General features: G+C 46.2%; 47 protein-coding genes. 28 read left to right on the top strand and 19 right to left on the bottom strand.

The features are described 5' to 3' along the window. The first annotated feature begins 142 nt into the window (after positions 1–142). The gene (locus tag HRU42_RS02135) at positions 143–586 is read left to right on the top strand and encodes a DUF4826 family protein (protein WP_295028592.1); all 444 of its coding nucleotides are present in this window, start codon (positions 143–145) and stop codon (positions 584–586) included. Between the two features lie 150 nt (positions 587–736). On the opposite strand, the gene HRU42_RS02130 is transcribed toward HRU42_RS02135, so the two are convergent. From HRU42_RS02130 to HRU42_RS02110, 5 genes are all read right to left on the bottom strand, one after another. After that, entirely contained in the window at positions 737–1,861 is a 1,125-nt protein-coding gene (locus tag HRU42_RS02130) for a cupin domain-containing protein (RefSeq protein ID WP_295028590.1), read from the bottom strand. A gap of 87 nt (positions 1,862–1,948) precedes the next feature. Next, positions 1,949–3,319 (bottom strand): adenylosuccinate lyase, encoded by a 1,371-nt coding sequence (purB, locus tag HRU42_RS02125; RefSeq protein WP_295028588.1) that lies wholly within the window; start codon positions 3,317–3,319, stop codon positions 1,949–1,951. A gap of 27 nt (positions 3,320–3,346) precedes the next feature. Next, positions 3,347–3,961 carry a high frequency lysogenization protein HflD gene (gene hflD, locus HRU42_RS02120; protein ID WP_295028586.1) on the bottom strand — a complete coding sequence of 205 codons (615 nt, stop codon included), beginning with the start codon at positions 3,959–3,961 and terminating at the stop codon, positions 3,347–3,349. Between the two features lie 3 nt (positions 3,962–3,964). Beyond that, positions 3,965–5,095 carry a tRNA 2-thiouridine(34) synthase MnmA gene (gene mnmA / locus HRU42_RS02115; protein WP_295028584.1) on the bottom strand — a complete coding sequence of 377 codons (1,131 nt, stop codon included), beginning with the start codon at positions 5,093–5,095 and terminating at the stop codon, positions 3,965–3,967. Between the two features lie 260 nt (positions 5,096–5,355). Continuing rightward, the gene (locus tag HRU42_RS02110; RefSeq protein ID WP_295028582.1) at positions 5,356–6,075 is read right to left on the bottom strand and encodes an rRNA large subunit pseudouridine synthase E; all 720 of its coding nucleotides are present in this window, start codon (positions 6,073–6,075) and stop codon (positions 5,356–5,358) included. Positions 6,076–6,476: 401 nt separating this feature from the next. Here HRU42_RS02110 and HRU42_RS02105 point away from each other — a divergent pair, with 401 nt between their 5' ends. After that, a complete protein-coding gene (locus tag HRU42_RS02105; protein ID WP_295028580.1) occupies positions 6,477–8,702 on the top strand; it encodes an NADP-dependent isocitrate dehydrogenase in 2,226 nt (741 codons plus the stop codon). Between the two features lie 99 nt (positions 8,703–8,801). Here HRU42_RS02105 and cspD read toward each other — a convergent pair whose 3' ends face one another. Further along, complete coding sequence (gene cspD, locus HRU42_RS02100) at positions 8,802–9,008, bottom strand: cold shock domain-containing protein CspD (protein ID WP_005500728.1); 207 nt, start codon at positions 9,006–9,008, stop codon at positions 8,802–8,804. 244 nt (positions 9,009–9,252) lie between these two features. On the opposite strand from cspD, the gene clpS reads away from it, so the two are divergent. After that, on the top strand, positions 9,253–9,561 hold the full coding sequence (clpS, locus tag HRU42_RS02095; RefSeq protein ID WP_295028577.1) for an ATP-dependent Clp protease adapter ClpS: 309 nt from the start codon (positions 9,253–9,255) through the stop codon (positions 9,559–9,561). Positions 9,562–9,598: 37 nt separating this feature from the next. Next, complete coding sequence (gene clpA, locus HRU42_RS02090) at positions 9,599–11,857, top strand: ATP-dependent Clp protease ATP-binding subunit ClpA (RefSeq protein ID WP_295028575.1); 2,259 nt, start codon at positions 9,599–9,601, stop codon at positions 11,855–11,857. Positions 11,858–11,960: 103 nt separating this feature from the next. Here clpA and infA read toward each other — a convergent pair whose 3' ends face one another. From infA to aat, 3 genes are all read right to left on the bottom strand, one after another. Next, entirely contained in the window at positions 11,961–12,179 is a 219-nt protein-coding gene (gene infA, locus HRU42_RS02085; protein WP_005500725.1) for a translation initiation factor IF-1, read from the bottom strand. A 138-nt stretch (positions 12,180–12,317) separates the two neighbouring features. Continuing rightward, entirely contained in the window at positions 12,318–13,031 is a 714-nt protein-coding gene (locus HRU42_RS02080; protein ID WP_295028569.1) for an arginyltransferase, read from the bottom strand. Beyond that, positions 13,021–13,731, bottom strand: a complete 711-nt coding sequence (gene aat / locus HRU42_RS02075) for a leucyl/phenylalanyl-tRNA--protein transferase (protein WP_295028567.1) — start codon at positions 13,729–13,731, stop codon at positions 13,021–13,023. Before aat ends, HRU42_RS02080 begins: the two co-directional genes overlap by 11 nt. Before the next feature lie 55 nt (positions 13,732–13,786). On the opposite strand from aat, the gene HRU42_RS02070 reads away from it, so the two are divergent. After that, positions 13,787–14,269, top strand: coding sequence for a glycine zipper 2TM domain-containing protein (locus tag HRU42_RS02070; RefSeq protein ID WP_295028565.1), 483 nt, complete (start codon positions 13,787–13,789; stop codon positions 14,267–14,269). Between the two features lie 30 nt (positions 14,270–14,299). Here the strand turns inward: HRU42_RS02070 and HRU42_RS02065 are convergent, their stop codons facing one another. Continuing rightward, positions 14,300–14,506, bottom strand: a complete 207-nt coding sequence (locus HRU42_RS02065; protein WP_295028563.1) for a hypothetical protein — start codon at positions 14,504–14,506, stop codon at positions 14,300–14,302. A gap of 276 nt (positions 14,507–14,782) precedes the next feature. Between HRU42_RS02065 and HRU42_RS02060 the strand changes: the two genes are divergently transcribed. Next, positions 14,783–15,535, top strand: a complete 753-nt coding sequence (locus tag HRU42_RS02060; protein WP_295028561.1) for a Nif3-like dinuclear metal center hexameric protein — start codon at positions 14,783–14,785, stop codon at positions 15,533–15,535. An 88-nt stretch (positions 15,536–15,623) separates the two neighbouring features. Here the strand turns inward: HRU42_RS02060 and HRU42_RS02055 are convergent, their stop codons facing one another. Then, entirely contained in the window at positions 15,624–16,802 is a 1,179-nt protein-coding gene (locus HRU42_RS02055) for a serine hydrolase (protein ID WP_295028559.1), read from the bottom strand. Positions 16,803–17,045: 243 nt separating this feature from the next. Between HRU42_RS02055 and HRU42_RS02050 the strand changes: the two genes are divergently transcribed. After that, positions 17,046–17,687 (top strand): Type 1 glutamine amidotransferase-like domain-containing protein, encoded by a 642-nt coding sequence (locus tag HRU42_RS02050; RefSeq protein ID WP_295028557.1) that lies wholly within the window; start codon positions 17,046–17,048, stop codon positions 17,685–17,687. A 102-nt stretch (positions 17,688–17,789) separates the two neighbouring features. Here HRU42_RS02050 and HRU42_RS02045 read toward each other — a convergent pair whose 3' ends face one another. From HRU42_RS02045 to pdsR, 3 genes are all read right to left on the bottom strand, one after another. Next, positions 17,790–18,968: a cystathionine beta-lyase gene (locus HRU42_RS02045; RefSeq protein WP_295028556.1), complete on the bottom strand. Its 1,179-nt coding sequence runs from the start codon at positions 18,966–18,968 to the stop codon at positions 17,790–17,792. A 146-nt stretch (positions 18,969–19,114) separates the two neighbouring features. Then, on the bottom strand, positions 19,115–21,358 hold the full coding sequence (pdsS, locus tag HRU42_RS02040) for a proteobacterial dedicated sortase system histidine kinase (RefSeq protein WP_295028731.1): 2,244 nt from the start codon (positions 21,356–21,358) through the stop codon (positions 19,115–19,117). A 199-nt stretch (positions 21,359–21,557) separates the two neighbouring features. Beyond that, positions 21,558–22,250 (bottom strand): proteobacterial dedicated sortase system response regulator, encoded by a 693-nt coding sequence (gene pdsR, locus HRU42_RS02035; protein ID WP_295028554.1) that lies wholly within the window; start codon positions 22,248–22,250, stop codon positions 21,558–21,560. A gap of 287 nt (positions 22,251–22,537) precedes the next feature. Here pdsR and pdsO point away from each other — a divergent pair, with 287 nt between their 5' ends. The 3 genes from pdsO to HRU42_RS02020 are packed head-to-tail and all read left to right on the top strand — an operon-like array spanning position 22,538 to position 24,159. Continuing rightward, entirely contained in the window at positions 22,538–23,275 is a 738-nt protein-coding gene (pdsO, locus tag HRU42_RS02030) for a sortase-associated OmpA-like protein PdsO (RefSeq protein WP_295028552.1), read from the top strand. 28 nt (positions 23,276–23,303) lie between these two features. Next, positions 23,304–23,912: an LPXTG cell wall anchor domain-containing protein gene (locus HRU42_RS02025; protein ID WP_295028550.1), complete on the top strand. Its 609-nt coding sequence runs from the start codon at positions 23,304–23,306 to the stop codon at positions 23,910–23,912. After that, positions 23,884–24,159, top strand: a complete 276-nt coding sequence (locus HRU42_RS02020; RefSeq protein WP_295028741.1) for a hypothetical protein — start codon at positions 23,884–23,886, stop codon at positions 24,157–24,159. Before HRU42_RS02025 ends, HRU42_RS02020 begins: the two co-directional genes overlap by 29 nt. Before the next feature lie 74 nt (positions 24,160–24,233). Here the strand turns inward: HRU42_RS02020 and HRU42_RS02015 are convergent, their stop codons facing one another. The 3 genes from HRU42_RS02015 to HRU42_RS02005 are packed head-to-tail and all read right to left on the bottom strand — an operon-like array spanning position 24,234 to position 28,120. Then, positions 24,234–26,861 carry an MlaD family protein gene (locus tag HRU42_RS02015; protein ID WP_295028548.1) on the bottom strand — a complete coding sequence of 876 codons (2,628 nt, stop codon included), beginning with the start codon at positions 26,859–26,861 and terminating at the stop codon, positions 24,234–24,236. After that, on the bottom strand, positions 26,830–27,489 hold the full coding sequence (locus HRU42_RS02010; protein ID WP_295028546.1) for a paraquat-inducible protein A: 660 nt from the start codon (positions 27,487–27,489) through the stop codon (positions 26,830–26,832). The genes HRU42_RS02015 and HRU42_RS02010 overlap by 32 nt, the downstream gene beginning before the upstream one ends. Then, positions 27,482–28,120, bottom strand: coding sequence for a paraquat-inducible protein A (locus HRU42_RS02005; protein ID WP_295028545.1), 639 nt, complete (start codon positions 28,118–28,120; stop codon positions 27,482–27,484). Before HRU42_RS02005 ends, HRU42_RS02010 begins: the two co-directional genes overlap by 8 nt. A 212-nt stretch (positions 28,121–28,332) precedes the next feature. On the opposite strand from HRU42_RS02005, the gene HRU42_RS02000 reads away from it, so the two are divergent. The 18 genes from HRU42_RS02000 to rmf all read left to right on the top strand — a co-directional run bounded on the left by HRU42_RS02000 (position 28,333) and on the right by rmf (position 56,148). Next, the gene (locus HRU42_RS02000) at positions 28,333–28,638 is read left to right on the top strand and encodes a YebG family protein (RefSeq protein ID WP_295028542.1); all 306 of its coding nucleotides are present in this window, start codon (positions 28,333–28,335) and stop codon (positions 28,636–28,638) included. 17 nt (positions 28,639–28,655) lie between these two features. Further along, complete coding sequence (locus tag HRU42_RS01995) at positions 28,656–29,114, top strand: GAF domain-containing protein (RefSeq protein ID WP_295028540.1); 459 nt, start codon at positions 28,656–28,658, stop codon at positions 29,112–29,114. Positions 29,115–29,391: 277 nt separating this feature from the next. Further along, positions 29,392–30,024: an RNA chaperone ProQ gene (gene proQ / locus HRU42_RS01990; protein ID WP_295028729.1), complete on the top strand. Its 633-nt coding sequence runs from the start codon at positions 29,392–29,394 to the stop codon at positions 30,022–30,024. 24 nt (positions 30,025–30,048) lie between these two features. Then, positions 30,049–32,133 carry a carboxy terminal-processing peptidase gene (gene prc / locus HRU42_RS01985; RefSeq protein ID WP_295028538.1) on the top strand — a complete coding sequence of 695 codons (2,085 nt, stop codon included), beginning with the start codon at positions 30,049–30,051 and terminating at the stop codon, positions 32,131–32,133. A gap of 99 nt (positions 32,134–32,232) precedes the next feature. After that, positions 32,233–34,797, top strand: coding sequence for an aminopeptidase N (gene pepN, locus HRU42_RS01980; protein WP_295028536.1), 2,565 nt, complete (start codon positions 32,233–32,235; stop codon positions 34,795–34,797). A gap of 83 nt (positions 34,798–34,880) precedes the next feature. Next, entirely contained in the window at positions 34,881–35,096 is a 216-nt protein-coding gene (locus tag HRU42_RS01975; protein WP_295028534.1) for a DUF2835 domain-containing protein, read from the top strand. Positions 35,097–35,421: 325 nt separating this feature from the next. After that, entirely contained in the window at positions 35,422–37,479 is a 2,058-nt protein-coding gene (locus HRU42_RS01970) for a DUF1302 domain-containing protein (protein ID WP_295028532.1), read from the top strand. Positions 37,480–37,497: 18 nt separating this feature from the next. After that, the gene (locus HRU42_RS01965; protein ID WP_295028530.1) at positions 37,498–38,862 is read left to right on the top strand and encodes a DUF1329 domain-containing protein; all 1,365 of its coding nucleotides are present in this window, start codon (positions 37,498–37,500) and stop codon (positions 38,860–38,862) included. A 53-nt stretch (positions 38,863–38,915) separates the two neighbouring features. Further along, positions 38,916–39,941 carry a hypothetical protein gene (locus HRU42_RS01960; RefSeq protein WP_295028528.1) on the top strand — a complete coding sequence of 342 codons (1,026 nt, stop codon included), beginning with the start codon at positions 38,916–38,918 and terminating at the stop codon, positions 39,939–39,941. Positions 39,942–39,953: 12 nt separating this feature from the next. Further along, the gene (locus HRU42_RS01955; RefSeq protein WP_295028526.1) at positions 39,954–42,269 is read left to right on the top strand and encodes an MMPL family transporter; all 2,316 of its coding nucleotides are present in this window, start codon (positions 39,954–39,956) and stop codon (positions 42,267–42,269) included. Between the two features lie 266 nt (positions 42,270–42,535). Further along, the gene (locus tag HRU42_RS01950; RefSeq protein WP_295028524.1) at positions 42,536–47,374 is read left to right on the top strand and encodes an NAD-glutamate dehydrogenase; all 4,839 of its coding nucleotides are present in this window, start codon (positions 42,536–42,538) and stop codon (positions 47,372–47,374) included. A gap of 64 nt (positions 47,375–47,438) precedes the next feature. Beyond that, positions 47,439–48,458, top strand: a complete 1,020-nt coding sequence (pyrD, locus tag HRU42_RS01945) for a quinone-dependent dihydroorotate dehydrogenase (protein WP_295028522.1) — start codon at positions 47,439–47,441, stop codon at positions 48,456–48,458. Between the two features lie 165 nt (positions 48,459–48,623). Next, a complete protein-coding gene (locus tag HRU42_RS01940) occupies positions 48,624–49,157 on the top strand; it encodes a cell division protein ZapC (RefSeq protein WP_295028520.1) in 534 nt (177 codons plus the stop codon). A gap of 356 nt (positions 49,158–49,513) precedes the next feature. Then, on the top strand, positions 49,514–51,649 hold the full coding sequence (rlmKL, locus tag HRU42_RS01935) for a bifunctional 23S rRNA (guanine(2069)-N(7))-methyltransferase RlmK/23S rRNA (guanine(2445)-N(2))-methyltransferase RlmL (protein ID WP_295028518.1): 2,136 nt from the start codon (positions 49,514–49,516) through the stop codon (positions 51,647–51,649). After that, positions 51,639–51,872: a glutaredoxin family protein gene (locus tag HRU42_RS01930; protein ID WP_287948371.1), complete on the top strand. Its 234-nt coding sequence runs from the start codon at positions 51,639–51,641 to the stop codon at positions 51,870–51,872. The genes rlmKL and HRU42_RS01930 overlap by 11 nt, the downstream gene beginning before the upstream one ends. A 1-nt stretch (position 51,873) precedes the next feature. Beyond that, on the top strand, positions 51,874–53,784 hold the full coding sequence (locus HRU42_RS01925) for an ABC transporter ATP-binding protein (protein ID WP_295028514.1): 1,911 nt from the start codon (positions 51,874–51,876) through the stop codon (positions 53,782–53,784). Positions 53,785–53,824: 40 nt separating this feature from the next. Beyond that, positions 53,825–55,732 (top strand): DUF3466 family protein, encoded by a 1,908-nt coding sequence (locus tag HRU42_RS01920; protein WP_295028512.1) that lies wholly within the window; start codon positions 53,825–53,827, stop codon positions 55,730–55,732. Between the two features lie 239 nt (positions 55,733–55,971). After that, positions 55,972–56,148: a ribosome modulation factor gene (gene rmf / locus HRU42_RS01915; RefSeq protein WP_077751127.1), complete on the top strand. Its 177-nt coding sequence runs from the start codon at positions 55,972–55,974 to the stop codon at positions 56,146–56,148. A gap of 99 nt (positions 56,149–56,247) precedes the next feature. On the opposite strand, the gene fabA is transcribed toward rmf, so the two are convergent. Next, positions 56,248–56,763, bottom strand: coding sequence for a bifunctional 3-hydroxydecanoyl-ACP dehydratase/trans-2-decenoyl-ACP isomerase (gene fabA / locus HRU42_RS01910; protein WP_193631539.1), 516 nt, complete (start codon positions 56,761–56,763; stop codon positions 56,248–56,250). A 68-nt stretch (positions 56,764–56,831) separates the two neighbouring features. Next, positions 56,832–57,671: S16 family serine protease (locus HRU42_RS01905; RefSeq protein ID WP_295028507.1), on the bottom strand; the 840-nt coding region annotated here is incomplete at its 5' end.

The raw sequence follows: 57,671 nt of genomic DNA, 5'->3' as shown, positions 1-57,671 counted from the left end.
AGATTCGGATTAATTGTGATCTGTGTGGCAATCTAGCTTTCCACTTTACGTTAACGTAAAGCTGTAGCGGCTTTAATGCCCAAATTGCATTAGCCAGCGAAGCGAAATCAATATGGTTACAATAATAAGATAGGAATTCAGTATGACGGAACAAGCAGTCGATCAAACTCAAGCGCTAACGGCAGAACAACAAGAAGAGCTGAGACAGGAGTGGATCAGAGAGCATTTTCAAAAGGCGAATAAATTTTTAGCCGAAAAAGGCATCATTCCTAGCAAGGTCATAGCCGATGAGAGCCGTTATCTCGCGCCTTATGTCGCGGTTTGGAAGATGGAGTCTAAACAGCCTAAGAAGCAGACCTTTTGGGTGATGTCAGGCGACCTACCTTCGGATTATGTCGATGTGAAAGTGGCGGCAACTGCTCGTGATGCCCTGCGTCACTTCTCTATGATGTGGCAATTAAAAGCCGAAAATTTACAAAAAAGTGGTGCCACAAGAGAGCCTACTCAGGCAAAATTTGCTCAACTTCTGGTGTCGAGAGCCGAAAGTTTGTACCAGATCCACAACGATGAAAAACTCTGGGGCTAACATCAACTTGTGGTAGATTATTATCTGTTTCTAAGGATATCAATCTATTCCGTGGCCGATGTTTTAAACACAGCACATAAAAATGGCACCTAAATAGGTGCCATTTTTGATTCTGCTCGGCGTAGAGAACTCAGTTTACGTTCAACAAGTTTAGGCCAGATAGTAATAGCCCAAGTTAAGCATAGTCAACAGAAACCGTGTCACCTCGGGTGAACCGGTTAAACCGAGCACTTTATCATTGTCTAGGCGCATTTGATTGGCGATATAGGTCAGCTCTTCTTGGCCTATGTTGAGCTCGAATTCCTCACCGTTAATGAATAAGCGCGAGCGAGTATCGCCCTCGAGGCAAATAACTTTTAAGCCGCCAATTCGGACTAATTGAGCGCCTTCCGCCAGGGCCGAGGTTAAGTCTGGCGCCGAGTAATCTTGCTCGGGCTCGCACAGGTCTAGTTCGAAACGATTCTGACTCAGCAGTTGGCCTAACATCTGCTGATAATGTTGAGGCTGGGCTAACAAGTCTTTGAGCAAGCCTAGTATGCCTGTTTGATGGTCTATGGACAGAGTCGCCGGCATCTCAGGCTCATTGCCAGAAATAAAACGCTGTGAACCAGTGTTGGTGTCAAGCAGATGATCCGCCAGTCCACTCATCAGCTCTTGCTGACTCGGCGCTCTAAATCCGATGGAATAGCTCAAGGCCGTGGTGATTGTTTCCCCTCTATGTGGGTAACCTGGGGGGATATACAGCATGTCGCCTTTTTCCAGCACCACATCGATGATAGGCTCGAAGTCGTCGATGAGGGCGGTATGGGTATCGCCCCCACGGGGAGAGTAATCTCCTTTAGCCCCCACTTTCCAGCGACGTGTCCCTTCTCCTTGAAGCAGGAAAACATCATAGTTATCGATATGAGGTCCAACGCCGCCGCCAGGTGTGGCAAATGACACCATGAGGTCGTCGAAACGCCAATCTGGGATGAATCTGAAGGCTTCGACTAACGCGACTGAATCCGGGTGCCAATGATTGACGGCTTGTACCAATAATTGCCAATTATCATCGCCAAACTGATCATATTCTTCTATGGGGCCCTGAATAATATCCCAGCCATCGTCTTTGGTAATGATAACCCGAGAGGAGAGCTCTTCTTCGCAGGCGAGACCCGCCAGCTCATCGGCGCTGATAGGATCGATAAAATCGGAGAAGGCATTTTTGATGACTAGGGGAGTCTGCTGCCAATGCTGCGCTAAGAAGTCTTGAGTATTGAGATTCAGTTTATACATAGATACTTATTAATAAAGGTCATAAAAAAGGCGGTAAGGATAAGCTTACCGCCTTTGGTGTCGTTTGTCTTATAGACGATTAACGCGTTACTTTAGTTCATCTACGAAGGCTTCGGCGCGGCCAATGTAGTTGGCTGGCGTCATCTTCTTAAGTGCAACTTTCACTTCAGCAGGCAGCTCCAGACCTTCGATGAATACGGCTAACTGCTCACCATCAATACGCTTACCACGAGTCAGCTCTTTTAGCTTCTCATAGGGCTTCTCGATGCCGTAGCGGCGCATCACAGTTTGAACCGGCTCTGCCAATACTTCCCAGTTTTTATCCAGCTCGGCTCTAAGCTGAGCTTCGTTAACTTCCAGCTTGCTGATCCCTTTCAGGGTCGACTGATAAGCGATCAAAGCATGAGCCATGCCCACACCTAAGTTACGCAGCACGGTAGAGTCGGTAAGATCACGCTGCCATCTCGATACCGGCAGCTTAGCGGCTAGGTGCTGCATCAAGGCATTTGCTATGCCCAAGTTACCTTCCGAGTTCTCGAAATCGATGGGGTTAACCTTGTGAGGCATGGTCGAAGAACCAATCTCACCGGCTATGGTTCTCTGCTTGAAGTGACCCAGTGCGATATAACCCCAGATATCACGATCGAAATCGATCAAGATAGTGTTGAAACGGGCGATGGCATCAAACAGCTCGGCGATATAATCATGAGGCTCTATCTGAGTTGTGTACGGGTTCCAGTTGATCCCTAGGCTTGTGACGAAGCGCTCGGATAATGTGTGCCAATCGACTTCTGGGTAAGCGGATATGTGCGCGTTGTAGTTACCCACGGCGCCATTGAGCTTGCCCATGATTTCGACCGCTTGGATCTGCTTAAGCTGACGCTCCAGACGAACCACAACGTTGGCCATCTCTTTACCTAAGGTAGAAGGTGAGGCTGGCTGACCATGGGTACGGGACATCAGTGGCACAGTTTTGTGCTCGACTGCGAGTCCCTTGATAGCATCGATAACCTGCTGACAAGAAGGCGCAAGTACTTGCTCGCGTGCTTCGGTGAGCATAAGAGCATGAGACAGGTTGTTAATGTCTTCCGAGGTACAGGCGAAGTGAACAAACTCGCCGATAGCGGCCAGTTCGGCGTTAACGGCAATCTGTTCCTTGATGAAGTATTCGACCGCTTTAACATCATGATTAGTGGTCGCTTCAATAGCCTTAACTCGCAGTGCGTCTGCTTCACTGAAGTTATCTTTAATGCGATCGAGAAGGGCTAATGCCGCTTCGCTGAACGGTGGAACTTCAACTATCTCTGGGCAGCTGGACAGCAGCTTTAGCCAGTTTATTTCGACTTGAACACGGTACTTTGTCAGGCCGTACTCGCTGAAAATCCCTCTTAATGAGGCGGTTTTACTACCATAACGACCGTCTACGGGAGAGATAGCTGTTAGTGCGGAAAGTTCCATTAGAAGCTCCTTAATGAACTTGACTTATTATAGGGTGAGGCTTTTTTTAGCTATATCGACTATTGTTTTTCTGGCGAAGACAAGCTGTCTACGCTTGCCTCCTAATTGGCGCCACAATACTGCGCTGCGCATGGCAGAAAGCAATAGGGCTCGGATTTTTTCCTGTACCTGAGACTGTTGCAGATATTCAGGGTTACCCGATATCTGGATTTTTGGACCTAAGGTACTGATAATATCGCTGTAGATGCCGGCAAAGTTGGCGACGACCTGCTCATCTGTGATGGCGAAGTGGTGCAGTTGACGGTGTATCTGATTGATTCTTTCGGCCAAGATCCCCATGGCATTACCCCGGGACAGTTTGCGTTCCAGGGCCAGTATGCCGATAAGGTAACGTGTGACCTCTACATCTTTCTCTTTGCTGTCGCCTAACTGATTGACGATCAGTTGATAGCCTTTGCGCAGGGCCAGCTTATCTGCGTAGACATCTGATGTGCTCTCAGGTTCAGTGACTAAAACTGTGTTGAGGCTGGCCGCGAGACTATCAGTATCGGCACTTCCGTGTCTGGCGACATGCTGTACCTGGGCGATGGCCTGTAAGATCCCTGCGAAGGCCATGGTGCGTTCATTCAGTTGCTCGTTCACGGATTATTCTCTGATTAGTGAGTCGATGATGCCGCCGCCTAAGCAGAGCTCACCAGAATAGAAGACAGCCGATTGGCCTGGGGTCACAGCCGCAACAGGTTCATCAAAAAGGACTCTTATTGTGTCTTCGCCTTTATCATTGGTTTCAAGGTACAAGGTACAGGCTACGTCTCGTTGACGGTAGCGGGTCTTCACCGTGATTTTAGCTCCATTGGTCGGGCCTTTTCTGTCAACCCAGTGGAGCTGATCGGCATAAAAGCCTACGGACATTAATCTCGGGTGGGTGCCACCTTGGCCGACGACTAAGACATTTCGGTCCATCTCTTTATCGACAACATACCAAGGGTCATCATTGCTGTTCTTCATGCCACCGATACCCAGGCCTTTGCGCTGGCCTAAGGTGTGGTACATGAGTCCCTGGTGCTTGCCGATAACGTCGCCTTCCGCCGTTTCTATGTCGCCGGGCTGGGCGGGTAAGAAGGTGCTTAAGAAGTCGGTGAACTTGCGTTCGCCGATAAAGCAAATACCGGTACTGTCTTTCTTGTCATGGGTGATGAGCCCCATTTCTTTGGCTATCTCTCTGACTTCACTCTTTTCGAGTTCGCCCACGGGGAAGAGAGAGCGGGCAATCTGCTGATGACTGAGGGTGTAGAGGAAATAGCTTTGATCTTTATTGCCATCGACACCACGTAGCATCTGGCTCTGGCCTGTGTCATCGCTGCGGCGTACATAATGCCCCATGGCGATATAATCGGCGTCGAGAATTTCATCGGCAAACTCGAGAAATGCCTTGAATTTGATCTCTTTGTTACAGATGATATCTGGATTTGGAGTTCGACCTGCCTTGTATTCGGCGAGGAAGTATTCGAACACATTGTCCCAATATTCGGCGGCGAAGTTGACGGTATGAAGTTTAATGCCAAGCTTGTCACATACCGCTTGGGCATCTTTTAAATCGTCGGCAGCAGCACAATATTCATCGGTGTCATCTTCTTCCCAATTTTTCATGAAAAGGCCTTCGACACGATAACCTTGCTTAAGTAGCAAGTAAGCCGAGACGGATGAATCAACACCGCCGGACATGCCGACAATGACTTTTTTACTGCTATTTGCTGTGGGTTCGATAAATTCCATAGATCCTAAAAACCATTGAATGTGTCTTTAATCGCTGATTTGCCTAGAGAAGACTCCATGAATCAAGCACAATAGCTGCTATTGGCCGTTTTCATACAAGCAGCAAAATAAGCGAGTTTTTCGGGGGCGTATTCTATCACGCATTATTGTTCGGAGCTAACTTGAGATAGTCATCATTGAGCACTTCCAGCGGATAGTGAATTTTACTCAGAACATCACCTATGCAAGAGAGCGCTCAAGAGAGTGTAAACTTGTGTGGGTTAGCGCTTGGCTTTCATATCTAAGATCAGGTATTGACCTATTTCGATATCGTCCAGACTCCATTGACCTATTTTATAACGGATCAGTCTGAGGGTGGGAAAACCAATATGGGCAGTCATGCGTCTTACCTGGCGGTTACGGCCTTCACAGATCTGTATTTCAAGCCAGGTGGTTGGAATATTTTTTCGTTCACGTATTGGGGGCTCTCGGTCCCACACTCTAGGTTCTGAGATGATGGATATCTTAGCAGGTAGGGTCATGCCATCTTTCAGTTTTACACCGTCACGTAGTGCCTGTAGCGCAGCTTGGTCCGGTGCGCCCTCCACTTGCACCCAATAGGTTTTAAAGGTCTTCTGCTTCGGCTCTGTGATCTTCGACTGCAATGCTCCGTCATTGGTCAGTAGCAGTAAACCTTCACTGTCTCTGTCTAGACGACCGGCGGCATAGACATCTTTCACTGGAATGAAGTCTTTTAAGGTTTTTCGGCCTTGTTCATCGGTAAATTGACAGAGCACATCGAAAGGTTTATTGAACAGCAGGATCACCGGATCTTTAGCCGCGGGCTTGCATCTGGTGGCTTTTCCTGCTTTGGCCCCCATGGTACCGTGCTTCTTATGCACGCTGATTTTCTTGTTATCACCCCAGGTAGAGGCGTTATCTGCAGAGGGCTTAACCCTGGTTTTTTTTAACGGTTTCTGATGAGGAATAGTAGGACTCACTCTGGCTATCTTCTGGCATAGTATGGCTTGATGCGGACATTGTACTCGGCATTCGCCATTAGTGGAATTTCAAAATTGTCAGGAATGTTTTATGATGTTGGCCATTAAAATATGATCTGTCTCAAAATGTCATGCTGTTTTGAGCAGTTCAGCGCAGGTGTTTAGGCGTTAATATAGGCTGTAAAGCCTGATGACAGCAAGGGAGTGCTCAGCTTCGAGTCATGGGAGCTAGTCTCTATCTAGCTTGCACAAATTCAGTTGCCCACGCTAAAGGTGGGAGGCTCAATGATGTATTTACAACAAAGTGTTTTTATAAAAAACTGTATTTAAACAAAAAAGCAGTATAAAAAACAATCAAAAGTATCTTAAATTCTTATTATTACAATAATGTAGGACGGAAAATGACCGATAACTCATCAACCATTATTTATACTGAAACAGACGAAGCCCCCGCGTTAGCGACCCTGTCCCTGTTACCTATTATTAAGACGTTTACTCAAGCGGCTGGTATCAATGTTGAAACCCGTGACATCTCATTATCGGGTCGAATCATTTCACTCTTCCCTGAGAAATTGACAGAGTCGCAAAAAATTGCCGATGCACTGGCTGAGCTGGGTGAACTGGCCGGTAAACCCGAAGCCAACATCATCAAACTTCCCAATATCAGTGCGTCAATTCCTCAGCTAAAAGCCTGTATTCTCGAGCTTCAACAGAAAGGTTATGATATTCCATCATATCCCGATGAGCCGACCAATGCCGCTGAGGAAGATGTTCAAGCCCGTTACGACAAGATTAAAGGCAGCGCCGTAAACCCGGTATTACGTGAAGGTAACTCAGATCGTCGTGCGCCAGGTTCAGTTAAAAAATATGCCCAGAAGCACCCGCACTCTATGGGAGCCTGGTCTAAAGATTCTAAGACTCACGTTGCACACATGACTGAGGGTGACTTCTATGGCAGTGAAAAATCTGTCACCCTGACTGAGGCAACTCAAGTCAGTATCGTCCTTAAGACGAAAGAGGGCGGTGAGCAGGTACTTAAGACTGCACTTCCTTTGAAAGCGGGCGAAGTGATCGATGCTTCAGTGATGAGTAAGCAAGCATTACTCGCGTTTTTCGAACGTGAGACTCAAGATGCTCAGGCGCAAGGTGTGCTGCTTTCTTTGCATCTAAAAGCCACCATGATGAAAGTATCGGATCCTATCCTTTTCGGTCATGCGGTTAAGGTCTACTACAAGGACTTGTTTACTAAGCATGCTAGCCTGTTTGAAGAGCTGGGTGTCGATGTGAACAATGGTCTAGGCGATGTCTACGCCAAGATCAGCACACTACCAGCGGAGCAAAAAGCCGCGATAGAAGCCGACATAGCGGCTATCTATCAGACGCGCCCTGAACTGGCTATGGTCGATTCAGATAAGGGCATCACTAACTTGCATGTGCCTAGTGATGTGATCATAGATGCGTCTATGCCAGCCGCCATTCGCACCTCAGGTATGATGTGGGGACCGGACGGTCAGCCTCAAGACACTAAGGCCATGATCCCGGATCGTTGTTATGCCGGTGTATATCAGGAAACCATCCAATTCTGTAAAGAAAACGGTGCCTTCGATCCCACCACCATGGGCAGTGTGCCTAATGTAGGCTTGATGGCTCAGAAAGCCGAAGAGTATGGTAGCCACGATAAAACATTCGAAATCTCAGCACCAGGCTGCGTGAATGTCATCGATGCTAACGGAAACACGCTGTTATCCCACGATGTTGAAGCGGGTGATATCTGGAGAATGTGCCAGGTTAAAGACGCGCCTATTCAGGATTGGGTTAAGCTTGCAGTCAAGCGTGCTCGTTTATCGAATACACCGGCAGTATTCTGGTTAGATGAGCAACGTGCACATGACGCTCAAATGATTAACAAGGTAAATCAATACCTGGGTGATCATGATACTGAAGGCCTGGATATACGTATCTTGTCACCCATAGATGCGACGCGTTTCACCTTGCAGCGCACTAAAGATGGCTTAAATACTATCTCAGTGACGGGTAATGTGCTGCGTGATTACCTCACGGATCTGTTCCCCATTCTGGAGCTGGGTACCAGTGCCAAGATGCTCTCTATCGTTCCGTTAATGAATGGTGGTGGTCTGTTTGAGACCGGTGCGGGCGGCAGTGCACCTAAGCATGTACAACAGGTTGAGAAAGAAGGGCACCTGCGTTGGGATTCATTAGGTGAATTCCTGGCCTTAGCCGCATCGTTAGAGCATCTGAGTCAGACGACTCACAATGCAAAGGCGCAGGTACTGGCTGATACACTGGACGTGGCTATCGGACAATTTCTCGATCAGAACAAGTCACCTTCTCGTCGTGTGGGGCAGTTGGATAACCGTGGCAGTCATTTCTATCTTGCCATGTACTGGGCTCAGGCTGTTGCCGGTCAGTCACAAGATGCTGAGCTTAAGGCGCAGTTTACTGAACTCGCCGCAGCCTTAGCGAGCAATGAAGATAAGATAGTTGCAGAGTTAAATTCGGCGCAAGGTAAGCCTGTCGATCTGGGCGGATACTATCGTTTAGATCCCGTTAAGGCGGCTGCCGAGATGCGTCCGAGTGCAACACTTAACGCCTTGTTTGTTTCTTAATGCATAAAACAGCCGAAGTCGGTTTACCGCTTCGGCTGTGAACATCAGGCAATAAAAAAGGCAGGGAGCTCCCTGCCTTTTTTGATCTTGGCCCCAAAATTAATTAATTGTTGATATTACTGACGCGTGCATACCTTTTGGACCCGCTTCTACTTCAAATTGCACTGGTTGGCCTGCTTTTAGAGTTCGATAGCCTTCCATTTCAATGGTAGAATAGTGTGCAAAAACATCTTCACCGCCAGCATCAGGGCAAATAAACCCGAATCCTTTGGCGTTGTTGAACCATTTAACAGTTCCGTTTGCCATACTTCCACTTCCTTCTGTTGTTTACTTACCAGTAAGATAGTAAAACTCAATGAGCGGGCTGATCCACCGCTTGTTGAACAGAATGAAAGCAGTTCGTATGTAAGTCAAGCGTATTTTAACAAAGGCTCAACATATAAATTGAGAATTTGTATCAATTAGTGTGTGAGATATGAGATGTTGAGTAAAGTGTTCAAAATTTTTATATCGATTGGTACAAGCCATGACTAGAGGCTAATATTGAAACATGGGTAAAGTAGGAAATATTGAACACGTAGAAGAGCGTGTTGAATCTGAGTTGATGCCACCTTCGCTGTACAAGGTAGTGTTAAATAATGATGATTATACTCCGATGGATTTTGTGATTGAAATATTACAACTTTTTTTCAAGAAAAATGAACAAGAAGCCACAGATATCATGTTGGCTATCCATCATCAGGGCAAAGGAATTTGCGGTGTTTTTCCATTTGGAATTGCAGAAACTAAGGTTGCTCAGGTAAATCAATTTGCCAGACAAAACGAACATCCGTTACTGTGTTCTTTAGAGAAAGCTTAAATTTAGGTTTGTTACATTGTATATTTAGGGGGTGCTTATGCTAAACAAAGATCTTGAAGTCACCTTAAACCTGGCGTTCCAGCAAGCCAGAGATGCGCGTCATGAGTACATGACGGTAGAACATTTATTGCTGGCCTTGATCGACAACCCAGCTGCACAAGAGGCACTGGTCGCTTGTGGCTCTAATTTGGAAAAGTTGAGGGAGGAGGTATCGAGCTTCATTCTACAAACCACGCCCATCATCGCCGATCCTGAGGATGATAGAGAGACTCAGCCAACATTAGGCTTCCAGAGAGTGCTGCAGCGGGCGGTGTTCCATGTACAGTCTTCGGGGCGCAATGAAGTCACAGGCGCTAATGTGCTGGTGGCTATTTTCAGTGAACAAGAATCACAAGCGGTTTACTTATTACGCAATGCCGAGGTCACTCGACTCGATGTGGTCAACTTCATCTCTCACGGAGTGTCTAAGCACGAAGGTGACTCCGCAGCGGCCCAAGAGCGAATCGAAGACCATAGTGAGCCGGAAGAAGAAAAAAGTAAGCTTTCTGAGTTTGCTGATAATCTCAATGAGCGCGTAGAACAAGGGCATATCGATCCCCTTATCGGGCGCAGTGAAGAGATTGAACGTGCGATTCAGATCCTTTGCCGCCGCAGAAAGAACAATCCGCTGCTGGTGGGCGAAGCTGGGGTGGGTAAGACGGCAATTGCCGAAGGACTTGCCTATCGTATCGTTAAGAATGAAGTGCCGGAAGTGATGAATGGCGTCACTGTCTATTCCTTGGATCTCGGGGCTCTTTTAGCCGGAACTAAGTACCGCGGCGACTTTGAGAAGCGCTTCAAGAGCTTGCTTAAAGAGCTAGAAAACGATGAGAAGGCGATCCTGTTTATCGATGAAATTCATACCATCATAGGCGCTGGGGCTGCATCGGGTGGAGTGATGGATGCGTCTAACCTGCTAAAACCTTTGCTGTCTAGCGGTCGGTTAAGGTGTATGGGATCGACCACGTTCCAGGAATATCAGAGTATTTTCGAGAAAGATCGTGCCTTGGCCCGACGTTTCCAAAAAATTGATGTGAATGAACCTTCAGTGGCCGAGACTACTAAGATATTGCATGGACTCAAGTCTAAATATGAAGAGCATCATGGGGTAAGGTATACCATGGCGGCCTTGAGTGTGGCGGCTAAATTGTCTGATAAACACATTAACGATCGTCATCTGCCCGATAAAGCCATCGATGTTATCGATGAAGCTGGTGCCCGAATGGCGATGCAACCCCCGAGCAAGAGAAAGAAGACTATTGGTCAGGGTGAGATTGAATCCATTATTGCTAAGATTGCCAGAATACCTGAGAAGTCCGTATCAACCACTGACAAGGATATGCTAAAGAACCTAGACCGTAACCTTAAGATGGTGGTGTTTGGCCAAGATAATGCGATTGGAAGCCTTAGCGCTGCGATTAGATTGTCTCGTAGCGGGCTGAGTGGCGAAGGGAAACCCGTTGGTAGTTTCTTGTTCGCGGGTCCTACCGGTGTCGGCAAGACTGAGGTGACCAGTCAATTGGCTAAATGTCTCGGGCTCAATCTGGTCAGATTCGATATGTCCGAATATATGGAGAGTCATACTGTGTCTCGCCTGATCGGTGCGCCTCCAGGTTATGTTGGCTATGATCAGGGAGGATTACTTACCGATGCTGTGATTAAAAATCCGCATTGTGTGGTGTTACTCGATGAGATTGAGAAGGCGCATCCGGATGTGTATAACTTGCTACTGCAGGTGATGGATCATGGCACCTTGACGGACAACAATGGCAGGAAAGCGGATTTCAGGCATGTCACCCTGGTGATGACCACCAATGCGGGTGTGCAGGAGACGGTACGCAACTCTATTGGCTTTAAGCAGCAAGATCATAGCTTAGATGCATTGTCTGAGATCAATAAGGTGTTCTCTCCGGAATTCAGAAACAGGCTAGATGAGATTATCTGGTTTAATCATCTGGATATGACAGTGATCGCTAAGGTTGTCGATAAGTTCTTGGTGGAGCTCCAGGCTCAACTCGATGATAAAGCTGTGACTCTGCATGTCAGTGACGAAGCGAGAACCCTATTGGCTGAGAAGGGCTATGACAAGTCTATGGGAGCAAGGCCGATGGCAAGGGTTGTGACTGAGTTTATTAAGCGACCGCTGGCGGATCAGATATTGTTTGGTGATCTGGAGAAAGGCGGTGAAGCACACGTCGATGTCGTCAATAATGAGATAGTGATCACGACCGACAGAGTGGAGAAGGTGCTGAGCTAGTCGGTTAAAAAAAGAGAAAAAAAAGGCTGCAATTGCAGCCTTTTTTAATACGATAAACTAAAAAACCGGTCAAGCCGATTTAAAAAATCTTGTGATAGCTAACTTAGCGTGAACGGAAGACGATGCGACCTTTGCTCAAATCGTAAGGGGTCAGCTGAACTGTCACTTTATCACCCGTTAAGATACGGATGTAGTTTTTACGCATTTTGCCTGAGATGTGTGCAGTCACGACGTGACCGTTCTCTAGCTCTACACGAAACATTGTGTTCGGCAAGGTTTCAAGGATCGTACCTTGCATCTCAATGTTGTCTTCTTTCGCCATTAATCAGTTATCCTGTTAGCCTTCAAATGTTAAAAACGGGCGTATCATGCCGCAATTTCGCCTTGCTGTAAAGCGCAGGTTAACTTATCTGCGTTAAATAGCGCTCTCCTTGGCCGCGCATACTGAAAAACCAATAAATTATTTCTCATCAGGTGTTTGCAGCCAGCCCGACTTGGTTAATATTTGATAGGGAGTATAGTCTCTTTTATAGTTCATCTTTCTCGATTCATCAATTTGGTAGCCTAAATAAACAAAATCTTTCCCCATCAATTTTGCCAGACGACATTGGAGCAGAATAAGCAAAGATCCTAGAGAGCGTTTGTGTTCCTCTGGCTCAAAAAAACTATAGATAGCCGATAAACTGTGAGGCAGAATGTCGGTGACGGCCACCCCTACCAGCTTGTCATCGCGCCATAGTTCAATAAATACCGGCTCTAACCAACCAGAGCCAATGAAATGTTGATATTGCTCTTTAGAAGCTGGGTACATGGGCCCATCACTGTGCCTTTGATTGATATAATTTTCGTACAAAGTATAGTGATATCCGGCTTGTTTGCCGATTATTTTCCATACCAGATCTCGGTTATTTCTCAGGGTTCTTTTTTGTCGTCTCGAAGGCGTGAACGTTTTGCTGGGGATACGAATGGGCAGGCAAGCGTTGCAATCAGGGCATTGAGGTTTGTAAATGGTGCCGCCACTGCGTCTAAAGCCTAGTGACAACAACTGTTCGAACAAGTTTATGTCGATACTCTCTTCCTGAAGCACCAAGAGTTGCTCCATTTGGGTGTCCAGGTAACTGCAGGGAAAGGTTTTCGTTATCCCTACTGAAACTTGTTGTGATTTAGAGCTCAATATAAACCTCGTTGGCTAACCAAGTGTTGTTTGAAACATCACCATCTCGAAAACGCTTGAGTAAATTGATAAAATCTTTTCTTTTTAATGCCGTTGCACCTAGAGAGACTAAGTGTGGGTTCATCACTTGAGCATCGATTAACTTGAAACCGTTTCTCAATAGATGCTGATGTAACATCAGCATGGCCGCTTTAGACGCATTGGTTTGGGTGTGGAACATAGATTCGCCACAAAAGACCTGCCCTATGGCTACCCCATATAAGCCCCCTATGAGGCTGCCATTATCCCAGACTTCTACTGAGTGGACCTTACCCTGATGGTGCAGTGCTAGGTAAGCTTGTTGGATATCTGTGGTGATCCAGGTGCCATCTTGTGCCAGTCTCGGCTGAGCACAGCCCTTTATGACGGCTTCGAAAGCCTGATTTATGCTATAGGTCCAGGTTTGTTTTTTAAGGTATTTTATTAAACTACGGCTGGATTTCATGCTTCCTGGGACAAATACAGCCCTAGGATCCGGTGACCACCACAGGATAGGATCATCGAGATTGAACCAGGGGAAGATGCCTTCATAATAAGCATGGAGTAATCGAGTCGGTTGCAGATCCCCCCCTATGGCTAAAAGCCCGTTAGGATCTGTCAGTGCCAGTTCAGGTTCTGGAAACTGTTCGAATTGCTGATTTAAATAGGACAGTGAGTTCACAATTGAGTAAGATCATCTTTATAAGGCCTTCTTATAATTTAGCGGAAAAATGACTATGTTGAAACCTAGTTTTAATCTATTACTCTCTTTATTGGTGGCTTTGACGGTAACATTTTCACTGAATTGCGCGGCTGCCTATCACAGGGATCAGGCTGTTCCGGTAGAGAAGGTCCTCTATGGTGAGCTGGTTTCGGTGAGAAATATCACCGAGAAACAGCTAATAGAAGATAGAAATCAAGGATGGAAAACCTTCGGCGGTGCCTTGCTTGGCGGTGTTATTGGTCATCAATTTGGCGGTGGCAGCGGGCAAACTGTCGCAACAGTCTTAGGCGCCTTGATAGGGGCTGGAGTGAGCAATAGATATGGAGACAGCAGCTATTATCAAGAGCTGAAACTTGTCGAGCTGATGATCAAGCAAGAAGATGGTCAACAGGTGATGATCATACAAGATTTCGATACCGGCATGATATTCAACGCCGGGGATGAAGTGAGGGTGGTGCATCTTCAAGGAAGCGTTAGGGTCGATATCGCCATGTGATTGACCCTTGTAGTTTTTACACAATACAGATTAGAAACCGCGAGGTAACTGACCTTTTCCTGCGAGTTTTTCACGCCATAGCTCTTTTGGCGTCTTGCCACCTTTTGAGCGTGAAGTCGTGACGGCTTCGGCCCTGGTGTTCTTCGCTGATCTTGTGTTAGCTGCGGCCTTAGGTTTAGCCGTTTTTGCAGCCGGTCGAGTCTTGGTTTGAACCTCTTCTTTGGTCAGTTCTGACATAGTAATAACCTATTTATTTTTTAATGTTAACTTGAAGGTTTGGGCTGATTTTATAGGCTAAACCAGTAAAATGTCCAATTTTCACCGAAAGTCGCCGTAGTTGCTGGTTGTTACGGCTTATTTACAGCTAAGTGATAACTAACTTGATTTTAAACAAGTTAGTTATCACTTGTTAAAATATCACCTGACTGTTTTTTGCAGTGTGTGCGGGTTTAAATCTGTGCCGGGATCTGTGCATGAGTTACACTTAAACTGTATTTTTATAAGGGCGGTTCAATGACACGTAACGAGTTAGCAGAATATCTTGCAGGGTTTTTACAAGCGGGTAAGTTTAAAGATTATGCGCCTAATGGTCTACAAGTTGAGGGGCGAGTAGAGATAAAAAAAATCGTTACCGGGGTCACCGCCTGTCAGGCCTTGATCGATAAAGCCATCGCACTCGATGCCGATGCGCTGCTGGTGCACCACGGATTCTTCTGGAAAGGGGAGAGAGAGGTGATAACAGGCATGAAGCAGAGGCGGATTAAGGCATTATTGACCCATGATATTAATCTATTTGGTTACCATCTTCCCCTGGATGCACATCCCATGCTGGGCAACAATGCCGAGTTGGGTCGAAGGTTAGATATTGCGGACGCGGAGCCAGTCCTAGGGCTTGCTCAGGGGTTAATTTGGCAAGGACGTCTCGATAAGCCTGTCTCTGCTGGTGTTTTTGGAAAGCATATCAGTGAGATACTTAACAGAGAGGCTCTGCATATTGGCGATCCCGCTGCTGAAATACAGAGCATTGCCTGGTGTACCGGCGGGGCTCAGGATTATATCGATGATGCGGCGAGCTTAGGCGTCGATGCATTTATCAGTGGGGAGGTGTCGGAGCGTACTTATCACAGCGCCCTTGAGCTGGGTATACACTACTTTGCGGCGGGTCATCATGCGACAGAAAGATACGGCATCCAGGCCCTAGGTGAGCACCTTGCGCGTGAGTTTGATATCGAACATGAGTATGTCGACATTGACAATCCTGTTTAAGGCTTAGTTCTTAGTCGATTAAGGCTGAGCCATCTTGGACTCAATAAACTAAGCCGTCGCTAACAGACCGCTTAGTTTATGCTGAGTACTAATTGGCGTGAATACTGGTCTCTTTCTTCATGGCGATTTGAGCTTGTCGCTGAATGACGCTGTGCCAGAAACTTGCGCCTAATTTTGCTATTACTCTCGACTCGCCATTGAGTAACATGGCCATGCCGACGTTAAGCCGAGGAGAATAGGCGACTTCGGCGACATAACCTGCAACCCAACCTGCATGATATATTATTGTCTCTCCTTCAAAATCATAGACCCGCCATCCTTTGCCGTAATGAGCATCATTCAGGTAAGCGTTCCATTCTCGACGACGCAACTCTTTACTGGTGCGGACTCCCGGGGTTTGAATATCCGCTAATAAACTTGGGGATAACACATCAGGGTTATTTCCCAGGTTAGCCATTAACCATTTAGAGAGATCGGTAATACTGGCATTAACCCCAGCGGCGGGCTCGACTTGATAGTAGTTAGGATTTACCTTGACCCGTTTAAAACCCGAACGTGTCTTGATATGCGGACTGGCTCTATTATCTGTTGCCATAAAACTATCCATACCTATCGAGGCGGTATCCATATCTAGGGGGTCAAAGATGCGCTTCTCCACCAGGTTAGCGTAGCTGTCGCCAGTTTGTTGTTCTATCACAGGTTGGATGAAAGAAAATGCGATATTTTGGTAGCTATAACACGTGCCCGGTGAGCACATAAGGGTTAATTTTTTAAACTTAGGAATGATCTTCTCGAGCTTACCGTTGGCATTGAGAATATTGTCATAACTGTTCGGCATCAGCCCAGTGCTTTGTCCTATGAGGTGGCCGAGTGTAACTTGCTCGCTTGTTTTAGCATCGGCGAGGTGAAACTCTGGCATATATTTTCGTAGTGGCTCATGCCACTCAAACTTATTTTCATGGACCAGCATGGTCGCTAAGGTGCCTGCGAAGGTTTTTGATACCGAGGCGAGTCTGAATACTGTGTCTGTGTTGATATTGAGGCTCGCGCCTTGTTGACGCTTACCATAGGCGCTCATCTTGATTATTTGATCATTGTCGACAATAACGAAAGCGCCGCCAGGCACCTTGTTTTTTTTCAATTGAGCATGAAATTGTGACTTAAAACTATCACCAATAGCCTGATAGTCAGATTGGGCGAGACTGGTGGCTGAGAAGAGTAAGCTGGCGAGGGGGAGAGTAAGCAAAGATAAAGACCAGTTGGACATGACGAAAAATCCCAAAAATAAAATCTACAGAAACAAGATAACAGATAACAGATAACAGATCATGATAGCAATAAACAACCCCAACGAAAAACAATCAAGGGATAAATATGGCGATTAATGAATTTCCCGTTTAAAAAGTAGACATTATGGCTCGGTTGATGTCATTAAAAAACAATGAGATAAGCTTGCAACACATGGGCCATATGATTATTGTGGATTATCTTTTAATGATAGGAAGTCATTATGAAGTTAGCCTTGGTTAGCGACCCTGATACCGAAAATGGCCTTGCAGGAATAAAATATGTGCTCGATGCACTGGGTTCAAGCTCGAACCGCATAGGCTATATCGCCTCAGAGCCAGATCCTGGCAGAGATTTCTATATAGCTAGTCAACACATGTACAATAAGTTAGGTGATAGACTCGATTGCTATCTGGAATTGGAGTCAGGCTTCAATCAAGCTAGTTTGAAGCAGCTATTGGCGTGCGATGCGATTCACTTATCCGGAGGCGATACCTATCGTTTCCTCAAGTGGCTTAAATTGCGTGATTTACTCCCAGTGCTTAATCAATATGTGACTGATGGTGGCGCACTTATCGGCGTCAGTGCCGGGGCGATGATCATGACGCCCTCAATCGATACCGCGATTTTATGTGGTGATGCAAACCTGGTGGGCTTATTGGATCTGTCCGGCTTATCATTGGCGCCATTTCATTTCGTCCCCCATGTATCACTCACTGAAAAAACATCGGCCGTGGCAAGGGAGTTAGCCGCGATCTCAGCTAATTTATCACGAGTATATTTCTGTGGCGATGATACCAGCCTAGTCATTATCGATGGAGATCTAGTTGAACTTGGTGAGCCATTCCCTTGGGTAATTAATTAGCCTATCTGTCTATAATCGATGCTTGTATAGCAAATTGGACAGACATAAAAAAACCGCCAATGTGGCGGTTTAGGCTCTAGCATATATTAGTTGACGAGCATGTTAGCGGTTTAGCTCGGCGTTAAAACGCTCGAATCCTGCTTCTAAATCGGCGATCAAATCATCCGCATTTTCCAGGCCTACGTGCAGCCGGATAAGCGGCTTGCTGCTATCCCAGCTGGTGGCGGTTCTGATCTTGTCGATACCGAAGACCCCTAAGATCAGGCTCTCGAACCCACCCCATGAGAAACCCATCTTGAAGTGTTCCATGTTTTCCACCAAGGCGGTAACAGACTTGAGGTCGCCCTGTTTTAACACGAAAGAGAACAGGCCGTTGGAGCCAGTGAAATCTCGTTTGAAAAACTCATGACCCGGGCAAGTCTCGAATGCCGGGTGTCTCAAGTGATCCACTTCCGGGCGAGTCGCTAACCAGTTTGCCACTTTTAACGCGTTCTGTTCATGCTGTTGCATTCGTACGCCCAGGGTTCTCAACCCTCGGCTGGCGAGATAGACATCATCGGGGGAGGTACACTGCCCCATTAGATAGCTATTCTCTCTCAGTTGCTCCCAGTGCGTGTCGTTCGACGTTGCCGTGCCTAACATCACATCCGAGTGACCCACAATATATTTAGTGGCCGCTTGAATGGATATATCCACGCCCATCTCGAAAGGGCGCGAATTTATCGGTGAGGCCCAAGTATTATCCAGCATGACAATGAGGCCATGCTGATGTGCCATTGCGCTCAGGCTAGGCACATCTTGAATTTCCATGGTGACTGAGCCTGGTGACTCTAGGAACAAGACCTTGGTGTTAGGCCTGATAAGTTCTGCGATACCTGCGCCTATCATGGGATCATAATAGGTGGTTTCTATGCCAAAACCTGCGAGCAGCTTGTTGCACAGATCTCGGGTTGGCTCATAGGCAGTGTCGACCATCAAGAGGTGATCGCCAGCGGTTAAAAATGATAACAGGGCGCCGCTGATAGCAGCAGAGCCTGATGGGTAGAGTGCGGTGCCGCTACCGCCTTCGAGTTCGGCGATTGCCGCCTGAAAAGCGAAGTGGGTTGGGCCACCACGTCTGCCATAAAACATCTCGCCGTTAGCACGGTTTTTGCTAGCAAAACGCATCTCTTCCATGGTGTCGAAGACCATGGTCGATGCTCTAAATACAGGCGGATTGATCACCCCCTTAGTCCATTTCTTGTCACGTCCAACGCTGATGATCTTGGTTTCTTTTTTCATAGGGCATATTTCCAGAAACGAGTAGGAGAAGTAATAGATTTAGCCATCTTAACATCTATACGGCTAAATAGAAGGGGGTGTGCCATTTACTCATATCTGTTTACTAAAACCGATAAGCCGCACTTCAATGCTATTGATTTTGATGATCACTGATCTTTTATATAAGGCAGTGAGACCAAGATCTCTACGCCTGAGCTGACTAAATCCGCGCCAGCTCTAGCGTTTTTATCTAGAGCCTGTAGATCCCTCGCCTCGATAGAGCCTTTGTGGAAGTCTGTGATAAGCCGGGCGATATAGAGTCCTAGGCCTAAATGGGGCTTATCTTGGGCTTTTTGTTGGCGTACTGAGACCATAGATTCGAAAATTTGCTCTGCCATTTTTTCGGGTAAGAGGGGCCCTAAGTTTGCAATGGTCAGCTCTGCGTGCCTGTGCTTAGCCGTTAGGGTTACTGTGATGGGCGTATTGTCGGTACTGAATTCTAGCGCATTGGCAATCAGCTTATCCATGAGCTGAGCGATGTACTCGGGCACGCCACTCATGGTCAAGGGTTCTTGTATGATTGATACCAGAAATTCCTTATCTGGATAAGTGAGCTGATAACCTTGCATACAACCTGAGATGACCTTAGACAGGGGGAATAGGTCCACTTCGGCTTGAGATAAGCTCTCCTCCAGACGTGTGGCTTCACTCATGTTATTGAGGATCATATTGAGTCTGCTAACGCCTTCTTCCGCCCGATCGACGTATTTACGGGTGTCAGGATCTAATTGTTGTAGGCTCAGATGCTCCAATGAAGAACGCACCACGGCCACTGGGGTTCTCAGCTCATGAGATAAGCGTGAAGACATATTCTCCAGATAATGTGTGTATTGGCCCAGACGGCCGACAATACTGGCAAAACTTCTCGAGAGATCGCCGATTTCATCTCTGACTTCAGAGCCCTGGATGGTTTTTCTGATCCGGCCTTGGCTGTCTATGGCTTCTTCGGTTTCATCCCTGAGTTTTCTGATCCTGCTCGATATACTGGAAGCGAAAAAGAACAGGGCTAGAGTGCCCATGCTCATGATGGTGAGGATGATGTTAAATAACTTCTCCAGCGCCTTGTTACGCAGGGTACGGATGCCATGCGTGGTCTCCTCGGCTATCACCACTCCCATGACCTTATCGTCAATCCAGATGGGACTGGCTGCTGCCAGTATGACGGCTTTATTGTCCGGGGTTAATCGCCAGGTGGAGCCTTGCCTGCCAGCGAGTGCATTCTTGATGTGACTTCCTTTGAGCACGGTGGAGTCCTGTAGGGAGTCGATAAAATCTTTTGGTGGGGCGGTTAAGATCTTATAATAGAAACGGTGCAGGTAGTTCCGCTTAAAGCTCCCCCAAAATGAGTCATCGGGTTTGTCTTGGACTGTGCGGGTCCAGACACTACTGCTGGTTCGAATGTCACCAGACTTGGCCAATACGCGTCCATGTTTATCAACCACCCAAATTCGCGAACTGTTATGGCTCATCCCTTTGATGATGCTTTCTATTTCAGGAGAAGGAACCAGTACTGTGCCTAAGTTTTCTACATCATCGATGGCAGATGTGCCGACGATGGCGTCCAGAATGCGGGTCTTCTTATCGTTGACATCATAGATGGCGAAGCCCAGTTTGCTACCTATCATATCCAGGGGCATGCGTATTTCAACATTGTAACCGACTTCAGTCTTGATCCACTTTCCCTGAATTTTAAGCTCTGGCGTGACAGGCATTCTTTTTTTTGGATTTTCAGGCAGCTTATATGAACTCACCCAGCCATCTTTTTGAGTGGCGATGATATAGCGCTTGAATTTACCATCGGGAGCCAAGGTGGCTATGGCCAGGTGGTCATTGACGTCAATCTTGAGGCTGTTACTACCACGATAGATCACACTGGGGTCTGTGACTTCGAAGAAGGCGTACAGAAACCCAGCGTATTTACCCACCATATGTTTAAAATTGACGTTTAACGGGGCGTCGGCTGAACGTTTAAAGATCAGATGGTCTTCACCATAATGGATACTCCTGTGGCGGTAAGAGGCCCAATCACCCAATTTGCCATCGAGTTGAATGGGGCCAGCTAGAGGGTAAGCATAGAGATCGCGACCCTGTTCTACCTGGTTAAGAAAACTGGCCTGTATATCAAACAGGCTAGGGCGTTCATGCAGTGCCGTCGCGAGTGCTTGGGTGGTGCCTTCGAGTGTTTTTTCCTGACCGTATCTCAGGTATTTCTCCATTTCCCATACATATTGATAGCCTAACCAGGGCAGGCAAAGGAGAAACAAAGATAAAATGGCGACTTTGGATCTCAGGCCTATCGGTGGATGAAATTGAGATAATTTGTGTTTCAACAGCAAAAAGAGTTCGCTCATCCTGTTCGCTATTTTATTAACGCTAGCCGGGGTTATCTTGACCAGTGTTGTTGTTAACCAGGCCCAATGCTTGCGCATGCTGTCTTTAGTCTCGCTAACGATGAGGAAAGCATACATAGAGGCTTTAGCTCTTATGTCCTGGAGGCGATATAACACAAGCGATACTCTTGGTTTAAACATGTTAAGCGGCTTTGAACACTTAGCCCTGAGGATCCCATCGGTATCCCATACCATAAACGGTATCTATGCAGTCGAAATTGGGATCGAGGGCGAGAAATTTTTTTCTAATTCGTTTCACATGAGAGGTGATGGTGCTGTCATCGACAAAGATTTTGGCTTCCTGCATCAATTCTTGTCGATTCCTAACATGCCCCGGGCGTTTTGCCAATGCGTGCACCATCCAAAATTCGGTGACGGTGAGTTCAATATGTGCCTTGTTCCAATACACTTGCATGCGGTTGATGTCGATGACCAGTTTATCTCGTTCCAGCAGGTTTTCATCTAATATCTCTTTGCCTTGCAATTCTGCTCGGCGAAACAGGGCGGCCAGTCTGGCAATCAAGTGTGGAAAGCTGACATCTTTACTCAGGTAATCGTCGGCGCCCAACCTGAGACCACATACGGTATCAAAATCACTGTCTCTGGCGGTTAAAAAGATAATGGGCAGCTTGCTCGACATAGCCCTGAGGGACTGACACAGGGTAAAGCCACCGTCAATCTCATCTTCGAGTCCGATATCTATGATCGCCAGATCCGGCAGACGGGTCATGAAAGCCTGCATCGCCATAGGGCGATTAGCATACGCTTGGACGCTGTAGCCTTGCTGTTGTAATACTTCTTTATAGTTTTCGCGAATGGCGACTTCATCTTCAACGATGGCGATACGTTTCATGACCTTTAACCTTTTAAAGTCGATTAGCGTGACAATAGCTAATTGATAATCGTCGGCAGCTTACTTTATTGCCGGATAACCCTGTTGGAGTTTGACTATACAGCAAAACAACGAGGTAAAAAGCCAACTTAAGTGATTGCCTTTTTGTTGCCACAATTGATACCCGCAATGCCATTTTTTGTCCCCGTCAAAGCCATCTCTATTGGTTTTAATGTGCATATCGAATCGAAGTGAACTCTTGGTTCACAGAACACTTAGATAACTTAATGACACTAGGGAAGAATAAAATGAACAAACAATTGATTGCCGCATTAGTGATGAGCTCATTAACATTTTCGAATATGGGCTATGCATCAGGCACTGAAAAACAAAGAGAGCACCATGAAGAGTTGATCGGCGTGGGTTCGGGAATTGTCCTAGGCGCCATCGTCGGCGGGCCCATTGGTGCGATCATCGGCGCGTTTACCGGCGGCATCATCGGTAAGTCGGTTGGAGATGATACCGAGATTGAATCTCAACAGGTCAAGTTAAGCCAGCAAGAAACCACCATTACCCAACTCAATGCAGATAATCAGTCTCTGGCACTTATCACAGTTCAGTATGAGTCGGTGCAAGATGAACTGGCCAAACTCAATTTGGCCAGGCAGCAGAAATTGACCGAGTTAGAGCTGGGCTTAAATATTCAATTTAAGACAGGCTCCTCTCTGTTAGAAGCACATTTCCAGCCACAACTGGATGAATTGGCGAGTGCGCTGGGGATGTCTGCTGATCTCAGGTTAGATCTGACTGGCTATGCGGATCGCCGAGGAGAGTCGACCTACAATCAGGCTTTGTCTGAGCAGAGGGTTGCCGAGGTGAGGAGCTATCTGGTGAGCAAGGGGGTGAATGAACAAAGATTAACGGCTAGTGCGTACGGTGCCAGTGCGCCGATAACCGCTAAACAAAGCCTGGAGAATGACTTCTTCGATCGCAGGGTCACGATTAAGTTTGTGTCACAAAATACGGCCATTGCTGCCAACCATTAATCGGTTTTCATGATAAAGGAATATAAAAATGAGAACAGGTTCGTGGCTAGAGCATCATTTGAATTTACACGCCCCTCTTCGGAGGGGGCTTAAATTGGCCATATCCGGGATAGTCATCATGATGGCATGTTGGATAAATGTGGCTCAGGCCATGAGTGGCGTTGAGATAACTCAGAGTAGTTTTGTTTATCACAGCCAAGGAGAGAGTGAGCCTCGAGTAATCGAGGGACAGGTAAGAGAGATAAATGAGGCCAAAAAACAGGTGACAGCCTTGGCGCTCAAATATCATCTGGTGAGCCAGCACACTAGTTTAGTGGCGGTTGAGGTCATTGCTGCAAAGCCTTCGTCTGTGGTATCAAATAATGCCAGTGCGGTGCAGTCCACATCATTTGGCTGGCAACCACCAGTGGGCTACTTGCCTCAGACCGGAGGTGAGAGTCGTTTACTCATCATGATGGGCATGATCTTGTTGGGTTTAGGTTTAGCCTATCTGGCAAGCTTTAGCTTCGATAGGGGAGCAGGCTTGAGCTTGCTCCGTAACTTAGCGGCCCAGAAAAGGCGACCAAAGGTGTTAATTAAGACCGGAGGAGAAGATGGCGATGATGGACATGGGTCAGCAAAAGGCCTGGAGGCATGAGCCTGTTACTGGGCTGGCGCAGAGGGCTTTGTTGCATGTGACATTAACCGGACTGTTATTGTTGGGAGGAGGCGCATATATGCAGGCTAAGGGGTATTTCGCACAATATCTTATTGAGCAAGCATGGATGCAAACCTTAGAGGATAATGACACTCGTGTGCTGATGCCAAGTTATCATGATCAGCTGACGCTGATCACTTGTTACCCCTTAATGCCCTACAAACTGGCAGTCCGTACAGACTCATAGTGAAAGCGCTGCCAGTGTCGCGACGGTCCTTTTAGCTGGGGACGTTTCCTGCTGGCAATGCTTAATGTGTGATGTTATTTTTGGCTGAGTTGGACTGGCGCCCAGGTTAACCATCTAGCTTCGAACTTCTTATGTAAGGTGAAACTCGCGTCTGATGTCAGCATGTTATTGGTCATGGTTTGCTGCTCAGTGACGACACCTACACCACCCGCCAGTATTGTCTCTAAGGATCCGGTCTCGATCTTAGCCCCTGAAAAGAGTCCTATATCGACTTTTACTCCGGAAAGATCCCAGAATTGACTCGTTTGGTTGACCAGGTGGCGATATTGTCCATCGATATGAGCGAACATTTGTACCGAATTACCCGTATCGGTTAACTGATAAGCATCGATAGCACCAATTTTTATGCCCCTAAAAATAATTGGGGTACCGACTTTAATTGAGCCTAGACTAGTGTCTTCGAGCGTGAATTGTAACCAGTCTTTCTTGGCCTGTATCACTGGAGTCACCTCACCGATAAACTGAGTACGGATTTGAGTGCTTATCCCAGGTTTGACGCCGATATAGGGGCCGGATATTAAGGTTTCAGGTGCCTGAATACCCGCGAGGGATATTTGAGCATCGACGAGGAAATATTCGGCGTCTTCTTGAGTAAAATGTTGGGCATAATTGCCATAAAGATAGGCATCGACGCTGACGCTAATCAGGTCTTTATTCAAGGTGACACGTTCGACAGCGCCTACCTTGTGACCTAAGTAACGTATCGGCGCCTTGGCCGCTAACTTGACGTCAGCCGGGAAGGTGAGCGTGATGGGTTTTGCCTGAGCCAGTGCCAGAGATTTAGATTCATACAGATGAGTTTGCGAGCCTATATCCTCATCGTCGAGCAGACCTAGGGTGATACTGCCTTTTAAGGCTCCCTGCAGAGGGGCAACATCAATTTCTATGCCCGAGAGAGCCGCATTGACTGTGACGGCACTGTTTCGCCAAAAAACGCTATTGGTTTTGACTAAGGGTTTGAATTGCTTTTGTATGCTGATATTAACATCGAAGTTTTCATTAGCCGAACTCCAGTGAACCTTGTCGACCTGGCCTATCTGCATTTTTTGATAATAGACAGGCGATCCCGACGACAGACCGGCACCATCGGTACTCTTCAGGGATAATGTAAACTGATTTAGTCGGTCAAAATAATCATCAGCCGCATCTGTTGAGAGGAACAAAGCCAATTGGGTATGATTTTTTGCCGCGCTTCTACTGTCGCCCTGGATGAGGCTGATAGCGCCTTTAGTCAAGGTCGAGAGATCTCGGGTTTGCACCGATATCCCCTCGAGGGATGCCTGAATTGACAGGGCAGATTCGGGGATGAAATAGCTATTGGTACTGACTAAGTCAGTAAACTCTGGCCAGATCTCTATCTGGTATTCTACGCCAGTTAATGCCTGATTAAGGCTGACGGAATTGACCTTACCGATTGGCAATTGTTTATAACGTACTTCGGCCCCGATCCCGACTCCCGGGTTATTCTCGGCGGTTAAACTTAACAGTAATTTAGCCTGTGCGTCTCGGTCCGGTGCCATCTCCAATAAAGGGTATTGCTGTTTAGGCTCACCGCTTCCTGGTGAAAAGTTGATGACACTACCTGTGATCAATCGCCCCGCATGCTTGATACCTGACAAGGATATGTCGGCGCCCTCGAGCCAGAAGTGAGACGTGCCTGAGAGCAACTGGGCATATTCTTTATCGATCTTGGCGGTGAACTCTACACCGGTTTCCGTGAGTTGCGTATCTGTGATACGACCAATATCTATGCCTCTGAAAACGATAGCGGTGCCAGTGGATGCGGCATCCGATTGCGTGGCTGTCAGAGTAAATTCGATGCCACCTTGGGCCAATGCTTGACTGTCATAGACGCGGTAACTGTGTCCGTTTTCGGCTCTTTGAGAGTCATCCGAAGAGCTAAAACTGAGGCCTCCGGCAAGAATGGACGACAGGCTTTCGGCTTTTATATCTATGCCAGAGAGCGAGGCGTTGATATGCAAGCCGGAAACGTTCCAAAATTGAGAGTCCGTCTTTACCAGATGAGCGTATTGCTGCTTAATAAATGCGCTCAGTAAAATTTGACTAGAGCCTTGGAGTTGGTAGCTGATGATTTTTCCGACGGGGATCTGTCGATAGAATATCTGTGAGCCCACATCCAAAGACCCTAGAGTATCGGCTGTTAATTCAATGACTAAGCCATCATTTCCCGGCAACATGGCCGGGGCGTCAGTCTCGGCTTCGAAGAAGGTTTGAGACTGACCACCACCGGGTTGAATCGCAATATAATTACCCGAAAAGAGGGCATCTAATCCTTCTACCCCAGTGATCGAGGCTTTAGGTGTGACTAGCCAGAATTTGGTTTGCTCATTTAAGAAGGGATCCGCTCGGTAATCCATCTTAAGATCGACATTGACGCCTTGTAACTCGTCATCAATACCAATATCGACGACTTTACCCACGGTCAGGCCTTGATAGCGTACTAAGGTCTTACCGACATCGATCCCAGTGGCACTGGGGAAGTGGATACGCACTTCGATACCGGCTTCTCTTATGCTTTTTATTCCTAACCAGGACCCCAGGGCTATAGCCACTAAAGGTAAAAGCCAAATAGGCGAAAAAAGCTTCTTCTTAACTACTTTTGGTGTTTCTATTTGTGTCATCTTTCGATTCCAGTCGATCCCAGAGTAAACGAGTATCAAGTACTTTAGCGGCAACCTGGGTCAGTAAAATCACTAAAGCAAATGCGGTTGCGGCAGGTCCAGGCTTTGCATCGAGCAATTGCCCCATATTGACCACCGCTGCGGTAATAGATATGACGAATAGATCAAGCATTGACCATCGACCTATCCATTCAATAACATGAAAACCGACCATCAAGCGCTTCTTGGAGATGGGCAGACGAAAACTGATGGCCAGCAGATAACAAGTCAAGCCACAAATTTTTAGTATGGGAACCAAGATACTGGCAGTAAATAATATGACTGCAATCGGCAGGATATCCAGATCGATAAGGTGGGTGATGCCAGTAAAAATAGTATCGTGACGTGTCTGTCCCTGACTGGTAAAGATGGTGATCGGATAAATATTCGCCGGGATCAATAAAATGGCGGCAGTTATCAGTAAGGCCCAACTTTTTTGCAGGCTGGAATAATCACGCAGGGCGAGTGTTGTGCCACACCGAGAACAATGAGTTTCTTTGTGGGACATCAACTGTTGGCACGAGGGGCAGAGTGTCAGGCCCACATCTTTGCCTTGTTTTCTCTGTGGCAGCTCCGAGGGGCTAGTCATCTAATACACTCCACATATGTTCAATATGGTATTCACGCTGTAAAAATAGGGTCACCAGAAATAACATGGCGAAACAGAAGGTACCCATTCCCAGATAGATATCGGTATAGTCCGTGAGTTGGAATACGGAGACAAAAATACTGATCATATAAATTTCTAACATGGAGACTTGTGCGAGCAGACCATGATATTTAAGCAGGCGCTTCAATATCATCCGAAAGAATGGCACCTGCAGTCGGTACTTGATGATCAAAATTTGTGAGAGCACAGATAAAAGCAGTAAACCAGGTGCGATGATAGCCGAGGTGAGAACGGCAATGGCGACGACCCAATAACCTTGATTGGCGACAGCCATGGCACCTTCGAAGATGGTTGTGGTCCTGATGCTGCCAAGAAAGTGTAACTCGAGTACGGGAAGTAAGTTTGCCGGGATGAAAAAAATGAGCGCGGTTAGGCACAGGGCCAGCATGCCGTTTAAAGAACAATAAGGTGTATCATAGATGGCAGTATGACATCGAGGGCATAAGGCACGAACAGACGAAGGCAAGGCTCGCTTCCTTATGATGAGATCACAAGAACGACACAGGGTCACACTGGTATCTGTACACTCATGTTCCGTAAGTAATTTCACCCTTTCTTACACACCCTTTATTGTGAATACTTGGTTCGACGAAATTGTTAATTCGTCTTAACTGCTTGCAATCGAGTCATGCTTTGTCGGAAAAACCGGATAGATATCACTCTATAATCAGACAGATAATATCAGGTTTTGCGGAATACTTGCATAAGAAGTTATATTTATGAGACCCTACAACTGTATATATAAACAGTGAGAGGGACGTTATGGCGGTTATAACTAAATTTGTAGTGGTCAGAGAGGGGGTTGAGAAAATGACATTCACATCTAAGAAGGAGGCAGATGCCTACGATAAGATGCTTGATATTGCCGATAACCTAACCCCCTTCTTAGTTGAGTCAGAATTAGACATAGATGAAGTGACCTGTGAAAAGTTGAGTTTTTATCTCGCTCAACACAAGGACCTATTACTCGGTTTACTCAAAGGTGTGGTACCTCAGAAAACTGAGGCAACAGAAATTAAAAAAAAGACTAAGAAAGCCGACGCTAAAAATGTCGAATCCAAAAAATAAAGTGTTAGGAAGTTTGTATGAAAACTGAATTTTATCAAACGCTGAACCGTCAAGCACAAGCGCTTCTTCAGGGCGAAGATGACTTAGTGGCAGCGATGGCCAATTTTTCCGCCTTACTCAATGACTCACTCGAAGGGATTAATTGGGTGGGCTTCTATTTTTACAAGGGTGATCAGCTGGTGTTAGGCCCATTTCAGGGGCGGGTTGCCTGTACGCGTATATCACTGGGTAAGGGAGTCTGTGGTTCGGCAGCATTAGAGAAAAAAACCTATAGAGTGGCCGATGTTCATCAATTTTCAGGCCATATTGCTTGCGATGCGGCGACTAATTCAGAGATAGTTATCCCTATTATTCAGGATAATCGCGTCATCGCCGTTTTAGATATAGACAGCCCTAAGCTAGCTCGATTCGATGAAATCGATCAAATTGGCCTAGAAAACTTAGTATTAAGCTTCGAAAAAGCGTTATTTGGCTAAACTATAGTCAATTTCTCACAATTCGTGTTCGCAATCGTCAAACTGGGGTTTATAATAGGCGGTCGAATACTAAGGACGTCGAGGATATTCATTGCTTGGGAATGAATGCTTGGCGTTTGTGAATTGTAATTGCTAAAGTATGTCTGCCGTGTTTGCGCTGCGTTTGGATAATCCGGTTGAGGATTCTCTGATTTAGCCCGCGAAAGACAAATATAAACGACACTGCTTAGTCTACTGTATGTCTAATCAGTGCCCCTTTTTAACTGTGGAAGAAATAATGGAATCAACAGACAAGTTGACCGACACCAACGCAATTCTTGCGTATTTATACGAAACATTTCCTTTGTGCTTTATTGCCGAAGGCGAAACTAAACCATTAAAAATTGGATTGTTTCAGGAGTTGGCTGAAAGGTTAGCTGATGATTCTAAAGTCAGTAAAACTCAATTGAGAATTGCTTTGAGACGCTATACCAGTAGTTGGCGTTATCTGAAGGGCGTAAAAGCAGGTGTTCAGCGAATCGACCTCGAAGGCAAAGAATGCGGTGAGTTAGAGCAAGAGCATGTCGATCATGCGCAATTGACCCTTAAAGAGAGTCAGGAAAAGGCGAAGGCGAAACGCGTCGCGAAAGCTGCGGCAACTAGGAAGGAAGTCCAAGCGGCTAAGCAAGCCAAGAAACCTGCGCCTAAACGAGCTCAACCAGAGGCTAAAAAGCCAGCGAAAGAGCCTGCGCCTGTTGTTAATTTGACGCCAGCAGTGTTAAATGAGCTGAAACAAAATCAGCGTGTTAGTGTCAAACTCGGTAAGTTGCCGGTTTCTGGCGTTATCGTTGACATTAAGAGAAATGATGTTCAAGTCCAATTGGACTCTGGCCTAACTATAAAAGTTAGTGTCGATCACATCATGCTTTAATTTTAGTAAAGGAGTAACTTGTTGATGCGAAAAATTACCCTGGCGGCCTCAATCGCCAGTATTTTTGTCGGATTCTCGGCGTGGGCGTTAACCCCTACAATTCCATTCAGCGAGTTACCCGCTTTAACGCAGGAGCCGCAACATAAAGTTGCGAGCAAGCGCGTGACTGGCCTTTTCACTCGTTCTCATTATCACAGATTCGATTTAGATGATGCTTTTTCCGAGCAAGTGTTTAAACGTTATCTAAAACAGCTCGATTACCGACGCAATGTGCTGCTTCAGAGCGATCTTGACAGCTTCAACGTGTATTCGAAACAGTTCGATAACATGCTTAAGAGTGGTGATTTAACTTCCGCTTATAAGATGTACGAGCAGGTTCAAAAAAGACGGTACGAACGCTTTGCTTACGCACTCAGCTTATTAGACAAAGAGATGGACTTTACGGTCCCTAATGACGAGTACCAGTATGATCGTGAAGATGCAGTCTGGCCAAAAGATGAGGCGGCGCTGAATGAGCTTTGGCGTCAACGTGTCAAGTACGATGCATTAAACTTAAAATTGACCGGCAAGACATGGGATGAGATCGTCCCTGTGCTCGAGAAACGCTATAACAACGCGATCAAACGTTTGAGTCAGACTAAGAGTGAAGATGTATTCCAAGGTGTGATGAATGCCTTCTCTCGTACCATCGAGCCACACACGAGTTACCTTTCTCCTCGCAATGCCGAACGCTTCCAGATGGAGATGAACCTAAGTCTCGAAGGGATCGGTGCGGTATTGCAAATGGACGATGACTACACAGTTATCAAGAGTCTTGTGGCTGGTGGACCGGCCGCGACCAGTGAGAAGTTATCTCCAGAAGATAAAATCATTGGCGTAGGTCAAGATGGTAAGGAGATCGTCGATGTTATTGGTTGGCGATTAGATGATGTGGTCGAACTGATAAAGGGGCCTAAAGGCAGCAAGGTCGTGCTGCAAATTTTACCCAAGAAGGGCGGCTCTTCGGCTAAATCTTTCGAAGTCGTCATCATCAGGGATAAGATCCGTCTCGAAGACAGAGCAGCAACATCCGAAGTGATTGAACCCGATAATGGCCTCTACGCCAATCGCAAAGTTGGCGTCATTCAGATCCCCGGCTTCTATATGAACCTATCCAAGGATGTGTCTAAGGAATTGGTTAAACTTAAAGAAGCCCAGGTTGAAGGTATTATCATCGACCTTAGAGGCAATGGCGGCGGGGCATTAACCGAAGCGACACTCTTGACCGGCTTGTTTATTGAACAAGGTCCTGTGGTGCAGATAAGAGATGCCAACGGCAAGGTGTCACAGAATCGAGACAATGATGGACGCACCAGCTATAGCGGTCCCTTGACTGTGATGGTGGACAGATACAGTGCATCGGCCTCCGAAATTTTTGCCGCAGCATTGCAAGATTACGATCGTGCGCTAATTGTAGGTGAATCTACCTTTGGTAAAGGCACTGTGCAGCAACACAAGAGCCTAGGTCGCATCTATGACATGTATGAGAAACCTATCGGCCACGTGCAATACACCATAGCTAAGTTCTACCGTATCAATGGCGGCAGTACCCAACTCAAAGGTGTGACTCCCGATATCTCTTTCCCGAGCGCATTGGAGCCCGGTGAATATGGTGAGGCCGAAGAAGAGAATGCGCTGCCATGGGACAAGGTGCCTATGGCGCAATATGGTACGCTCGGAGATATCAACCCTAACCTGATCACACGTTTAGATTCTAAACACCAGGAGCGTATCAACAGCGATGTAGAGTTCGGTTATATTAACCAAGACATCGCCGAGTTTAAGCTGCAGCACAATGAAACCACAGTGTCATTAGTCGAGAGCGAGCGTGTTGATGAGCGCGAAAGCAATGAAAAGAAGCAGCTCGTAAGACTCAATGAACGTCGGGTTAAACAAGGTCTAGAAATCGTCACAACATTGGATGATGACGATGAAACGACTAGCGATGATAAAGAGGCTGAGTCTGATGAGGAAGAAGTTAACATCCCAGATGCCTTCCTCGATGAAACGGTCTATATCACCTTAGACCTAGTCGACAGTGAAAGGCTTGCCAAGAACGAATCAAACTAGATTGATATGATTTTTAAAAACGCGCTTCTAGCGCGTTTTTTTATATTTATTATTCAGCTTATGGCCACATAAGCGTTGAAAAGGATTTAAGGTCTGTTTATGACACAAGCACAAGCAAAATACCTAAAAGACTACGCCGCACCGACATTTACCATCACTCATCTGGACTTGAGCGTTAACTTAGCTGGCAAAGACACCCAAGTGATCGCTACTAGCAAGGTGGTTAGACGAGACCAACAAGCGACAAGCCTGGTCCTCGATGGAGATGAGATGAACGTCTTATCGGTGAGGCTCAATGGAGAAAGTGTCAGTTACAAGCAAGGATTAACCAGCCTGAGTATAGATACACGGCTCGATGAGTTTGAACTCGAGATAGTGACTCAGCTAGACCCGGAAGCAAATTTGAGCCTAGAAGGCCTGTATATGTCGGATGGGGCATATTGTACTCAGTGTGAGGCCGAAGGCTTCAGACGCATCACCTATTTCCTCGATAGACCCGATGTGTTGGCCATCTATACGGTGCGTATAGAAGCAGATAAGGCCGCTTTCCCTTATCTGTTAAGCAATGGTAATCCAATCGAAACAGGCTCTCTGGCTGACGGGCGTCACTTTGCCAAGTGGCATGATCCTTTTCCTAAGCCTGCTTACTTGTTTGCCCTGGTTGCCGGTGATTTTGACTTATTGGAAGATGAGTTTATTACCCGTAGCAATAAAGCCGTCAAGTTGCAGGTTTTTGTCGACAAAGGCAATTTAAACAAAGCGCATCATGCTATTGCGTCACTGAAAAAATCCATGGCATGGGATGAGTCCCGTTTCAATCTCGAGTATGATCTCGATATCTACATGATCGTCGCGGTGGATTTTTTCAACATGGGAGCCATGGAAAATAAGGGGCTCAATGTTTTCAATACTAAGTATGTCTTAGCCGATACTAGCTCGGCTACCGACGATGATTACCACGGCATCGAAGCTGTGGTGGGACATGAATATTTCCACAACTGGACAGGCAACCGGGTGACGTGCAGAGACTGGTTCCAATTGAGCCTCAAGGAGGGGTTAACGGTCTTCAGAGATCAAGAATTTAGTTCAGATCTAGGCTCGAGAGCGGTTAACCGTATTCATGCCATTAAGGTGATAAAGAATCAGCAGTTTGCCGAAGACTCTGGCCCAATGGCGCATCCAATACGCCCTGAATCTGTCATCGAGATGAATAACTTTTATACGGTCACTGTGTATAACAAGGGCGCCGAAGTGATCCGCATGATGCATACCTTACTCGGGGAGCAGAAATTTCAGGCCGGAATGCAGTTGTATTTTAAGCGTCATGATGGTCAGGCGGTCACTTGTGATGATTTCGTTGCCGCAATGCAAGATGCCAGCGGCGTAGATCTGGGTCAATTTAAGCTGTGGTACAGTCAGTCGGGCACCCCAGTGGTGACGGTTGAAGAAGACTATGATGAGGACAATGCGTGTTACCGCTTAAGGATTAAGCAGAGCACGCCTGAGTCGGCCGAGCAAAAAGACAAGCAAGCCCTGCATATCCCCTTCGACTTGGAGTTGTTATCCAGCCAAGGTGAGTCTATGTTGAGTGAAGTGCTCGATGTTAAACAGGCAAGCCAAGAGTTTGTCTTCAATAATATCACTCAGAAACCAGTGCCATCCTTACTGCAGAATTTCTCTGCACCGGTTAAATTGGACTTCGACTATTCCATCGAGCAACTGGTGCATCTAATGAGGTTTGCCAACAGCGAAGTCGCCCGTTGGGAAGCATCAGTGGCCCTGGTAAGCCAGTCGATTTGGGACAATGTCGCTAAGTTGCAGCTCAATCAAGCCATGCATGTGGATCCCAGAGTCGTCGATGCTTATCGAGGTGTGCTACTTTCAGAACGCTTAGATCTGGCCTTAGTCGCAGAAATTTTCACCTTGCCGAGTGTGTCGGCGCTCATTGAGCAGGTCGGTTCCGTAGAGCTCGATGCTTTAGCGACGGCGAGAGATTATGTGAGCGAAGAGATAGCCAATGCCTGTGAAGATGAGTTACTCACTCGCTATCGAGAACTGGTGGGCCGCGATAATGCCGCAGCTCGTGCGCTTAAAAATATCTGTTTACTCCTGCTTCAAAAAGTCTCCGATGAATATCAAGATTACGCCGAGAAGCAGTATCGTCAGGCGGAGAATATGACTGACAGTATAGGGGCGCTTCAAGCCTTGAATGGTGAGGCATCGTCTATCAGAACTGAGCTGATGTCAGATTATGAATCTAAGTGGCAAGCGACGCCATTAGTGATGGATAAATGGCTGACGTTACATGCGACCTGTGCTGATGATAATTGTCTGGACACCATAATGGCCTTGACTGAACATGAGTCTTTTAGCTACTCAAACCCTAATAGGGTCAGATCATTAGTCGGTGCTTTCGCCGCCGGTAACCTGGTGCAATTTCATCACATAGAAGGCAAGGGCTACGATTTTCTGACCGATGCGATCATCAAGCTTAATAAGGTGAACCCTCAGGTTGCTGCTCGTATCATTACACCCTTGATTCAATTTAAAAAGTTTGATTTAAGCAGACAGGCTATGATGAAAGCATCCCTCGAGCGCATCTTAGGCCTTCCAGATTTGTCCAAAGACTTATTTGAGAAGGTGTCCAAGGCTCTTGGCCTCTAAATCTGCTGTTTATCGTTAACCATATCAGCCCCTAGTAGCTTATGTTTCTAGGGGCTTATGTCTCATTTCTTGTAGTAGCCTCTATGATCTTTTATTTTTCACTCAATATCACTTATCACGATTTCCAACAATTCTACCGAGGAGAGGCGAATAAGGTCGAAGTCCATGACAGTCATGGTAGAACCTTGTGGATCCATGGCAGACACTTTCGCCGTTTCTTAACGCGCTCGGGAATAGTGGGTCAGTTTAAGATGGAACTAAACGCTCAAGGAGAGCTGTTATCTCTTTGTAAACTTTAACTCGCTCTAGAGTAATTACTTCAAACGATTGATTAATTTATCAGTCTAACCTTTGCTGTTGTAGGACAAGTTAATTATCTGTATTTACAGTTAATTAACTTGCCTTGTCCGCAATAATAAATTCATCTATGTTCGATTTTAAATCAAGTGTTTGAAATAAAGCTTTAAAACCTGCTAACGTGCTTAATTCTTTAGAAGATTTTCTTAAATTCTGCCTTGCTCATAACATGTAAATGCTGTAACAATGGTGTTACCTGCACGCTAACAAGATGTTGGTTGCCATTCCTAATAACAAGAATTCAGCAGGTTACGGAGAAGCGCTAAAATGAAAAAGGTTAACAACGGCTTTATGAAGTCGACACTTGCTTTAGGGATCGTAGCGGCACTGAGCATGGGGATCACATCCAGTGTCAATGCTGTATCTTTTAATTGGGGAGAAGTTGACGGCACGTTCGATTCGACATGGTCAGCGGGTGCCAGCTGGCGTGTAGAGGGGCGTGATTGGGATAGCCACATAGGTAAGGTCAATCACCCACAGTTTGATTGGTCGGGATATTCCGCCTTTGGTGATACTAAATACACGCAGGATCAGATCTGGGCACAACCCGGTTCCTATTCCAGTAACGGTGATTTGAGTAATCTACTCTACTCGCAGGGCGATACTACAGCCGTCGTGTTTAAGGGCTTGCATGAGCTATCGCTCAAGTATAAAAATTTCGGTGTATTTGCGCGTGGTATGTATTTCTACGATCAAAAAGCCAATAACGGCAGCTATGGTTTTAGCGATCCGTTGACGGGGAAAAAGTATGACCCCTGCGCCGACTCCAAAGCCTCAGAGGTGCAATGTAAAGACATTCGCCTGCTTGATGCCTTCGTCTATGGCGATTTCGATTTTAACGATGGCGCTAACCCGCTGACAGTCCGAGTCGGTCAACAGGTGGTTTCCTGGGGAGAAAGCACACTCATCCCCCATGGTATCGGCGTGATCAATGCGGTGGACTTGAACATTCTCAATGCGCCTGGCTCCGAGCTCAAGGAAGCGTACAGGCCTCAAGGCATGGTTTGGGCATCTTTTGGGGTTACCAATGAACTTTCGGTGGAGGCCTTCTATCAGTACGATTGGGAGCCTGTTTGGGTGCCCACACCGGGTTCTTATTTCTCGACCAATGACTTCGCCGGTTACGGTGGTTATGGCCAGAATGCCCAGCTAGGTTTTCAGTCAAATCCTGACATGAATCTTGAGTTTATTGAGGGTGAATATAATAATTTAGCACAGCTAGTTGCTGCTGGAATGTTCGATACCAACGGTGAGTTAGATATCAACAAGTTTCGCGATGCTGCCCTAGCGTATTCTACCAAAGCCACGTTAGTCCAAGATCAGGCCAGTGCCAGTGATTCGGGACAGTACGGTTTAAAGCTTGGCTACTATGCCCCGCAGCTGGGAGAGACCGAGTTTGGCCTCTATTACATGAACTATCACAGTCGTCGTCCGTTAATTAGCGGGACCACAGCAAACTACACAAACGAAGCTTTACTCAGGGATGGTGAAACTCTTCGCGGTGCTGTGGGAGCTGTAGATAGGGCTACACTATTAAGTTTAGAGAGCTTCTCTAAGGCGCAAATTGAGTACCCAGAAGACATTCAGCTCTATGGATTTAGCTTTAACACGCTTATCGGTGATACGTCGGTGGCGGGTGAGATAGCCCATCGTCAAGATGAGCCTCTGCAGATTGACGATGTGGAACTCCTATTTGCCGCCATGCCGCAACAGCTGGCTAACGCAGGTCTCAGGCCAGATCTTGATGGTATCTCTCAAATTGACACTGTTGCCCCAGGCCAATACGCCGAAGGTTTCATTCGTTTGGATACCACACAGGCTCAGGCGACCTTTACGCATCTATTTGGTCCGACATTGGGTACCAGTAATCTGGTGATGTTGGCCGAGATAGGTGGCGTGTGGATCCACGACATGCCGGGATTTGATGAGCTAAGACTCAACGGTCCGGGTACGGCTCGTTCAGGTGGCAATCCCGATATGCCGGGAATTATCGAAGCCGTTCACAATGGCCCTGAGACTAACCCTTTTCCGACAGATTTTGCCTGGGGTTATCGCCTGGTCGCCAAGGCGGACTACAACAACTTGTTTGCCGGGGTAAACATGTCGCCGCGGATCATTTTCTCACATGATGTTAAGGGTATCACTCCCGATCCTATGTTCCTGTTCACCGAAGGTAAAAAGTCTGTGTCCGTAGGCGTTAACTTCGATTACCAGAGCCGCTGGGGAGCCGATTTCTCCTATAACAGCTTCTTCGGTGGGGTAGGCACGACAAACCAGATGTCAGATCGTGATTACGTGTCATTTAACATCAAATATTCAATCTAGATCACAAGGACAATAATAATGAAGAAACTTGCGATATTGTCGGCGGCTGTGATAGTTGCTTTGAGTGCACCCAGTGCATGGGCAAAAGTTACCGAGGCTGAAGCGGCTAAGTTAGGCACTGAATTGACGCCTCTAGGCGGAATTAAGGCAGCGAATGCCGACGGGTCTATCCCAGCTTGGGATGGTGGGATCACCACGCCTCCAGCGGGTTACAAGAAGGGGATGCATCATCCCGATCCGTTCACTGGTGATAAGATAGAATTTACTATCACCAATGCCAACAAGGAAAAATATCAACAGCATCTTACCCCTGGACAGATCAAACTTTTCGAACTGTATCCAGATTCCTATAAGATGAATGTCTATCAAACTCGGCGTACGGCGTCAGTGCCTCAATTTGTCTATGATGCCACTAAGGCGAACGCGACCCGCGCCGAATTGGTTTCTCAAGGTAATGGCGTGAAAGGCGCCTCTATCGGAGTCCCTTTCCCGATCCCTGAGAATGGATTAGAAGTTATCTGGAACCATGTACTGCGTTTTCGTGGTGTCGATGTGAAAACATCCCGTAGCCAAGCCGCGCCTATGGCTAGCGGCAGCTACACCCTGGTTGAAACATACGAAGAGATACGTTTTCAGTATTCACGTCCTGAAATGACCCTAGATAAGCTTGCCGCGTCTAATACCTTGTTTTATTTCAAGCAAGTTGTGACTCAGCCCGCTCGTCTTGCGGGTACGGCTCTGCTGGTTAAAGAGACCATGGATCAAGAAGCTTTACCAAGACAAGCCTGGACCTATAACACGGGACAGCGCCGTGTGCGTAAGGCGCCGAACGTGGCATTCGATACGCCAGGTTCGGTCTCTGATGGCCTGAGAACCACGGATGATTTTGATATGTTTAACGGCTCGCCGGTGAGATATAACTGGGAGCTAGTCGGCAAGAAGGAAATTTATATTCCTTATAACGATTACAAACTGCATTCAGATGAATTGGAGTACGATCAGATCCTTCAACCGGGTCATATCAATCCTGAGTTTGTCCGTTGGGAAAAGCATCGTGTTTGGGAAGTTAAGGCTCAGCTTAAAGAGGGCATGCGTCATATCTACAAGACACGCGTCTTCTATATAGATGAAGATTCATGGCAGGTGTCGCTGGCCGATATGTACGATAACCGTGATGAGCTATATCGTGTCGCGGTCGCCCATGCAATCAACTACTACGAAGTCCCCACACATTGGAGCACCTTAGAGGTCATCCATGATCTTCAGTCTCGTCGTTATATCGCCATGGGTCTCGATAATGAAGGCCGCATGTATGATTTCGATGCCAAGCTCAGTGAAGCTAACTTCACTCCGGCCGCATTGAGACGTGCAGGTATTCGTTAACCCACAGTTCTAAGGGGTGGGTGACCGCCCCTCTATTCTTTAAGGAAGTCTGTATGTTGTTTAGCATGCTTCGATCAGTATCTATCTGTCTACTTTTAATCACCTGCTTGCAATCTAGCGCGCTAGCTAATGAGGCCTATGATGTTAAAGGTCAAATACAAGCGTTAGCCATTGATTCTATTATTCTCGATATTACGACTAATGGAGACTCAGTTATTGCCGTTGGCGAACGTGGCCATGTTTTTATCTTCGATGAACAAGCAAACCCTCAGTGGCAACAAGTGCCAAGTCCGACCAGCGCACATCTCACCAAGGCATTTTTAATCACTCCTCAACTTGGTTGGGCCGTTGGCCATGATGCGACCATAATTCACACCCAAGATGGAGGTAAAACCTGGCAGTTACAGATGGAGTCCAGGGAAATAGAAAAACCCCTGTTAGATATTCATTTCTTCGATGAGAACAATGGCATAGCTGTCGGTGCTTATGGACTATTTTATCGCACCAATGACGCCGGTGAACACTGGCAAAGTGAGTATCATCAAGAGTTATTATTCGCAGAGGATGTCGATTACCTGGCTCAATTAAAGGTTGAGGATGAAGCCTTTTATTTGAGCGAGAGAAGCACCTTGCTACCACACTTTAATCGGGTTATTTCCACGATTAATGGCCAATTAGTGATGGTGGGAGAGCTAGGTTTAGTGGCTGTTTCCAATGATCAAGGTCGGCAATGGCAGCCGCTGGATTTTATCTATGAAGGCTCCATGTTTAATGCTGTCTATGCTGAAAATTCATTATTTGTTATGGGATTACGGGGACATGTGTTTAAAGCCGATGCGAGTCTGACACACTGGAGCGAAATCTCATTACCCGTGACCTCTACCATCAATGGGGTCATGGTAAAAAAGGATGGCAATCTTCGTCTCGTCGGTAATGCCGGGGTGATTATCGATGTAACGTTAGAGGGGGAAAGTCAGTTGATCGAGCAGCGCCAAGGTGAGAATTTAGTGTCCATAGTTCAAGATCCCCAAGGTCATATCTGGATTGCAGGTACCAAAGGCCTCTTCAAACAACAATAAAAGGATCTTAAGATGTTAGAAAAATTAGTTAATGGATTAGAATCCTTTTTATTCAGGCGACGGGCCATCGTCATCTTGTTGTTTATGTTAACCACCATTTTCTTGGCGTTTCAGGCCAGTAATTTGAAAATGGATGCGGCCTTCATCAAGAACATTCCGCTCAATCACAGTTACATGAAGACCTACTTGAAGCACCAAAATGATTTTGGCGGTGCCAACAGCATCATGGTTGCCGTCGAAGACACCAGCGGTGATATTTTCAATGAAAACTTCTTCGATGCGTTGAAGAATGTCCATGATCAGCTGTTCTTTATTCCGGGAGTCGACAGGGCACAAGTCAAATCCCTATTTTCTCCTTCCACACGTTTTACCGAAGTGGTAGAAGATGGTTTTGCCGGCGGCCCGGTCATTCCGGCAGATTTTTCTACCACTGAGGCTGGACTGGCGGTGGTAAGAGACAATATAGAAAAAGCGGGCATAGTCGGTCGACTCATTGCTGAGGATTATTCCGCCGCCATGGTCAAGGCTCAGTTGATGGACTTTGACCCTCAAACCGGACTGCCACTCGATACCTTAGCGTTCGCGGCGCAATTGGAACAAGAACTGCGTAAAAAATATGAAAATGACCATATAAAAATTCATATCATAGGTTTTGCCAAGATGGCGGGGGATGTGGCCGATGGGGCTAAGGGGGTCATGCTCTTCTTCCTGATTGCGATTGTCGTCACCGCTATCATGGTTTACCTCTTCTCTAAGTCATTTATTCTTACCTTGTTGCCCTTAACCTGTAGTTTAATCGCAGTGATCTGGCAGTTGGGTTTATTGACTGTGGTGGGCTTTGGTCTAGACCCAATGTCGATACTGATCCCATTCCTAGTGTTTGCCATCGGGGTGAGTCACAGTGTGCAGATGATCAATGCCGTGCGCCGGCGTGTGCTTGAAGGGGAGACGACCAAGGCCGCTGCAGCACTTGCTTTTAGAAGTTTATTGATCCCAGGAGGCATAGCGCTTCTGTCCGATACCGTGGGTTTCTTAACCTTGTTATCCATAGATATCGGCATCATCAGAGAGTTGGCTATTTCTGCTTCTCTGGGCGTTGGAGTGATCATATTAACTAACCTGATCCTATTGCCACTCATCATCTCCTATACCCAGGTATCGGCGGTGAAATCGAGTGATGCCTCAATTGAGCGTACCAATCGAATCTGGGCGTTCTTATCTCGATTTGCGACCACAAAATATGCTATTTGGGTGTTAGTGGCGACAACGGCGTTATATGCCTTAGGCTTGCAGCAAGCTAACCTAATGAAAGTGGGTGACTTACAGGGCGGGGCACCCGCACTGCATTTTGATTCCCGCTACAATCAGGATACGTTTTACATCACAGATAAGTTTTCAATCACCACAGATGTGATGACGATTATCGTCGAAGCTTTCCCTGAAGCTTGTACTTACCATTCAGTGCTGACACAGATAGATGAATTTGAATGGTTAATGAGTAACACGCCTGGGGTGGAGGCGACAGCGAGCCTGGCGTCGGTTGCCAAACGGGTCAATGCCGGTTTCAATGAAGGCAATCCCAAGTGGCAGGTGTTGCCTAGAACCACAGCGAGTCTGGTACAGGCGGTTGGGCGTGTACCGACGAGCTCAGGGCTACTCAATAGTGACTGTTCGGTTATGCCGGTTTATCTTTTCTTGAAAGATCACAAGGCTGAGACGATTGAGTTAGTCATCGATAAGGTGAAAGCATTATCGGCGAGCATGAATAATGACAAGTTGCAGTATCGACTCGCATCTGGACCTGTGGGCGTGATGGCCGCGACGAATGAAGCTGTGGCTGCGGCTCAATTACCCATGATGTTGTATGTCTATGGGGCGGTATTCTTCCTCTGTCTTATCAGCTTTAAATCCCTTAAAGCGACGATATCAGTCATCTTGCCCTTGTATGTGGTTTCTACATTGGCTCAGGCATTGATGACACAACTCGATATTGGCTTGGCCGTAAGCACCTTACCGGTAATAGCCCTAGGTGTCGGAATTGGTGTCGATTATGGTATCTATATCCTTTCCACTATGGCAGGTAGGCTCAGAGAGGGAATGCCGGTGCAACAGGCCTATTACGAGGCTCTGGTTGAGCGCGGTAGTGCGGTTATTTTTACCGGACTCACTCTGGCTATCGGCGTCAGTACCTGGTTCTTCTCGGCGCTTAAGTTTCAAATGGATATGGGAATACTGCTGACATTTATGTTTTTAGTAAATATGTTGGGGGCCATAATTATTTTACCGGCGATAGGGGCGGTTATGTGGCGAAAACCCACAGAGGCATAAGTAAACAGGGAGCTTAGGCTCCCTTTTTATTGCGCTGAAAATGAATAGTTACGCTGTAATGCCGATTGATTTATCATCTCACGGGTTTAAATACCGCAGTTACTGGTTTTCAGGTGGATCTACCACTAAAATAACTCTCGAAATGTGGCCGCTTTAGTAATAAACTTCGCCCATGGCCTAGGTCACACTATTTTGACTGGTCATTTGTAACAAGCATCCCAAAAATTATAAAAGCGCTGCCATAGACCCTTAAAGGAAACACCAACATGGCCTTGAAAGATGCAATGCCTTCAGTACTGCTCGAAAACGTAGTCAATCTTATTCATGCAAAAGTTCCTACTACACAAGTAAAACAGGTAGAGCAGTTTGCCACCTGTCTGTATGCCCACATGTCGAAAGACGATCTTAAGTCCCGTAACGACAGCGATCTTTATGGTGCAGTATTAAGTTTGTGGAATGCCGCCAATATGACCGTAAAAGGCGAGTCACATATTCGGGTTTTTAATCCCAGTCAGTCGAAGCACGGTTGGCAATCAACGCATTCAATCATAGAAATCATTCAACCTGATATGCCTTTTTTAGTTGATTCTGTGGGTATGGCACTCAATCGTATCGGCATCACTACGCATATGATGCTGCATACTCCCCTGTCGATTAAGCGCACCCATGATGCAATCACTCAAGTTATCTATGGCGACGACGGCCAAGGTAAACTCGAAAAGGTTGCCGTATTCCTCATCGAGATTGACAGACTCAGTAGTAAAGATGATATTAAACAGATAGAAAAAGAGATTGCATCTGTACTTGGTGATGTTGCCGCCTCTGTCAATGACTGGGGGCCGATGTCCGCTAAGCTTGATGAAACGATTAAAGAACTTGCGACACGTCCCTACCCAGGTGAAAAGCAAGAGCTTAAAGAGGCCACTGACTTCCTTAACTATCTGAATAATCATCACTTCACCCTGCTCGGATATCGTCGGTATGACTTACATAAAGTTGAAGGCGATCTTGAGCTGATCCCCGATACGACATCAAGCTTAGGCTTGATGAACATCCCTGGTAAACCTCAGCCAGAGGTTGGATTGTTATTGTCTAGCTTTTCAGAAAGCGCACGTAAAGAAGCCCTAGATCATAGCTTGCTACTGCTGACCAAGAGCAGCGAAAAAAGCCGGGTCCATCGTCCCGCTTATGTGGATTATGTTGGCGTTAAGCGTTTCGATAAGCAAGGTAACGTGATAGGCGAAGATAGATTCTTAGGCCTTTATGCCTCGAATCTGTATAACCGTAGCCCACGTGAAATTCCACTATTGGCCGAAAAAGTCCAGCGCGTGCTGGACCGCTCAGGGTTAACACCTCGCTCTCACGATTATAAAGCCTTAATGCATATACTTGAGACCTTGCCCAGAGATGAACTCATACAAGGTAATGTAGATGAGCTGGCTTATGTCGCTCACGGCGTACTCGAGATGCAAGACCGAGATAAGTTAAAGCTGTTTGTGCGTAAAGATGGCTTCGGACGCTTCTTCTCTTGTCTGGTCTATGTGTCTAAAGACAGGTACAACACTAAGTTACGTGAAGATACTCAACGTATTTTGGCTCAGCATTTTAACAGCGATGCCGAGGTTGAGTTTACCACCTATTTTTCAGAATCAACTCTTGCGCGTACTCACTATATAGTGAAAGTCGACAACAACAGCATGGATGTAGACGTGGCTGCCATTGAAAATAATTTAACCGAAGCCGCTCGTTCTTGGGAAGATAAGCTTAATGATTCCCTCAACAGTGCCCGTGGCGAAGAGTCTGGCACCAGGCTCATGAAGCGTTATATCACCGCATTCCCACGTAGCTATCAAGAAGATGTATTACCCAGCTCGGCGCTTGTGGATATTTTGCAGCTCGAAGCATTGGATGATGCTCATAAACTGGGTATGCTGTTTTATCTCCCCCAGGAAACAATATTAAATAATAGTAAAGTGCGCTTGAAGCTGTTTCATAAGGATGAGCCGATCCATCTTTCTGATGTCTTGCCTATGCTGGAGAATTTCGGTCTTAGAGTGATCAATGAGCGTCCCTATGAGATAAAAACCTCCGATGGCAATACTTATTGGATCTTAGACTTCCTGATGACAGTTCAGGGCTCTACCACTGAAAATGTTGCAGAGAGTCAAGACAGATTCCAGGATGCGCTTTATCAGGTATGGAAGAAGCAACTTGAGGACGATGGTTTTAACCGTTTAGTGCTGGCAACGGGTCTTAGCGGTCGCGAAGTGTCTATACTGCGTGCTTATGCGAAATACATGCGTCAAATAGATGCGACATTCAGCCAAGCGTATATCGAAGAGACATTTACCCGCTATCCTCAGCTCGCCGATCTGCTGGTTAAAATGTTCATTCGTAAGTTTAACCCCAAACTTAAGACCCGCACCTTGGGCAAGTTTGTTGAACAGATAGACTTACGATTAGAGGACGTGTCTAGCTTAGATGATGACAGAATTATTCGTCGTTATTTAGACCTTATCAATGCCACATTAAGGACTAACTTCTATCAAACTGCCGATGACGGGGCTGTTAAGCCTTATGTGTCATTTAAGTTTGCCCCGGAAGAGATCCCCGAGATGCCACGTCCGCTGCCCAAATTTGAGATATTTGTCTACTCACCGAGAGTAGAAGGTGTACACCTTAGGGGCGGGAAAGTAGCCCGTGGTGGCCTGCGTTGGTCTGACAGACGTGAAGATTTCAGAACTGAAGTGCTGGGCTTAGTTAAGGCGCAGCAAGTGAAGAATACCGTGATTGTTCCCGTTGGAGCGAAAGGTGGATTCGTCTGTAAGCAGCTGCCAACAGATGGCGGCCGCGAAGCCTACTTCTCTGAAGGTCAGGCATGTTATCGGATATTCATTCGTGGTCTACTGGACATCTCAGATAACATCATCGAAGGTGAAGTTATCCCACCCAAGAACGTTGTACGCCATGATGACGACGACCCTTACCTGGTTGTTGCTGCTGATAAAGGCACGGCGACCTTCTCAGATATCGCTAACAGTATCTCTGAGGAGTATAATTTTTGGTTAGGTGACGCATTCGCCTCCGGTGGCAGCAATGGCTACGATCACAAGAAGATGGGGATCACGGCTCGTGGTGCTTGGGAGTCGGTTAAACGTCATTTCCGTGAAATAGGTATCGATTGCCAGACCACTGATTTCACCTGTTTAGCCATTGGCGATATGGCGGGAGATGTATTTGGTAATGGCATGTTGCTCTCGGAGCATATCCGTCTCGTTGCGGCGTTCAACCATCTGCATATCTTCATCGATCCAAACCCTGATGCAGCATCGAGTTATAAGGAACGTGCTCGTTTATTCGACTTGCCTCGTTCTAGCTGGGATGATTACAATAAGGAATTGATCTCTAAAGGGGGCGGGATATTCTTACGCTCGGCTAAGAAGATCCCTCTGTCTGCAGAGATGAAGGAGATGTTAGGCACCAAGAAGACGACGATGACGCCGACAGAGCTGCTTAAAGAGCTGCTGAAGATGAATGTCGATCTTATCTGGAATGGTGGCATAGGTACGTATGTGAAGGCATCGACTGAAACTCACGCGGAAGTGGGTGATAGAGCGAATGACGCACTGCGTGTTAATGGTGACGAAGTTAACGCAAGAATCATAGGTGAAGGCGGTAACTTAGGTTGTACTCAGCTAGGCCGTATTGAGTATGCTACCCAAGGTGGCCGTATTAATACCGATTTCGTTGATAATGTCGGTGGCGTCGATTGTTCCGATAATGAAGTGAATATTAAGATCTTGCTTAATGCCCTGGTTGCCGATGGTGAGATGACACTTAAGCAACGTAACCGTCTCTTGGTCGAGATGACAGATGAAGTCGGCCGTATCGTCCTTCAGGATTGTAACGATCAAACCCGGACAATTTCAGTGACCCAGGTTCGTGGCGCTGAGCAGTTAAAAGAGCAGATCCGCTTCATTCACTATCTGGAGAAAAATGGCAAGCTAGATAGGGGACTCGAGTTCCTGCCTTCGGAAGATGAGCTGGCAGAACGCTTAGCGAACGGTAAGCCCTTGACTCGTCCTGAGTTATCTGTACTGGTTGCATACGCAAAAATGGTGCTAAAAGAGCAGTTATTGACACCAGAAATTACCGAAGACCCCTTCTTGAGTCAATTACTGATTGCTTATTTCCCACAGCAATTACAAGAGAGATACAGCGACCGCATGGCTGCTCACCCTCTGCGCGGCGAGATCATAGCGACTTCATTGGCCAATGAGTTGGTGAATGATTTGGGCTTGAATTTTGTTCAACGTATGCAAGATGAGACTGGCGCTTCAGTCGCCGAAGCCGCGATTTGTTATACCATGGCTCGTGAAGTATTTGGTTTAGCTGATTTAACGAAAGAGATCACTTCACTCAATGGTATTATCCCTGCGGTAGTACAAGGCGAGATGTTGCATCAATTACGTCGTAATATTCGTCGAGCCTGTCGCTGGTTCCTGCGCCATCGTAATCGCAGTCACAGCATTGAGCAGTCTGTCGCGTTTTTCAGTCCTGTGTTCGCCGATTTAAAAGCCAATGTTCATGGCTATATCGTTGAAGCCGAAGTTAAAGGCATACAAGCTGAAATTGCGGCACTGGTGAAAGAGGGGGTCAATGAACCCATAGCGACGAATGTGGTTAACATGAGCACGCTATTTTCTGCACTGGATATTGCTCAAATTGCTGAGTTAGAAAGTAAGCCTATTGCACTGGTTGCCCAAACTTACTTCAAGCTAGGTGCACGTGTTGATCTGCATTGGTTCCTCGATCAGATCAATGAACAACCAGTCGCTAACCACTGGCAAGCACTTGCCAGAGCGGCATTTAGAGAAGAGTTAGATTGGCAACAGCGCTCACTGAGTTCAGTGGTGCTAAGATCATGTACCTCAACTTGTGATGCTGATACCATGATCGATCAGTGGATAGACTCTAATCAGGGCTTGTTGGAGAGATGGTTCCATATGCTCGCAGACTTTAAAACTTCGCAAAGCCATGAGTTTGCTAAGTTCTCTGTCGCCTTACGTGAGCTAAATCTTTTGATTCTTCATTGTGAAGGTTAAAAGTACATAATAATATTAATCAGCCCTGGCATTTGCCGGGGCTTTTTTCGGCCTAGGAGAAAGCATGTTTTACAAAATCGCTCAACAAGTCATGTTCCAAATGGATCCTGAGAGAGCGCACCATATCGCACTCAGCAGCCTTAAATCCACGGCGAATAGCCCGTTAAATTGTTTCTACGCCCAGACGTTTGAACAAGCACCTGTTGAGTTTATGGGGATAACCTTTCCTAATCCTGTCGGTTTAGCCGCAGGTATGGACAAGGATGGTGAATGTATAGACGGTTTTCATGCTATGGGTTTTGGACATATCGAAGTGGGCACAGTCACACCCAAGCCCCAGGCAGGTAATGAGCAACCACGTCTATTTAGATTAACGCCTGCAAAAGCCATAATCAATAGAATGGGTTTCAATAATAAGGGAGTCGATAATCTTATTACTAACCTAAAAAAGGTAAAATCCGCTGCCTTGGTTGGCGTCAATATCGGTAAGAATAAAGATACTCCGGTAGAGCAGGGCAAGGATGATTATTTGATCTGTATGGAGAAAGTGTACCCATACGCGGCATATATTACTGTTAATATTTCCTCTCCAAATACACCTGGTTTGAGAAGTTTGCAGTATGGGGATCTGCTCGACGATCTCTTGAGATCACTTAAAGAGAAGCAGAAAGATCTCGCACTCAAGCATGGCAAGTATGTGCCTCTGGCATTAAAGATCGCGCCTGATTTAACCCCTGATGAAATTGAGAAGATTGCCGTTTCGCTCATTCGCAACAAATTTGATGGGGCTATTGCTACCAATACCACCTTAAGCCGTGATGGTGTTAGCGGGCTTGTCAATGCAAATGAAGCTGGCGGGCTAAGTGGTAAGCCACTGAATTCATTGTCTACATCTGTAATAAAACAACTTTCAGATTGTCTTCAAGGTGAGGTGCCTATCATAGGTGTTGGTGGCATTAACTCAGCAGCCGACGCGCTAGATAAACTTGATGCGGGAGCCAGTATGGTGCAAATATTTTCAGGATTTATTTATCAGGGACCTGAATTAATTAAAGACATAGTCAATGCATATCGAGTTCGCTAATTAAGCGATCGTTTTTCAGGGCTATTTAAGATCGCGCGATCGCAATTTGATCGCGTATGGTCGTTGTAAGATGCTGTTATCTGGTTCAATTTATTTTCATTATTTTTTGATATTGAGCAAAATATCATCTATTATCGATTTGTATTCTATATAAAGGTAAAGGTTATGTTATTAATGCCAACAAGGGGTTGGCAATGGAAATGTAATGATGCGTATGGAGTGTTAAGCGTATCCTTAGGCTCAGAGATGGATTTTTTGACCCCTTATAAAATGAAAACCTTAATTCCTGATGCTTTAATGGCGTTAGAGTTTGATATGAGTCATGCCAAATTTTATATTGAGTTTCTAGATCTTCTCTCAAAGTCATTACGCATAACGGGGGCTTTGCAAGTTCAGCTAGCGCTCAATGCCACTGCTGCACATTTTCTTTTAAAACCACAAATGCCTAAGTCATGGTTTTTCTCTACCAGTAGTATGTGTGTCTTTAGCGAGCTGGGTAAAATTTTTCACTTGTCTTGTCAGGGGGAAAAAGCACGAGTCTTGGTCGTTGACACGAGTGTTCAAGCCTCATTGGTGATGTTACTGGACCAAGAGTTACCACTGAGTGATAGCAAATCACTGGGTCAATTCGAATGTATTAAAGTGATGCACGATAGACTGCATCCCATCATGGTTAATCGGCAGATTGTGGCGGCATAATTTAGTCTACTAGCAAGCTCCAGTTCCAGTTTCAGTTCTCATCCAGTGGCTATCATAGATAAGCGCTTTAGCTAGCATCATTTCAACTCATGTTAATTAAAACTTATGTTCGATAAGAGCCATAAAAAGTGGAGTCAGATTGGCTCTTACACTGCCCCAACCCGCGTCCGATTTAACGTCTTAGGCTAAGGTTAACGAGTTTCTTCTTGCCTCCGCGCCTCCGCAGTGGGCTGTCTTGCTACAAGCAAGTCGATCATAACGGGAATAATCTCCATGAGAGCCAATAACTTTTTATCATTTCGGTGCTCATCAAGGTATAATGTCTGATTAATTTTTACTGTGTGTCTATCTATACGATGTTAAATTTTTTTGCTGCGGCTCCTAGGGGCTATGAATATGCGTTATCACTCGAGTTAGCTGAGCTCGGTGCCTCTGGAATCAAAGAGAGCGTGGCGGGTGTCTACTTTACGGCATCTCTCGAGCTAGGTTATCGAATTACGCTTTGGTCACGTTTGGCGAGTCGAATCATTTTCGTCATCCACAAAGGGCCATGCGAGTCACCTGAGCAGCTCTATAATGCTGCTTATGGTATAGATTGGCAGATGCAGTTTTCTAATCGCAGCACATTTAGCGTCGATTTTCACGGTCAAGGTGGTTTCATCAATAACACCATGTACGGTGCACTCAAGATAAAAGATGCCATCGTCGATCGTTTTCGCGACGATGATTTTTCAAGGCCAGATGTCTCTCGCGACAATGCAGATTTTCGAATCGACGCCCACTACCGTCGTGGAGAGATAACCATAGGCTTGAATTTCTCCGGACCTGCTCTGCATAAGCGTGGTTATCGCTCGACCACAGGTGAAGCCCCTTTAAAAGAGAATCTTGCCGCAAATATGCTGGTGCGTAGTGGCTGGAAGCAAGATCCTGTTTCACTGCTCGACCCTTTCTGTGGTAGTGGCACTATCTTGATTGAAGCTGCCATGATGGCTTGTGATATTGCGCCGGGTCTTCATCGTGAGCGCTTTGGTTTTGAGCATTGGCTGAGACATAATGACAAACATTGGCAAGAATTACTCAATGAGGCTCGTGCTCGAGCCTCTATAGGCATAACCCGCTGTACCACTAAATTTTATGGGTCAGACATACAGCCTCATCTCATCTCTATCGCTAAACAAAACGCAGAAAATGCCGGTGTGAGTGACTTAATCGAATTTAATGTTAGCGATGTTTTAGAGGTTAAAGTACCGGAAGCATCGGGTTACCTTATCAGTAACCCTCCCTACGGTGAACGTTTAGGCACAGTTACTGAGCTGCTCCAGCTCTATTATCAGTTGGGTGATAAGTTTAAGGCTGAATTTGGTGGCTGGAAACTAGCCATGTTAAACAGTGATAAAGAGCTGTTATCCGCCTTGAAGCTCAAAGCCGATAAACAGATGAAGATGAGTAATGGTCCACTGGATTGTGCATTCAATCTTTATACTGTTCATGCTGATAATACTCGCCGCGTCGACCCTGAGAATATCAAGAGAGACGGTGATGTTAGCGATATTGCCGTGCCTTTCGCTAATCGGATTAAGAAGAATTATAAGCAACTTAAGAAGTGGGCTAAGAAAGAGGGTATCGACAGTTACCGTATCTATGATGCCGATCTACCAGATTATAAAGTTGCCATCGATAAATACCTGGATTATGTCGTTATACAAGAGTATACCGCGCCAATGGATATTCCCGAGTCTGTGACCAAGCGTCGTTTGACCGATGTGCTTATTGCCTTACCGAGCGCGATTGGTATCGATCCTAAGAACATCATCTTGAAGAAGCGTGAGCGTCAAAAAGGCACTAATCAGTATGAGAAGCTCTCAACGACTAAGCTTGAGCTTATCACCACTGAATATGACGCCAAATTTAAGTTAAACCTTAAAGAGTATCTCGATACCGGCCTTTTTCTCGATCATAGGCTCACCCGTAAACTCGTGGGTGAAAAGTCTAACAATCGCGATGTCCTCAATCTGTTTGCCTATACGGGGACGGCTTCGGTACATGCTGCACTCGGCGGGGCGAAAACGGTGACGACCGTAGATATGTCTAATACCTATATTAGCTGGGCGAAAGAGAATTTTGCCTTAAATGGGTTAAATGACAATAAGTATTCGTTCGTACAGGCCGACTGTTTGACTTGGATCAAACGTACCCGTGATACTTATGACTTCATCTTTATCGATCCGCCGACGTTTTCAAACTCGAAGCGCATGGAAGATTCCTTCGATGTATTGCGTGATCATGTGGCTTTACTGTCGGACTTGATTAAAATTCTCAGGCCGGGTGGCGAGATCATCTTTTCCAACAATAAGCGTAAGTTTAAGATGGAGATAGCAGCCCTCGAAGCTGTTGGCATTAACGTTGAAAATATCGACAGCCAAACTTTACCGATGGATTTTAAGCGTAACCCACAGATCCATAATACCTGGCTGCTAACGCATGCCGAGTAAGTCCTATATCTTGTTCCACACAGATGCGTGTCATCTGTGTGAGTTAGCCGAGCAGTTGATTGTGATGTCTGGTATCTCATACATAAAAACAGACATCTGTGATGATGAAAAGCTAGCTGAACAATATGGCATTCGTATCCCCGTGCTAAAACAGATAGATTCTCAAAATGAGCTCAATTGGCCATTTGATGAAGATGTATTAAAGAAATTTTTAGGAGCATAAATTGAGTCTTGTTCGTATTAATAGTGGCTCTCTAGCCTATGGCTACACCCCACTATTACAAAAAGCTGATTTTACCATTGAACCTGGTGAGCGCGTCTGTATCGTTGGCCGCAATGGTACCGGTAAGTCCAGCCTGATGAAAGTATTGAGCGGCGATGTCTTGCTCGATGAGGGCGAATTTAATATCGCCAGCAACGTTAAGGTGAGTCGTTTACAGCAAGATCCACCCAAAGCCGAGCAAGGCTCTGTCTACTCCTACATTTCCGCCGGCCTGCAAGAGGTGGGTGAAAAGCTAGAACGATATCATCAGCTGGCCCACGATGTCGGCACCGCAGAGCCGGAGCAGATGGACCGCATGCTTAAGCAAATGGAGCGGCTTCAGGAAGATATTGATCACCTCAATGGTTGGCAGTTAGACAGTCGTATTAATCAGAACTGTGAACTATTGGGTCTAGACCCCGACAGTACCTTGACTGAATTGTCGGGTGGCTGGCAACGTAAGGTCGCCTTGGCCAGAGCCTTGGTCAGTGAGCCTGATTTGTTATTACTCGATGAGCCTACCAACCATCTGGATATCGATACTATCGAATGGTTGGAGCAGTTTTTGTTAAGTTACAAGGGCGCTATCGTATTTATCAGCCACGATAGGGGCTTTATTCAACGTATGGCGACCCGCATTGTCGATCTCGATCGCGGTGTCATTACCTCCTGGCCTGGTAGCTACCAGGTATATCTCGATGGCAAGGCCGAATGGTTACGCGTCGAAGCCGAGCAAAATGCGCTATTTGATAAGCGATTAGCGGAAGAAGAAACCTGGATCCGTCAGGGTGTGAAGGCCAGACGCACACGTAACGAAGGTCGCGTTCGTGCATTAAAGGCGTTGCGAGTCGAACGTATGGCGCGCCTCAATCGACAAGGCGGGGCTAAGATGGCCGTGGCCGATACCGATCGTTCAGGCAAGCTTGTTTTCGATATCGAAAACCTGAACTACAACCTGCCAGACAAGAACTTGGTCAAGGATTTTACCTCGGCTGTGATGCGCGGAGACCGAATCGCGCTGATTGGTCCCAATGGTTGTGGCAAATCGACCTTAGTCAAACTTTTGATTGGTCAACTAGAGGCACAGTCGGGTAGTATCAAGGTAGGAACTAAGCTCGAAATAGCCTACTTCGATCAATACAGAGAAGCGCTCGATCCTGAGAAAACAGTGGAAGAGAACGTAGGTGAAGGTAAGAAAACCGTCACCATTAATGGCCAAGACCGTCATATTTTGAGCTANCTACAAGACTTCCTCTTCTCGCCGATGAGAGCGAGAACGCCGGTGAAGGCACTCTCAGGTGGTGAGAAAAACCGTTTATTGCTAGCACGTCTGTTGTTAAGACCGGCTAACTTAATTATTCTGGATGAGCCAACTAACGACCTTGATATTGAGACCCTGGAATTGTTAGAGTCTTTGTTAGCCGATTATAAGGGCACTTTACTCTTAGTGAGCCATGACAGGGCCTTTATCGACAATACAGTGACCAGCAGTTGGTGGTTCACCGGTAACGGTGGCTGGAGTGAATATGTTGGTGGCTATGAGGATGCCGTGTCTCAAGGTGCTAAATTTTATTCTGAGGAACCTCAGGCAGCAAAGAGTGTCCAACCTCTGAAGGTTGAGGTTAAACTCGCAGAAAAGCCCAAAATCGAAAAGAAGTTATCGTATAAACTTCAACGTGAACTCGAATCGCTACCTGCCAAGATGGAGCAGTTAGAAGCGGAAGTTGCAGCTTTGCAAGAGAAAGTGACTGCGTCAGATTTTTATGCTCAAGCGCAAGATAAAATTAATCTCCAACTCGGTCAACTCGCCGACAAAGAGCAGGAGTTGGAAGTGTGCTTCGAGCGATGGGAAGCGCTAGAGTCGCTCAAGTAATACAAAATTAAAACTAGAAATAGCCAAGGGAATAGTGTTAATGAAGTTGAAATTGGATAAAGCCCTATCATTAGTTGCAGTAGGTGTAATTGGTGTTCTGCAAGGTGCCAATGCTGCACCTATATATGAAATTAAAAATCTGGACCAAATTTATGACCAGAAAGACGGCGCTGATTTAATCGGTACGTTACAAGCGACTCGAAGTGGCTACGGCATGGCGATCAATGCCAATGGCGAGTCACTGGGCATTGCTAAGGGTAAAAAAAAGCTGAATGTTCCAGATGATGAAGATGATGATGGTGTTATCGATATCGAAGATGGCATCCCGCTAGAAGAAAAGATTACCTTTTCAATCAATAAACCTATTTTAGCCAATAACTTCACCTTCACCGCTGATGAAAATGATCCAACATCGACGCCTTGGTTACCGACTTTTGACAGCGTCAATGGCACCACAGATCCCAGTTTAACGGATGCTGAAGTACCTGCTACGATTAATTCTGTCGATGTCTACTTTTTCGGTATCAATGACTCAGGGCTTAAAGTCGGCTCGATGACGGCTAAAGAGCAGACTGAGCCCTATACCGGCAGTAAGGATGATCAAGATTTCTGGTATTACAGAGAGTTCGAAGAACGTGGTTTTATTAAAGATGCTGATGGGAACGAAACTCAGTTAATCCCACCATTAACCATTTACACCAAAGATGATACCACAGTCAATATAGGCGGTTTCTCGGTAGCCAGTAAGGTAAATGCTAGCGGGTTAGTCGTTGGCTATGCAGGCAGCGCATTATCTAATGCCGCAGAAGATGACATCGATGACTGCATCGCAAGCGACAGTGTTCCAGTGAATATCTGTGTTCAGAACCTGCAATTTCCCGATGTTAATAATAATAATCGTGTTTACATTAATTATCAGGTACGTGGTTATGTATGGCAGGTTAATGCCGAAGGTGCAGTGACCGCTGAATATGAGCTACCTCTAGGGTTAACTCCAAGTTCTGATAGTTATGTTTATTCGGCTCAAGCTTTGGGGGTCAATAGCCAAGGTGCTATCGTAGGACGTTCTCATGTTTACCGTCGTGGCGATAAAGATAAGCTGGCTTATGACGCCGCATACTGGATTAAGAACGAGGCTAGCGGTGAATATGACTATCACTGGATAGACATGATAGACGATAGATATCAATCTATTGCTTATGATATTAACGACAATGGCATCTTAGTGGGCAGCTATAAGCAATACCTGCAAGGATACCCGAGAGATAAATTCTTCTATTTCGATACTAACGGCACTGAAGGCATAGTGACCCCCTATGATTTTAGCAGCAGCACTGGAATTTCAGATCTAAGCAGCAAGCCAAAAGATATCAACAACAAGGGTCAGGTAGTCGGATATATCGAAACCACCCATGATAAGGAAAAGCCGCGTCCTAAGGCGGGTTTCTTGTTTGATAAAGAGACCGATGAGTTTAGAAATCTTAACCAGCTGCTAACGTGTGAGTCTAAGGGCTTTGAGAAGGTCGATGATAACTGGGTACGTAAAGCCGTTGAAGTCGCAGATGGCTCGGGTAAGACACTCTTCTACAATGAAGATCTTGTGGTTGTCGAGGCTAATGGCATCAATGAAGCGGGGACTATCGTAGGTACAGTGTCGGTGCGTAAGCCTGTGTACAAATTCGATCTAGCTGGTAACCTGGTCTTAGGTGATAATGGTCTGCCTATCTTCGAAGTGGATGGCAATGGGGCTCCTCTGACATCTTATCTGCCTCGCTCTGTGGTATTACAAACGAATGGAGCAGAAGCGACCGATGAGTGGCTAGCAGCGAATAACTGTGCCGATACCAATGAAGAACCCGATGATTATGTGCGTAAAGGCGCGGCCAGTTTTGCCTGGTTGTTTGCTTTACCCTTACTCTGGTTCCGTCGTCGCGACTCGAAGAAATAGCACAAATATTTATGTTAAATAATCAAGAGCAGTGCTTGTTATAGCGGGTACAGACTCTTGTAGAACAAGATCATAGAAAAGTCGAGGCCAATGCCTCGATTTTTTTTGTCCAAAAAACTCAACAGCTTAAAAAATAACCATGAATATTGGTTAGATTTTAATTGATTTCGAGTCAAAAAAGATCTATTTCTATCAAGTGAAGCTATTGCTTCTTTGAATGTAAAACAGAGGATGCTTGCATGAAAAGACAAAAAAGAGATCGTTTAGACAGAGCTTTTTCGAAAGGATTTCAAGCCGGAGTTGGCGGCCGCTCAAAGGAGAATTGTCCGTACTCGACACTTGATTCTAAGTCACAGTGGTTAGGGGGGTGGCGCGAAGGCGTAGATGGCCGAATAACTGGCTTATTTAATAAGTAACGCAGCATTTTGCCCTCCTGGTAACAGTAAACTGTAGCCGAAGAGGGCATTTTTATATCTGCTTTATTAATCTTAAAACCACAATGACAACAATAAAGTCTAGAAATTACTCGTGTCGGTGAAGATGCCGACTTTCAAATCTTTAGCGCTGTAGATCTCGCGTCCATCGACTTCCATGGTTGCATCGGCGATACCCATGGTGAGTTTGCGATAAACTTTACGCTTAATCGTCAGTTTATAGGTGACTTTCTTAGCATCGGGAAGTACTTGTCCGGTAAATTTAACCTCTCCCACACCTAATGCTCGACCTTTGCCTTCGGCGCCTTCCCAACCGAGGAAGAAACCTACGAGCTGCCACATAGCATCAAGGCCCAGGCAACCCGGCATCACGGGATCGTTTTCGAAATGACAGCCGAAAAACCACAATTTCGGATCGATATCCAATTCAGCAACAATTTCACCTTTTCCGAATTCACCACCATCGGCATTTATCTTAACGATGCGATCGATCATCAACATATTGTTTATCGGCAGACGCGGCGAGTCTTTACCTAATAACTTAGCATGACCACAGGCGATAAGATCTTCTTTACTGAAACTGTTTGCATTACTCATTGATTTACTTCACTCCAACAATATGAGTCATCAAGACTAGCGAACACGTGTACGCTAAACAACTCCGATCAGCTAGAAAACTTGAATTTTCGGAGCAACTTCTCAAAAAATGTACTTTCTTCATCGGAATAGCCGGCTAAATTTGCCAATCTAGCCTGAACCAGACCATAGAGTGAATCTTCAGGAAAATTATTATTGTCATCGGCAACACCGGCTGTGACCTGCATGAGTAGCTCGACGGCTTCATCGATATGTTCTATTTGGAAGAGGCTAAACTTTTCGGCTTCAATCGCTGCGACGAGTTTCGCCGAAAGGTTGAGTTGTTGGGTGTTGGCTCTGGGGATGATGACTCCCTGACTGCCCGTTAGTCCGCGACGTTCACATAAGTTAAAGAAGCCTTCAATCTTTTCATTAACGCCTCCTATGGCTTGTACTTGACCGAACTGGTCTATGGCACCGGTTGCCGCAATACTTTGATTAATCGGCTTCTCGGTAATTGCAGAGATCAAGCTGCAGTATTCAGCAAGCGACGCGCTGTCGCCATCGATCTCTTGATAGGATTGCTCAAAGACGATGTTGGCATTTAAGTGTAACGGGGCATCTTTACCGAAGATGCGATATAAACAAGAAGATAAAATCATCATCCCCTTAGCATGTATGTTCCCCCCCAGTTCAGATTTTCTTTCTATGTCGGCGACTTCGCCATCGCCATAATGCACAGACGCGGTAATACGTGCTGGCTCTCCATAGCAGTATTCAACGGTTTCGAGTACCGTCAGAGCGTTAATTTGACCGATCCTCTCGCCATCTGTGGGTAAGTTTATAAACTTATCATCGAAGTTTTGTGCCGATAGTGTCTCAGAGGCATTATGGCGCAGCTGATAACGCGTCAAGGCGTAGGTGATGTC

This window comes from Shewanella sp. (assembly GCF_013214165.1).
Classification (GTDB): domain Bacteria; phylum Pseudomonadota; class Gammaproteobacteria; order Enterobacterales; family Shewanellaceae; genus Shewanella.
This window is presented reverse-complemented; position numbering and strand designations above follow the sequence as displayed.

Excerpts from the sequence above, each read along its gene's own strand:
- purB (WP_295028588.1), bottom strand. The coding sequence starts at position 3,319 with ATGGAACTTTCCGCACTAACAGCTATCTCTCCCGTAGACGGTCGTTAT.
- HRU42_RS02045 (WP_295028556.1), bottom strand. The coding sequence starts at position 18,968 with ATGAAAAAAGAAACCAAGATCATCAGCGTTGGACGTGACAAGAAATGG.
- fabA (WP_193631539.1), bottom strand. The coding sequence starts at position 56,763 with ATGAGTAATGCAAACAGTTTCAGTAAAGAAGATCTTATCGCCTGTGGT.
- pepN (WP_295028536.1), top strand. The coding sequence starts at position 32,233 with ATGACACAAGCACAAGCAAAATACCTAAAAGACTACGCCGCACCGACA.
- HRU42_RS01965 (WP_295028530.1), top strand. The coding sequence starts at position 37,498 with ATGAAGAAACTTGCGATATTGTCGGCGGCTGTGATAGTTGCTTTGAGT.
- pyrD (WP_295028522.1), top strand. The coding sequence starts at position 47,439 with ATGTTTTACAAAATCGCTCAACAAGTCATGTTCCAAATGGATCCTGAG.
- HRU42_RS02015 (WP_295028548.1), bottom strand. The coding sequence starts at position 26,861 with ATGACACAAATAGAAACACCAAAAGTAGTTAAGAAGAAGCTTTTTTCG.
- HRU42_RS02065 (WP_295028563.1), bottom strand. The coding sequence starts at position 14,506 with ATGTCAGAACTGACCAAAGAAGAGGTTCAAACCAAGACTCGACCGGCT.
- infA (WP_005500725.1), bottom strand. The coding sequence starts at position 12,179 with ATGGCGAAAGAAGACAACATTGAGATGCAAGGTACGATCCTTGAAACC.
- HRU42_RS02070 (WP_295028565.1), top strand. The coding sequence starts at position 13,787 with ATGTTGAAACCTAGTTTTAATCTATTACTCTCTTTATTGGTGGCTTTG.
- proQ (WP_295028729.1), top strand. The coding sequence starts at position 29,392 with ATGGAATCAACAGACAAGTTGACCGACACCAACGCAATTCTTGCGTAT.
- HRU42_RS02060 (WP_295028561.1), top strand. The coding sequence starts at position 14,783 with ATGACACGTAACGAGTTAGCAGAATATCTTGCAGGGTTTTTACAAGCG.
- HRU42_RS02020 (WP_295028741.1), top strand. The coding sequence starts at position 23,884 with ATGGGTCAGCAAAAGGCCTGGAGGCATGAGCCTGTTACTGGGCTGGCG.
- rlmKL (WP_295028518.1), top strand. The coding sequence starts at position 49,514 with ATGTTAAATTTTTTTGCTGCGGCTCCTAGGGGCTATGAATATGCGTTA.
- clpA (WP_295028575.1), top strand. The coding sequence starts at position 9,599 with ATGCTAAACAAAGATCTTGAAGTCACCTTAAACCTGGCGTTCCAGCAA.
- HRU42_RS01940 (WP_295028520.1), top strand. The coding sequence starts at position 48,624 with ATGTTATTAATGCCAACAAGGGGTTGGCAATGGAAATGTAATGATGCG.
- HRU42_RS02025 (WP_295028550.1), top strand. The coding sequence starts at position 23,304 with ATGAGAACAGGTTCGTGGCTAGAGCATCATTTGAATTTACACGCCCCT.
- HRU42_RS02135 (WP_295028592.1), top strand. The coding sequence starts at position 143 with ATGACGGAACAAGCAGTCGATCAAACTCAAGCGCTAACGGCAGAACAA.
- clpS (WP_295028577.1), top strand. The coding sequence starts at position 9,253 with ATGGGTAAAGTAGGAAATATTGAACACGTAGAAGAGCGTGTTGAATCT.
- HRU42_RS01960 (WP_295028528.1), top strand. The coding sequence starts at position 38,916 with ATGTTGTTTAGCATGCTTCGATCAGTATCTATCTGTCTACTTTTAATC.
- HRU42_RS02130 (WP_295028590.1), bottom strand. The coding sequence starts at position 1,861 with ATGTATAAACTGAATCTCAATACTCAAGACTTCTTAGCGCAGCATTGG.
- HRU42_RS02105 (WP_295028580.1), top strand. The coding sequence starts at position 6,477 with ATGACCGATAACTCATCAACCATTATTTATACTGAAACAGACGAAGCC.
- HRU42_RS01950 (WP_295028524.1), top strand. The coding sequence starts at position 42,536 with ATGGCCTTGAAAGATGCAATGCCTTCAGTACTGCTCGAAAACGTAGTC.
- HRU42_RS02055 (WP_295028559.1), bottom strand. The coding sequence starts at position 16,802 with ATGTCCAACTGGTCTTTATCTTTGCTTACTCTCCCCCTCGCCAGCTTA.
- HRU42_RS01930 (WP_287948371.1), top strand. The coding sequence starts at position 51,639 with ATGCCGAGTAAGTCCTATATCTTGTTCCACACAGATGCGTGTCATCTG.
- HRU42_RS01995 (WP_295028540.1), top strand. The coding sequence starts at position 28,656 with ATGAAAACTGAATTTTATCAAACGCTGAACCGTCAAGCACAAGCGCTT.
- cspD (WP_005500728.1), bottom strand. The coding sequence starts at position 9,008 with ATGGCAAACGGAACTGTTAAATGGTTCAACAACGCCAAAGGATTCGGG.
- pdsO (WP_295028552.1), top strand. The coding sequence starts at position 22,538 with ATGAACAAACAATTGATTGCCGCATTAGTGATGAGCTCATTAACATTT.
- rmf (WP_077751127.1), top strand. The coding sequence starts at position 55,972 with ATGAAAAGACAAAAAAGAGATCGTTTAGACAGAGCTTTTTCGAAAGGA.
- pdsS (WP_295028731.1), bottom strand. The coding sequence starts at position 21,358 with ATGAGCGAACTCTTTTTGCTGTTGAAACACAAATTATCTCAATTTCAT.
- HRU42_RS02000 (WP_295028542.1), top strand. The coding sequence starts at position 28,333 with ATGGCGGTTATAACTAAATTTGTAGTGGTCAGAGAGGGGGTTGAGAAA.
- HRU42_RS01955 (WP_295028526.1), top strand. The coding sequence starts at position 39,954 with ATGTTAGAAAAATTAGTTAATGGATTAGAATCCTTTTTATTCAGGCGA.
- HRU42_RS01975 (WP_295028534.1), top strand. The coding sequence starts at position 34,881 with ATGATCTTTTATTTTTCACTCAATATCACTTATCACGATTTCCAACAA.
- prc (WP_295028538.1), top strand. The coding sequence starts at position 30,049 with ATGCGAAAAATTACCCTGGCGGCCTCAATCGCCAGTATTTTTGTCGGA.
- pdsR (WP_295028554.1), bottom strand. The coding sequence starts at position 22,250 with ATGAAACGTATCGCCATCGTTGAAGATGAAGTCGCCATTCGCGAAAAC.
- HRU42_RS01970 (WP_295028532.1), top strand. The coding sequence starts at position 35,422 with ATGAAAAAGGTTAACAACGGCTTTATGAAGTCGACACTTGCTTTAGGG.
- HRU42_RS01920 (WP_295028512.1), top strand. The coding sequence starts at position 53,825 with ATGAAGTTGAAATTGGATAAAGCCCTATCATTAGTTGCAGTAGGTGTA.
- HRU42_RS02050 (WP_295028557.1), top strand. The coding sequence starts at position 17,046 with ATGAAGTTAGCCTTGGTTAGCGACCCTGATACCGAAAATGGCCTTGCA.
- HRU42_RS02010 (WP_295028546.1), bottom strand. The coding sequence starts at position 27,489 with ATGACTAGCCCCTCGGAGCTGCCACAGAGAAAACAAGGCAAAGATGTG.
- mnmA (WP_295028584.1), bottom strand. The coding sequence starts at position 5,095 with ATGGAATTTATCGAACCCACAGCAAATAGCAGTAAAAAAGTCATTGTC.